Here is a 55,716-nt window from a genome sequence, read left to right on the forward strand (position 1 = left end):
GCACCAGTTTGAGCGGCACGGGTAATTCGCCTTCGGCCAGTTCTTCATGGCGGGTATACAAACGCTGGCGTAGAACTTCAGCACTTTCCCGTAGTAACGGTAGGGTTTCCTGATGCAGGTCGCACACAATCAGTGCATTGCGATTACGCGGGTGCCAGGCCAGTGGCAATACGACACCAAGGTAATTGCGTGCCGCCGAGAAGCGCCCGGATATATGCACCAGTGGCTGCAACAAACGAATCTGCTCCATCACTTTATGCTTGCTGCGCAACTGGAACAGCCAGTCATACAACTTGGGCTGTTTCTGCCGGATCAGGCGGGCCAGGGCGATGGTTGCCCGCACGTCGGAAAGCGCTTCGTGGGCATGCCCATGGTCGATGCCATTGGCCTTGCTCAGCAGCTCCAGGCGCAGGCTGGTGCGCCCGTCCTGCTGCGGCCACTCGATGCCCTCCGGGCGCAATGCATAGGCCGTGCGTACGATGTCGATCAGGTCCCAGCGGCTGTTGCCACCCTGCCACTCTCGGGCATAAGGGTCGAAAAAGTTGCGGTACAGGCTGTAGCGGGTCACTTCGTCGTCGAAGCGCAGGGTGTTGTAGCCGGCGCCACAGGTACCAGGGTGCGCCAGCTGCGCATGCACCCGGGTCATGAACTCGGCTTCGCACAGGCCCTGCTCGGCCAGCAGTTGCGGGGTGATGCCGGTCACCAGGCAGGCGGCCGGGTGCGGCAGGATATCGTCGGAGGGCCGGCAATAAAGGCTGATCGGCTCGTCGATTTCGTTGAGGTCGAAGTCGGTGCGCACGCCGGCCACCTGCAGCGGCCGGTCGCAGCGCGGGTTGATGCCGGTGGTTTCGTAGTCGTGCCAGAAAATGCTGGAGGTCACGGGGTCGTCCTGTATCGAGGTCGACCCGATTCTAGCGCGATTCTGGCGCGACTCCAGCGAGCCTGGGCCCGAGGCTCAGGCAGAGGCGTTGGCGGGGCGGAAACTGAAATAGTCGCGCAACGAGCGGACGAATTCGTCGTACTCGCGGGGCGCCTGCAGCAGCATGAAGCCCGAATCGTAGTGCCCGGGCGTCTGGTCTTCACGGCACCACAGGCAGCTGGCGGTAAGGTTGACGAATTGATGCCCGCCACCAACCAGCGGCAGGCGTAATTGCAGATCGTAGTCGGGCCCGACCAGCACAGGTAGCTGGCTTATCAGCATCAGCCCGTCTTCGGAGGCGTTGCCCAGCTGGCCGATGGCCTGGCCGGTAATGCGGTTGAACACCTTGAGAACACAAGGCAGCTGATGGCGTTCGATATGGCGCTTGTTGAACATGATCGCAAGTGCAGTCCGTATCCGATGCCAGGAATACGTGGAACTGGCGGTTGTTGTAACAGCTGAGTTACAGATTAGCGCAGCACGCGCGGCAAATCCCGTGAAATAAATCACACCTTGGTGTTAACGCCAAGGTGCGGCGGTCACCGGGTTTGCCACAGCGGCTTCGGCGCCGCGCAAATGGCCGAGTTTCTCCAGGGTCTGCAGGCGTGCCTGGGCACGATAGGCGTATTCATTGCCCGGGTACTGCTGAATCAGGTACTGGTAGGTCTGCGCCGCATCCACGTACAAGGCCTGGCGCTCCAGGCACTGGCCGCGCAGCAGCGACACCTCGGGGTGGATGAACGGTCGCGCACGGCTGGTGCGGTCGACCTGCGACAGCTCGAGCATGACCCGTGCGCAATCACCACGGTCGTAGGCGCGGTAGGCATTGTTCAGGTGGTGGTCCATGGACCAGCGGGTGCAGCCGACGGCGCTGGCCGCCAGGGCTAAAACGATCAGGGCTCGCATGGGGGTCTCCTTTGATGCCAGTGTATCGGCCTTTGCCGGCAAATCTTCACACCCTTTTGCAAGGATACCCTGCCCGTTCAAATGCCACCCTGCCATGGTCGCAGGTAGTGCAACGGAACAATGACTACAGCGAGATTCAGGAGTAGCCTTTCGCTGCGCTTCACTATAGGAGTCTGTGCATGAGCATCCGCCGTACCAAAATCGTCGCCACCCTTGGCCCCGCCAGCAACTCGCCGGAAGTGATCGAACAGCTGATCCTCGCCGGCCTGGACGTGGCACGCCTGAACTTCTCCCACGGCACTCCGGACGAGCACAAGGCCCGCGCGCGCCTGATCCGTGACATCGCCGCCAAGAACGGCCGCCATGTTGCACTGCTGGGCGACCTGCAGGGTCCGAAGATCCGCATCGCCAAGTTCGCCAACAAGCGCATCGAATTGAAGATCGGTGACAAGTTCACCTTCTCCACCGCCCACCCGCTGACCGAAGGCAACCAGGACATCGTCGGTATCGACTACCCCGACCTGGTCAAGGACTGCGGCGTTGGTGACGAGTTGCTGCTCGACGATGGCCGCGTGGTGATGCGCGTCGAGACCGCCACCGCAGATGCCCTGCACTGCGTGGTGATCATCGGTGGCCCGCTGTCGGACCACAAAGGCATCAACCGTAAAGGTGGCGGCCTGACCGCACCTGCCCTGACCGAGAAAGACAAGGCCGACATCAAGCTGGCCGCGGAAATGGACCTGGACTACCTGGCCGTGTCCTTCCCGCGTGACGCCAGCGACATGGAATACGCACGCAAGCTGCGTGACGAAGCTGGCGGCAGCGCCTGGCTGGTGGCCAAGATCGAACGCGCCGAAGCGGTGGCCGACGACGAAACCCTCGACAAGCTGATCCTCGCCTCCGACGCCGTTATGGTCGCCCGTGGCGACCTGGGCGTGGAAATCGGCGACGCCGAGCTGATCGCCATCCAGAAGAAGATCATCCAACACGCCCGCCGCAACAACAAGGCGGTGATCGTGGCGACCCAGATGATGGAGTCGATGATCCAGAACCCGATGCCGACCCGTGCCGAAGTGTCCGACGTGGCCAACGCCGTGCTGGACAACACCGACGCGGTGATGCTGTCGGCCGAGAGTGCCGCCGGTGCCTACCCGATCGAAGCCGTCCAGGCCATGGCCCGCATCTGCCTGGGTGCCGAAAAGCACCCGACCAGCCAGAAGTCCAGCCACCGCCTGCACACCACCTTCGAGCGCTGCGACGAGAGCATCGCCCTGGCGGCCATGTACACCGCCAACCACTTCCCGGGCGTGAAGGCGATCATCGCCCTGACCGAGAGTGGCTACACCCCGCTGATCATGTCGCGCCTGCGTTCGCACGTGCCGATCTTCGCCCTGTCGCCGCACCGCGCTACCCAGGCCCGTGCCAACATGTTCCGCGGCGTGTACCCGATCGCCTTCGACCCGGCCTCGCTGCCGGCCGACAAGGTGAGCCAGGCAGCGGTCGACGAACTGCTCAAGCGTGGCCTGGTGGAGCAAGGTGACTGGGTAATCCTGACCAAGGGTGACAGCTACCACACCATCGGTGGCACCAATGGCATGAAGATCCTGCATGTCGGTGATCCGCTGGTCGGTTGATCCTGCTTGAAAGGGGGCCGCTTTGCGGCCCTTCGCGACACAAGGCCGCTCCTACAAGGGATACGCATTCCCCTGTAGGAGCGGCCTTGTGTCGCGAAAGGAGGGCAAAGCCCTCCCCTGCTCACTCAGGCATGCTCGACAAACACATCGGCAAACACCTGCCCCCGCGGCACCCCGGCAATGAACAGCCGCCGGGCAAACCGCTCGACACTCCCCGGCGCTCCGCACACCAGCGCCACCGTCTGCCGCGATGACGGCCGCAACCCGGCCAACGCTTCATCCAGCTGCTCTGCCAGTACCAGCTCGACATTCACATCCGCCATCTCCCGCAACGGCTCGGCCAGATAATGCCCAACGCCCTCGCGCGCCACATGCATGACCATGATTTCCCCTTGGTGCCCCTGCCGCAGAGCCTCGCGCAAGATGCCCCACAACGGCGCCAGCCCGGTCCCCGCCGCCAGCAACCACAGCGGCCGCTGCTGCCAGTCCGGGTCGTAATGCAAGGCCCCACCCCTTAGCTCGCCCAGGCGCAGCTCATCACCCAGCTGCAAGCCACGGGCCTTGTCACAAAAGGCGCCGGGGTGCTGGCAGTCGATATGAAACTCGAGGAAATCATCTTCGCCCGGCAGGCTGGCCAAGGAGTAAGGCCGCGCCACCGCACCATTCCACAGCACCACATGCTGCCCCGCCTGGTAACGCATTGCCCGTTCGGGCCGCAGCCGCACGCGCAGCACATCGCCGAACCAGTCCAGGGCACAGACCTGCGCCGGCACGCCATCCTGCTGCGGGTCGAACAGCGCCACGCGCAGGTCCTCGACTACCCGGCACTGGCAGGCCAGGCGCCAGCCCTGGGCATGCTTGTCCTGCGCCAGGGCCTCAGGCATGGCATCCAGCGGTTGCCCGCCCAGGCAGTGCACCAGGCAGGCATGGCAACTGCCAGCGCGGCAACTGTAGGGCACATTCAGCCCGGCCTCGTTCAAGGCATCGAGCAGGTTGCTGCCGGTCGGCACCGCCCAGCGGCGCTCGCCCACGCAAAGTTCGGGCATTTTCAGCTATCTCTTCCAGCTCTTGAGTTTCTGGGGCCGCTTTGCGGCCCTTCGCCGGCAAGCCAGCTCCCACAGGTAATGTGCAGGCTTCAGGCCTGGTGCAATCCTGTGGGAGCTGGCTTGCCGGCGAAGGGGCTGCAGGGCAGCCCCCTCCAAGCATCCTATCTCTACAACAAGTCAGCAAGAACAATGCCTGCCACCTGCCGACCATGGTCCAGACCGGCCGCAGGTGTGCCCGGCACGGATGCGCGCTATACTGCCGCGCCTTTTTCCGTCGGCCTGACCTGCCGGCGCCTTGCAAGGCGCTTCGACACGCTGGTCGGCACCGTCGAGCGCCGTAATGAATGTTCCCGTCTTTAAGAGGAGCGCGCTGCATGACCGTGATCAAGCAAGACGACCTGATTCAGAGCGTCGCCGACGCCCTGCAATTCATCTCGTACTACCACCCCGTCGATTTCATCCAGGCCATGCACGAGGCCTATCTGCGTGAAGAGTCGCCTGCTGCGCGCGATTCCATCGCCCAGATCCTGATCAACTCGCGCATGTGCGCCACCGGCCACCGCCCGATCTGCCAGGACACCGGTATCGTCACCGTGTTCGTGCGCGTGGGCATGGACGTGCGCTGGGACGGCGCCACCCTGAGCGTCGACGACATGATCAACGAAGGTGTGCGTCGCGCCTACAACCTGCCTGAAAACGTCCTGCGCGCTTCGATCCTGGCCGACCCGGCCGGTGCCCGCAAGAACACCAAGGACAACACCCCGGCAGTGATCCACTACTCCATCGTCCCCGGCGACAAGGTCGAGGTCGATGTCGCAGCCAAGGGCGGCGGCTCGGAGAACAAGTCGAAGATGGCCATGCTCAACCCGTCCGACTCGATCGTCGACTGGGTACTGAAGACCGTCCCGACCATGGGCGCTGGCTGGTGCCCGCCTGGCATGCTCGGCATCGGCATCGGCGGTACCGCCGAGAAGGCCGCCGTGATGGCCAAGGAAGTGTTGATGGAGTCCATCGACATCCACGAACTGAAAGCCCGTGGCCCGCAGAACCGCCTGGAAGAAATCCGCCTGGAGCTGTTCGAGAAGGTCAACCAGCTGGGCATTGGCGCCCAGGGCCTGGGTGGCCTGACCACCGTGCTCGACGTCAAGATCATGGACTACCCGACTCACGCCGCTTCGCTGCCGGTGTGTATGATCCCCAACTGCGCCGCCACCCGCCACGCCCACTTCGTGCTCGATGGCTCCGGCCCGGCCGAGCTGGAAGCGCCGTCGCTGGACGCCTACCCGGAAATCGTCTGGGAAGCCGGCCCGAGCGCCCGTCGCGTCAACCTCGACGCCATCACCCCGGAAGAGGTCGCCAGCTGGAAGCCGGGCGAAACCATCCTGCTCAACGGCAAGATGCTGACCGGCCGCGATGCCGCGCACAAGCGCATGGTCGAAATGCTCAACCGTGGCGAAGAGCTGCCGGTGGACCTGAAAGGCCGCTTCATCTACTACGTTGGCCCGGTCGACCCGGTCGGTGACGAAGTGGTAGGCCCAGCCGGCCCGACCACCGCCACCCGCATGGACAAGTTCACCCGCCAGATCCTCGAGCAGACCGGTCTGCTGGGCATGATCGGCAAGTCCGAGCGCGGCCCTGCGGCCATCGAAGCGATCAAGGACAACAAGGCCGTGTACCTGATGGCCGTCGGCGGCGCTGCCTACCTGGTGGCCCAGGCCATCCGCAAGTCGAAGGTCCTGGCCTTCGCCGAGCTGGGCATGGAAGCGATCTACGAGTTCGAGGTCAAGGACATGCCGGTGACCGTTGCCGTGGACAGCAACGGTGAGTCGGTACACATCACTGGCCCTGCCCTGTGGCAGAGCAAGATTGCCCAGAGCCTGGCAGTCGAAGTGAAGTAAATCTGCTGCAAAAGCGTCACGGCCCTGCTCCTTGTAGGAGCAGCCTTGTGCTGCGAAGAGGCCTTGTGTCACCCACAGATATTTGGGTGAGCACAGGCCCATTCGCAGCACAAGGCTGCTCCTACAGGGGGCAGATCCGGTCAAACTGCTCCGGCCAATCCCTGCGGGTAAACACCTGCCCTTCCCGCCTCACCCGCCGTACTTCCTCAAGGTCCACCTCACAGACCAGCCACTGACTGGTTGCAGGGCTCGATTCTTCACTCAAGGCCACCACCCCATCCCCCGGCATCCCATGATCCGGAGGCACGAACAGCCCTGCCCGGCCGATATTCTCGTCCAGCGCCGGCGACCAGGGCGCCAGCCCGACCGTAGGGCTCTGCAACACCGCAATCTGGTTCTCCAGCGCCCGCGCCTGGGCACCGATACGCACCCGGTGGTAACCCGCCTCGGTGTCGGTACAGCTCGGGGCGAGGATCAGGTCGGCACCACCCTCGGCCAGGCGCCGCGCCAGCATCGGGAATTCGTTGTCGTAGCAGATCAGGATGCCGAGGCGCCCCAGTTCGGTGTCGAACACCTGCAGCCCTTGGCCCGCCGCGATGTCCCATTGCTCACGTTCGAAACGGGTCATCATCAGCTTGTCCTGGTAACCCAGTACACCCTTGGGGCCGAACAGCCAGGCACGGTTGCGGTAGCGCCCATCGCTGTCCAGCACCGGCATACTGCCCGGTTGCAGGTAGATACCCCAACGCCTGGCAATGCCTTCGCACAGCGCCTTCCAGGGCTCGATCAGCGGCTGGATGCCGGCGATGGAGGCCTTCAGGTCACCCCGCTGCTCGGCACTCAGCTGCCCGCTGAGCACCAGCCCGGCGTACTCCGGCAAAAGCAGCAGGTGGGCCCCCGCCTCCACCGCTTCGGCACACAGGCCTTGCAGGTGGTCGGCGTAGGCCTCCCAGGTTTCATGCAGCTCGATGGCGTACTGGCAGGCCGCCAGGCGGATCATATCGGCAGTTCCTTGAGCCAGAACGACATCAGCTTGTCGGAGCTTTCCTGCTCGTCCAGGTCGCGCCAGGCGTAGCTGGTGCGCAGCGACGGGTCGTGCAGGAAGCCGCGGTTACGCCAGAAGCCATGCAATGGCTTGTAGTCCGCTGGCCGCCGTGGATGCACGCCTGGCCGCTCGACCGCACAGAACGCGCAGTAGTCGAACTCGGCCAGCTTGTGGGCGTAGGACTCGCGCTCGATGAAAAAGCGCACCCCCAGGCCCTGGCCACGGTACTCGGGCAGTACCACCGATTCACCGAAGTAATACACGCTGGCCGGGTCGCGCCCCTGGGCCAGGAACGGCTGCTGAAACTCGGGGGCGACATCCACCAGCGGCAGGCCGGTGGAGGCACCAACGACCTTGCCGTCGTCCAGTGCCAGCACCACCAGGCTGCGCCCGGAGCGGGCATAGGTGGCCAGGTAGTCGGCCTCGTACTCCGGGGTGCCGTCGTAAAGGTAGGGAAACTCGCGGAACACGGTAAGGCGCAGGCGAGCGAGGTCATCGATGTAAGGCGCGATAGCGGCGCCGTGCAACAGGCGTATTTCCATGCTTGGCGGTCGTTTTGTCGATGTGGATGACGCGCTCGGCTAAGCCGGGCTTGAGGGGAAACCCTATCATCCGGAGCAACGACCCGCCTTTTCCCTCCACGACAGGTATTGTTCCATGACCGCTACCGAACTGGTAAATGCTTACTACGCCGCCTTCAACGCTGGCGACATGCCGGCCTTTCTCGCCCTGCTCAGCGAGGATGTGATCCACGACATCAACCAGGGCGAGCGGCAGATGGGCAAGGCCCGGTTTGCAGCGTTCATGGACAAGATGAACCGCTGCTACCGCGAGCGCCTGGCCGATATCGTGGTGATGCAGAACGCCGACGGCAGCCGTGCGGCGGCGGAGTTCACCGTGCATGGGGAATATCTGGCCGATGACGAAGGGTTGCCGGCGGCCAACGGGCAGACCTATGTACTGCCGGCGGGGGCGTTCTTCTATATCCATTGCGGGAAGATTGCCCGGGTGACCAACTACTACAACCTCAATGACTGGGTTGAGCAGGTGGCCTGATTAGAGTGTATTGCCTGTACTGGCCTCTTCGCGGGCATGCCCGCTCCCACAGGGATCCCACACGACTTGAGAGCAGTGAGGTACATGTGGGAGCGGGCATGCCCGCGAAGAGGCCCTGTCAGGCAATACGGGTACCAAGCACCTTGAGGAATGCCGCCAACCACGCCGGATGTGCAGGCCATGCCGGTGCCGTCACCAGGTTGCCGTCCACATGCGCCTGGTCCACCGCGATATCGATGAATGTCCCGCCCGCCAAGCGCACTTCCGGGGCGCACGCCGGGTACGCACTGCATTCGCGCCCTTCCAGCACGCCGGCCGCCGCCAGCAACTGGGCACCATGGCATACCGCCGCGATCGGCTTGCCGGCCTGGTTGAATGCGCGCACCAGCTCTAGGACCTTTTCATCCAGGCGCAGGTACTCCGGTGCACGTCCACCCGGGATCAGCAACGCGTCGTAACCCTCGGCACGCACCCGCACGAAATCGTAGTTCAGGGCAAAGTTGTGCCCCGGCTTTTCGCTGTAGGTCTGTTCGCCCTCGAAATCATGAATCGCGGTACGCACGGTCTGCCCCGCGACCTTTTCCGGGCATACCGCATGCACCGTGTGCCCGACCATGCTCAGCGCCTGGAACGGCACCATGACTTCGTAATCTTCGACGTAGTCGCCGACCAGCATGAGAATTTTCTTCGCCGTCATCGCACCCACTCCTTCGATTGCCTTGAGACAGTCACTGCACGATAGCCGGTCTCAGTCGCGACGGTCGAGCAAGTTGACCACCAACCGGTCCAGCCACCCCCACAACCGCTGCTTCACCCGGCGCCACAGCGGCCGGGCATTCCAGTGGCCCAGGTCGACCACCTCGCTCAAGGCGAAATCACGCTCGAAACTGGCCTGCACGGCAGCCGTCAGCGGCGGGTCGAGTGCCTCGATATTGGCCTCGAGATTGAAGCGCAGGTTCCAGTGATCGAAGTTGCATGAGCCGATACTGACCCAGTCGTCGATCAGCACCATCTTCAGGTGCAGGAAACACGGCTGGTACTCATAGATGCGCACCCCGGCGCGCAGCAGACGCGGGTAATAGCGGTGCCCGGCGTAACGTACCGAGGGGTGATCGGTGCGCGGCCCGGTCAGCAGCAGCCGCACATCGACCCCCTTGCCGGCAGCCCGGCGCAGCGACCGGCGCACGCTCCAGGTCGGCAGGAAGTAAGGCGTGGCCAGCCAAACTCGCTGCTTGCCGCTGTTGATCGCCCGCACCAGCGAATGCAGGATGTCCTGGTGCTGGCGGGCGTCGGCATAGGCCACCCGGCCCATGCCCTGCCCCTGCGCAGGCACCTTGGGCAGGCGCGGCAGGCCAAAGCCCTCGGCGGGGCGCCAGGCAGTGCGACGGTTGTTGGCGTGCCACTGGCGGTCGAACAGCAACTGCCAGTCGCTTACCACCGGCCCCTGCATCTGCACCATCACCTCGTGCCATTCACTGGTCGCCTCGCCCGGTGTCCAGAACTCGTCGGTGACGCCCGTGCCGCCCACCACTGCCCAGCGCTCGTCCACCAGCAGCAACTTGCGGTGATCGCGGTACAGGTTGCGCAGGCCACGCTTCCAGCGCAGGCGGTTGTACCAACGCAGGTACACACCTGCGTCCAGCAGGCGCTGACGCAACTGGCTGTTGAAAGCCAGCGAGCCATAGTCGTCGAACAGGCAGCGCACCCGCACGCCACGTCGGGCAGCCTGCTCCAGCGCTTCGACCACCGCATCCGCGCAGTCACCGGCCTCGACCAGGTACAGCTCCAGGTCGACCTGGAACTCGGCGCGCATGATCGCCAGGAGCATGCGCGGAAAAAACTCGGGGCCGTCGATCAGCAGCTCGAACTGGTTGCCATCCCGCCAGGGAAAGACCGGCCCCGGCATGTCAGCGGGCGGTGAAGATCAGCACCGCGCTAACCGGCACCGACGGGTTGATGGACTTGAGCCCGGCGAGCTTGCGCAGGCGTTGCAGCCCCGGCAGCAGGCCGAAATCCTCGGCGCGCAGCACCAGGGGCTCAAGGGTCACCACCTGGAAGCGTCGCTCGTCCAGGCGGGTGGCCAGCAGCAGGGCGTTGTAGCTGTGCGACTGGCCATGCAGGGTCACGGTCAGTGGCAGGCGCAGTTCGATCTGGGCACCGTTGGCCAGGTCGTTGATCGGCCGCAGGTCCAGTTGCGCCTGCACCTTGGCTTCGGCAAAGCGCTCGACCTCGAACAGGTCCTCGCGCATGCGTTCGTCACGCAGCGGAATGCCGCTGCTCACCGAGTCCATCTCGATGCTCAACCCGGCCACACCCTTGCGGTCGACCGTGCCATGCAGCACCAGGAAGCGGTGCACTTCGGCGGTGTTACCGTTCTTGCCGGTAATGAACGAAAGGCGCGAAGACTCGCCATCGAGGTGCCAGTTGGCATGGGCGGGCAGGCAAAAAGCCAGCAACAAGGCGGGCAGCAGGCGGGGCAGCTTGAACATGACAGATCTCGTGAAACCAGGCCGCCAACCTTACCCGCCCGCCTTCACGGCAGCAAGCGGCAGCCCTCGCGCGGGCCTTGCCAGGCGGCCTGATTGCGACGGCCCAGGCCTTCAGCGGTGACCTGCCGCTGTTGGCTGTCTTCCTCCAGCAGGCTCAGCGGCAGCCATTGCTTCACGTAGCCTTGGCAATACGCCGGCTCGAACCCCATGACGAAGCGGCACGAGCAATATTCCTTGGCCGAGTAGGCCGAAAGGATACCGGGGAAGTCCGCCAAGGCCTGGCGCTCGTGCCAGGCCCAGTACACCAGCCCCAGCAACACCACCAGCAGCACCCGCTTCATGCCCCCTCCCCGGCCAGCGCCGCGAGTATCCGCTTGAGCAGTTCGTCGTGCTGGTAGCTGCCGTCGCGATCATCGGCGTAACGCACGATCACCAGCTTTTGCGCGGGCAGCACGTACAGCGCCTGGCCCCAGTGGCCAAGGGCTGCGTAGGTGTCCGCGGGTGCACTCGGCCAAGGCCGTGCAGCGCCGGCCAGCGGCTGGTTGAGCCACCAGTGGCCACCGGGGTTGGCCTCGCCGGGCAGCGCTTCGGCCTCGGCAAACGGCGTGCGGTTGAAAGCCACCCAGGGCTTGGGCAGCAATTGCCGATCCTGCCAGCGCCCGTCGCGCTGCATCAGCAGGCCGATGCGCGCCAGGTCGCGAGCGCTGAGGTACAGGTAGGACGAACCCACATAGGTACCCGCGCGGTCCCGCTCCCATACCGCGCTGTCGATCCCCAACGGGGTGAACAGCGCATGCCAGGGGTAGTCGGGGTACTGACCGGCATCGAGCATGCCGCGCAACGCGGCGGCCAGCAGGTTGCTGTCGCCACTGGAATAGAGAAACCGCTGGCCCGGGCTGGCCGCCGCTTCCCGCGCCGCCGTATAGGCCGCCATGTCCTCGCGGCCACGGGTATACAGCATGGCCACCACCGAGGACTTGAGCGGGGCGTACTCGTAGTCTTCCTGCCAGTCCAGGCCGCTGGCCCAATGCAGCAGATCGGCCATGCGCACGCCGGGATGGGCGTGCATGGCCGGGTAGAAGCGGGTGACCGGGTCCTGCAGCTGGAAGCGGCCTTCGCCCTGGGCTACGCCCAATAGCGTGGCGAGTACGCTCTTGCTGATCGACCAGGTCAGGTGGGCGGTGGCGGCGGTATTGGGGGCGGCGTAGCGTTCGTGGAGGATGCGACCGTCGCGGATGATCAGCAGGGCGTCGGTGCGGATGCCGCTGCGTTCGGGGGTGGCGTGTGCGGGGAAGGCGTAGGCGTCGACGGCTTGCCAGTCGAGGGGGGTGTTGTCGATTGGCCAGTCGGGTTCGGGCCAGTCTTCGGCCCGGGCACAACCCGCAACCATTATCAGGATGATCAACAGTACCTTCATCGTGATCGCCGTTATTGGGGCCGCTGCGCAGCCCTATCGCGACACAAGGCCGCTCCTACAGAGGAACGCGTCAAGTTCAGGCTGACGCTGTACCTGTAGGAGCGGCCTTGTGTCGCGAAAGGGCCGCAAAGCGGCCCCAGGATTCATCGGATCACACAAACCTATCAGGCATTCATGACAATCCCGCAGCAGCCCAAGCCTTGTTCAGCCGCTTCTCCCGCGCCGCCGCCGCCAGCGCCATCACCCCCTGGTCACGCTGCCAGATCTGCGCCCACTGCGCCGGCCCCGCCGCCAACGCAGCATCGATCTCCCCTCGCAGCGCCTGGAACTGTGCAAACAATCCCCCTAGCAACAAATGGCAACCAACGCTATCGGCGCACTGCCGGCTACCTTCGGCACACCCGGCCAGCAGCCCAAGCAACTGCAGGCGCAGGGCCTGCGGCCAGGCGCACTCCTGCCCCACGCCATATAGCCAGGCCGTCAACGCCGTAAGCACATACAAGTCCTCCAGCGAACGGAACGGCTTCACATAGGCATCCCAACCATCACCGGCCAGCAACTCGCACGCCGCCTGCTCCAGCACCAGTCGCCCATGGCCCACCTCCGGCATCAGCGGCAGGGTCGGCAGCGCTTCCAGCGTCACACCAGGCTCCCCGGGGTAGACCACCGCCAGGTTCAACTGCGGCGCCGCGCCCGTCGCCTCGCAGCGCGCCGCCACCAGCAGCCATTCCGCCTCCAGGCCGGCAGTGACGAAGTCCTTGCTGCCGGTCAGCCGCAAGCCGTCCAGGCGCGTGCGCATGTCCGCCGGCCGCACGCTGCGCCGCTCGGTGGCGCACAGGGCACCGAGGCTGGGTGGAGCACTGGGCCACAGCACGCGCAAGGCGGCCTGGTAGCCGACCAGGAAGGCCAGGCCCGGGGTGGCCATCGCGCGCCCGCCGAGCACCGCCAGTTCGAACGGGGCAACCGGGCCAAGGCGCTCGAGCAGCGCGGCATAGGTTTCGCCCAGGGTGCCCGCCAGCGCTTGGCGAAGCGGGTCGTTGAGTCGTTGCAACCAGGCCATCGGTCGGCTCCTTGCTGAGGGGCTTTCAGTTGAGGCTCAGGGGGTGTCACGCAAGCATCACCAAAGATTCACAGGGGTGACACCCCATCTACCTAGGCTGACTTTGCACAACAAAGCCGACCGGCCGCAACCCTTCATGGCTGGCTTATGGAGACTCGTAATGACTCGGATCGCTCACGCTGGCGACAACAGCACCGAACGCCGTCTGCAAGCCGAACGCCTGGTTGGCGCTGCGGCCCTGCAGGAAGCCCAGGCCCTGCGCTACAAAGTGTTCAGCGCCGAATTCAAGGCCAAGCTCAAAGGAGCCGAGCAAGGCCTGGACATGGACGACTACGACGTGCACTGCCGCCACATTGGCGTACGCGACCTGAGCACTGGCGAGCTGGTTGCCACCACCCGCCTGCTCGACCATCAGGCCGCCAGCAGCCTGGGCCGCTTCTATAGCGAAGAGGAATTCAGCCTGCACGGCCTGTTGCAGCTGCAGGGCCCGATCCTGGAGCTGGGCCGCACCTGCGTAGCCCCCGATTACCGCAACGGCGGCACCATCGCCGTGCTCTGGGGCGAACTGGCCGAAGTGCTCAACGAAGGCCGCTACAGCTACCTGATGGGCTGCGCCAGCATCCCCATGCAGGATGGCGGGGTGCAGGCCCACGCGGTGATGCAGCGCCTGCGTGACCGCTACCTGTGCACCGAGCACCTGCGCGCCGAGCCGAAGAACCCGTTGCCCAACCTGGCCCTGCCGAACAACGTCATTGCCGAAATGCCACCGCTGCTCAAGGCGTACATGCGCCTGGGCGCGAAGATCTGCGGCGAGCCGTGCTGGGACGAAGACTTCCAGGTGGCCGACGTGTTCATCCTGCTCAAGCGCGACGAACTGTGCCCACGCTACGCCCGCCACTTCAAGGCAGCGGTCTGATGCCGAAGCTGCGGGTAATGGCCCGCCTGACTCGACTGCTGCTGGTACTGCTGCTGGGCATGCTGATGGCCAGCGTGATCGCCCTGGGCGAACGCCTGGGGTTCAAGGCGCCGATCGAGCGCCGCCAGCGCTGGACCTGCCTGTTCATGAAGCGCCTGGTCGCGGCCCTGCCCTTCGATGTGCGGGTGGTCGGCGAGCTGCCGCAGCGGCCGATGCTGTGGGTCAGCAACCACGTGTCCTGGACCGATATCCCGCTGCTCGGCATGCTGCTGCCGCTGTCGTTCCTGTCCAAGGCCGAAGTGCGCCACTGGCCGGTGGCCGGCTGGCTGGCGGAAAAGGCCGGCACCCTGTTCATCCGCCGTGGCGGGGGCGACAGCCAGCGCCTGCGTGAACAGATCGCCGGGCAGCTGGGCCTTGCCCGGCCGCTGCTGATCTTCCCGGAAGGCACCACCACCAGCGGCCGTACCCTGCGCACCTTCCATGGTCGCCTGCTGGCAGGCGCCATCGACCGTGGCGTGGCGGTGCAGCCGGTCGCTATCCAGTACCTGCGCGATGGCCAGATCGACCCGATTGCACCGTTCATTGGTGACGATGACCTGGTGTCGCACCTGATGCGCCTGTTTGCCCTGCCGCGGGGCGAGGTATGCATTCACCTGCTGCAGCCGATCGGCAGCGTGGGCAAGGAGCGAGCGGTGCTGGCGCTGCAGGCGCAGCAGGCGATTCACCTGGCGTTGTTCGGGGTTGAAGAAGTTGAGCTGGCGCCACGGCGGCAGGCGCGGGCTGCCTGAATTCTTGCACTGCCAGTACCGGCCTCTTCGCGGGCTTGCCCGCTCCCACAGGGCCCGCGCATATCTTGAGAACTGCGCCAACCTGTGGGAGCGGGCAAGCCCGCGAAGAAGCCAGCGCAGGACTAACTGCCAGACAACCGGCCAGCCGCTGCAAACGCCTGCAACTGTGGATAAAACTCCCTGAAGTCCGCCAGCAATGGCTCATACAGCCGCTCCAGCTCCCCCATCACCCCAGCCATCCCCTCCGGCCGCGACAAGCGCCGGGCAATGCCGTTGAACACCTGCTCCAGCGTGGCAAAGTCGCCATACGCCCCCAGCCAGTCATCCGCCGCCATGAACGGCGCAATCCGCGCAAGCCGCCCCGGCAACTCGGGCTCCGCCAGCAGCACCCGATAAAAGTCCCCGGTGAACTGCGCCAGCGGCTGCTCGGCATAATCCCGCCAATGCCGGGCCAGGCAATGGTCGAAAAACACATCCAGAACAATGCCGGCAAAGCGCCGCCGCTCCCGCGGAAAGCGCGCCAGTGCCGCCAGCACCAACGGATGCTGGTCGGTATAGCTGTCGATATGCCGGTGCAGCCGGATGGCCGCCTCCAGCGCAGGCGGGAAGCGCCCTTCCAGCGAGCCTTTGACGAAGTCGCCATACAGGCTGCCAAGCAGTTGTTGCGGCGCCGGGCCGCCAAGGTGCAGGTGTGCGAGGTAGTTCATGAGCGCAGTCTAGCACCGCCGCCCCCTATATCGTTATAACGCGATATAGCGATTCGTGCTCAGCTCAGAACCTCTTCATATTTGTATATCGGGAATCCACGATTTACATTTCGCCCTATCGCGATATACCGCTACAACGAGCCTCAACCCATGCCTCTCGATCTCGACGAAATCATAAAAGCGCTGGCCCACCCGGTCAGGCGAGAAATCCTCAGCTGGCTGAAGGACCCGGCAACGCAATTCCCCGACCAGTACCACAGCACCGAGAACGGTGTGTGTGCCGGGCAGATCGACCAACGCTGCGGCCTGTCGCAGTCGACCGTCTCCGCCCACCTGGCCACGCTGCAGCGCGCCGGGCTGATCAGCAGCCAGAAGATCGGCCAATGGCACTTCTTCAAACGCAACGAAGCCACTATCCAGGCGTTTCTCGAACAACTGCGCCAAGCACTCTGAACAGGCAGGTAACCGTCATGACCACGCTTTTCGATCCGATCACCCTGGGCGACCTGCAACTGCCCAACCGCATCATCATGGCCCCGCTCACCCGCTGCCGGGCCGACGAAGGCCGCGTGCCCAATGCGCTGATGGCCGAGTACTACGTGCAGCGCGCCAGCGCCGGGCTGATCCTCAGCGAGGCGACCTCGGTCAGCGCCATGGGCGTCGGCTACCCGGATACCCCTGGTATCTGGAACGACGAGCAAGTGCGTGGCTGGAACAATGTGACCAAGGCCGTGCATGCCGCTGGCGGGCGCATCTTCCTGCAGCTGTGGCACGTTGGCCGCATCTCCCACCCCAGCTACCTGAACGGCGAGCTGCCGGTGGCCCCCAGCGCGATCCAGCCCAAGGGCCATGTAAGCCTGGTGCGCCCGCTCAGCGACTACCCCACCCCACGCGCGCTGGAAACCGAAGAAATCATCGACATCGTCGAGGCCTACCGCAGCGGTGCCGAGAATGCCAAGGCTGCCGGTTTCGATGGCGTGGAGATCCACGGTGCCAACGGCTACCTGCTCGACCAGTTCCTGCAGAGCAGCACCAACCAGCGCACCGACCGCTACGGCGGCTCGCTGGAAAACCGTGCGCGGCTGCTGCTGGAAGTGACCGATGCGGCCATCGAGGTGTGGGGCGCAAACCGCGTGGGCGTGCACCTGGCGCCGCGTGCCGATGCCCATGACATGGGCGATGCCGACCGTGCCGAAACCTTTACCTACGTGGCCCGTGAGCTGGGCAAGCGGGGTATTGCCTTCATCTGCTCGCGGGAAAAGGAAGCCGATGACAGTATCGGCCCGCTGATCAAAGAGGCGTTCGGTGGCCCGTACATCGTCAATGAGCGGTTTGACAAGGCCAGTGCCAATGCAGCCCTGGCCAATGGCAAGGCCGACGCCGTGGCGTTTGGCGTGCCGTTCATTGCCAACCCTGACCTGCCGGCGCGGCTGGCGGCGGATGCGCCGTTGAACGAGGCGCGGCCGGAGACTTTCTATGGCAAGGGGCCGGTGGGGTACATCGATTATCCGCGGTTGTAACTGAAATCGCCGGGGCCGCTTTGCGGCCCTTTCGCGACACAAGGCCGCTCCTACAGAGGAACGCGATTTCCTGTAGGAGCGGCCTTGTGTCGCGATAGGAGGGCAAAGCCCTCCCCTGCAATGTCACGGCCGGGCATTGATCTGCTGCTGCAGGTTCTGGATCTGGCTCTGCAAGGTATTCAGGTTGCGGGTCGTCTGCGCCCGGAAGGCGTCGAATTCCTGCACCGAAGCACCACTGGACGCCGCCGCGGCCGGGCGGTTGTCGATCTGGCTCTTGAGCACCAGGATGTCCTGCTCCAGGTCCTGGATGGCCGCGCTCGGGTTACCCTGCTTCTTCAGCGCTGCCACCTCGTTGCCCAGGCTCTTGAGCTGCCCGTCCAGCTTGGCGCCATCAGCCTGCGCGGCCTTCAGCGCAGCAACCTGTTCGTTCAGGCCCTTGAACTGGGTATCCAGCTTGCCACCATCGACCTGGCCCGAGCGCAACGCGGCCAGCTCGCCATTCACCGCCTTCAGTTGCGCCTGCAACTGGCTCTGCAGCTCGGTCACGGCCTTCTGCTGTTCACGGGTATCGGCCAGCACCTGCTCCAGGCGCTTGCCCAGGTCGCCGGTCTGCCCGGCCACACCCTTCTGCAACTGGCGCAGCTGCAGCTTCAACGCCTCGCTGTTGGTAGTGGCGCCGGATTCGCTGGCCGCCACCTTGCCGCTGATCGCCTGCAGGCGCCCGGCCGCCTCTTCACTGATGCGGGCAAAGCTTTCCTGGGTCGCCACCAGTTGCTGCTCCATCAGCGAGATCTGCTGGAAGCTCCACCAGCCAAGGCCCGCCAAGGCGATGAACGAGGCCCCGAGCAATGCCCATAGCGGCGCCGTGCTGGCACCGCGAGCGGCTTTCTGGCGGCTGCGCACCACGTGCGCCGGCATCAGTTCGTCATCGTCATGGGTGCCGGCCCGCAGGGTAGGCACGTCATCGTAGTCATCGTGAGCATGGTTACGCATGGATACATTCAACCGCGGTAGTCGCAAAGAGGCACGAGTATAAACCGCCAGCGCGGCGCGTTGATGACCATTGTCAGCCGAGCGGCTTCACTGCCCCGGCGGCTGGTGCTTCCACCAGGCACAGAATTCATCCAGCGCCGTCCACAGGCTGACCTTGGGCTGGTAGTCCAGGTACTGCCGGGCGCGGCTGATATCCAGGGTGAAATCGCGGCTCATCACCTGCATCCCCAGGCGCGACAGGGTCGGTTGCGGGCGCCCCGGCCACAACATGCAGGCCGCCTCGTTCAGCGCGGCCAGGCTGTAGGCCAGGCCGTAGGAGCGGTACCGGGTAACCTGCGGCAACTGCATCTGGCGCATCACGTAGTTGACCACGTCCCACAGCGGCAGTGGCTGGCCGTTGCTGATGTTGTAGGCCTGGCCCAGCGCCCGGTCGTCAGCGAACAGGGCACTGAGCAGCGCTTCGTTGAGGTTGTGCACGCTGGTGAAATCGACTTTGTTCAGGCCGTTGCCGATGATCGCCACACGCCCCTTGCGCTGCATCTGCATCAGCCGCGGGAAGATACTGGCATCGCCGGCGCCGGTGACGAAGCGCGGGCGCAGCGCCAGCACCTCGAGGCCGAACTCCTGGGCACCGAACACTTTCTGCTCGGCCATGTGCTTGGTCTGCCCGTAGTGGTCATTGAAGCGGCGCGGCACCTGGTCTTCCCGGATGTCCAGGCGCGAGCGGCCATTGAAGTAGATCGACGGCGACGACAGGTGTACCAGCCGCCGTACGTGCTCCTTCAAGCAGCCCTCGACCACGTTTTCGGTGACCACCACATTGCCTTGATAGAAGTCCTGGTAGCGCCCCCAGTTGCCCACTGCGCCGGCGCAGTGCACCACCGCCTCGACGCCCTGGCACAGGCGGCGTGCCAGCTCGGCATCACCCAGGTCGCCGGGGATGAACTGGGCGCCGCGCTTGACCAGGTGCTCGACCCCTTCGGCTCGACGGCCGCTGACCCGCACGTCCAGGCCCTGCTCCAGGGCAAAGCGCGCAAAGCGCCCGCCAATGAAGCCACTCGCGCCGGTGACCAGAATTCGCATGTAAGACTCCGTCTTGCCAGATTTCAGATGCAACTGACGCCAGCCGTGGCTACAAGGGCACCAGCCATTGCCGTGCGGTGTGCCGCAGGTGGTCGGTCAGTTGCGCGAGCAGTTGCCCGCCATTGCGCCAATGATGCCAGTACAGCGGCACATCGATGGGGGTATCGCTGCAGATTTCCACCAACTGGCCGCTGACCAGTTGCTCGCGAGCCTGCAGTTCCGGCACCAGGCCCCAGCCCAGGCCGGCTTCGGTCATGCGCAGGAAGCCTTCGGACGACGGGCACAAGTGGTGCAGGAAGCCATCCTCGATGCCCAGCGATGCCAGGTAGCGGTGTTGCAGGAAGTCGTCCGGGCCGTACACGATCGCCGGGGTACGGGCCAGGCGGCTGGCAGCGAAGCCCTGCGGAAAATGCCGCGCCATGAACCCGGGGCTGGCCAGCGCCCGGTAGCGCATGGCGCCCAGCGGCAGGCTGCGAGCGCCGGCCACCGGCCGCTCGCTGCCACACAGGCAGGCCGCCACTTCGCCCGCACGCATGCGTTTCAGGCCCACTTCCTGGTCTTCTACCACCAGGTCGGTCAGCACGTTCTGCTGTGCGCAGAAGTTGCCCACTGCGCCGGCCCACCAGGTAGCCAGGCTGTCGGCGTTGAGGGCGATGCGCAGGCGCTCCGGCATGCCCTCCTCGTCCAGCGCCGGCACCTGGCGCTGCAGGTCGCGTTCGAGCAGGCGCACCTGCTGCACATGGTTGAGCAACTGGCGGCCGACTTCGGTCGGGCTTGGCGGTGTGGCACGCACCAGCACCGGCTGGCCGACCCGCGCCTCGAGCAGCTTGATGCGCTGGGAGATGGCCGACTGCGACAAGCCCAGCACCTGCGCCGCGCGTTCGAAACCGCCCTGCTCGATCACCGCGGCAAGGGCGGCCAGCAGCTTGTAGTCGAACATCGATTTTCCTAATGACGGATCAGCTCTATTTGTTTTTCTTATACAGCGTGGTTTATCACAATGACCAGCATCTTTTGGACTCTTTGGAGAGCACGCCATGTGGCAAAGCTATCTCAACGGCATGCTCGTGGCCTTCGGCCTGATCATGGCCATCGGTGCACAGAACGCCTTCGTCCTCGCCCAGAGCTTGCGCCGCGAGCATCATTTGCCGGTGGCGGCACTGTGTATCGTCTGTGACGCCATCCTGGTGGCGGCCGGAGTGTTCGGCCTGGCCACCGTGCTGGCGCACAACCCGACGTTGCTGGCGATCGCCCGCTGGGGCGGTGCGGTGTTCCTGATCTGGTACGGCGCCAAGGCTTTGCGCAGCGCCTGCTCCAGGCAGAGCCTGCAGCACCAGCAAGGCCAGGGTGCGCGCTCACGCCGCGCGGTACTGCTCAGCGCCCTGGCGGTGACCCTGCTGAACCCGCACGTGTACCTCGACACGGTGCTGCTGATCGGCTCGCTGGGCGCCCAGCAGGCTGCGCCTGGCGCCTACGTGGCCGGCGCTGCCAGCGCCTCGCTGCTGTGGTTCTCGACCCTGGCGATCGGTGCCGCCTGGCTGGCACCGTGGCTGGCCAGGCCGGCGACCTGGCGCATGCTCGACCTGATGGTGGCGGTGATGATGTTCGCGGTGGCGGCGCAGTTGATCTTCAACTGAGCTGGGCTTGTCACAACATCTTTATCGCCTGTGAGACCGAGCGCCGCCCGCGCGGCGCTCGATCTGCCAGGCGCCACAAGGGATAAGCCGAACACCACCGGTCGGCACGCCCCGACCGCTCTGGAACCTCTATTCCCTATCTTTGTTGCGTGGTTATGCGCCGGGCCCGGTGCTATGATCCAGCCCTTGCGTCGCAAAGAGTACAAACTCGCCGACGCTCATCGGGCCGCCCGTGATCGGCCTTGCGCAAACCGCAAACAGACCTGAATCAGGAGATCCACCATGGCTTTTGAATTGCCGCCGCTGCCGTACGCCCACGATGCCCTGCAGCCGCACATCTCCAAGGAAACCCTGGAGTATCACCACGACAAGCACCACAACACCTATGTCGTGAACCTGAACAACCTGGTCCCAGGCACCGAATTCGAAGGCAAGACCCTGGAAGAGATAGTCAAGAGCTCTTCGGGCGGCATCTTCAACAACGCCGCTCAAGTCTGGAACCATACCTTCTACTGGAACTGCCTGGCACCAAACGCCGGTGGCCAGCCGACCGGTGCCCTGGCTGACGCCATCAACGCCGCTTTCGGTTCCTTCGACAAGTTCAAGGAAGAGTTCACCAAGACTTCGGTTGGCACCTTCGGTTCCGGCTGGGGCTGGCTGGTGAAGAAGGCTGACGGTTCCCTGGCCCTGGCCAGCACCATCGGCGCCGGCTGCCCGCTGACCAGCGGCGACACCCCGCTGCTGACCTGCGACGTCTGGGAACACGCCTACTACATCGACTACCGCAACCTGCGTCCGAAGTACGTCGAGGCGTTCTGGAACCTGGTCAACTGGGCCTTCGTTGCCGAACAGTTCGAAGGCAAGACCTTCAAGGCCTGAGTCATTCAGCCCTGAACGAAAAACCCGGCCCGGTGCCGGGTTTTTTTATGCCTGTACCGGCCTCTTCGCGGGTGAACCCGCTCCCACAGGTACGGCGCAGCTTGTGGACTTGATGCTATCCCTGTGGGAGCGGGTTTACCCGCGAAAAAGCCAGCACGGTTTTGCTTGCTCAGCCCGCATAGCACGCTAACATCAAACCTCTGGAAGATTGTTACAGCGCATTCAAGTTGCGGGGTCAGGCAACCGATACACTATTGATGGTCGGCCGATAGTGTATCGTCATCGTTGATGGCAAAATGATGCCATGCGCATGGATTAAGGAAACCCCATTGAAGCTGGAATTGCGGAACAGCTTGTCGGTCAAGTTGCTCAGGGTCGTGCTGCTGTCGGCGCTAGCGGTCGGTGTCGTGCTCAGCTGTGCGCAAATCGTCTACGACACCTACAAGACCCGCCAGGCCGTGAACAACGATGCCCAGCGCATTCTCGACATGTTCCGCGACCCCTCGACCCAGGCGGTATACAGCCTCGACCGCGAAATGGGCATGCAGGTGATGGAAGGCCTGTTCCAGGACGAATCGGTACGCATGGCCTCCATCGGCCACCCCAACGAAACCATGCTGGCGGAAAAGTCCCGCCCGCTGCAGGACATGTCCATGCGCTGGCTGACCGACCTGATCCTCGGTCAGGAACGTACCTACACCACGCAACTGGTCGGCCGCGGCCCCTACAGCGAATACTACGGCGACCTGAGCATCACCCTGGACACCTCGTCCTACGGCGAAGACTTCCTGATCAACGCCGTGATCATCTTCATCTCCGGTGTGCTACGGGCCCTGGCCATGGGCCTGGTGCTGTACCTGGTCTACCACTGGCTGCTGACCAAACCGCTGTCGAAGATCATCGAGCACCTCACCCAGATCAACCCCGACCGCCCAAGCCAGCACCAGCTGCCGCTGCTCAAGGGCCACGAGAAGAACGAGCTGGGCCTGTGGGTAAATACCGCCAACCAGCTGCTGGCCTCGATCGAGCGCAACACCCATCTGCGCCACGAGGCGGAAAACAGCCTGCAACGCATGGCCCAGTACGACTTCCTCACCGGCCTGCCCAACCGCCAGCAGTTGCAGCAGCAACTGGACAAGATCCTCGTCGACGGCGGCCGCCTGCAACACCGCGTGGCGGTACTGTGCGTAGGCCTGGACGACTTCAAGGGCATCAACGAGCAGTTCAGCTACCAGGTCGGCGACCAGCTGCTGCTGGCCCTGGCCGACCGCCTGCGCGCCCACAGTGGCCGCCTGGGCGCCCTGGCACGCCTGGGTGGTGACCAGTTCGCCCTGGTGCAGGCCAATATCGAGCAGCCCTACGAGGCGGCCGAACTGGCGCAGAGTATCCTCGACGACCTGGAAGTGCCGTTCGACCTCGACCACCACCAGCAGATCCGCCTGCGCGCCACCATCGGCATCACCCTGTTCCCGGAAGACGGCGACAGCACCGAGAAGCTGCTGCAGAAAGCCGAACAGACCATGACCCTGGCCAAGGCCCGTTCGCGCAACCGCTACCAGTTCTACATCGCCAGCGTCGACAGCGAGATGCGCCGCCGTCGCGAGCTGGAAAAGGACCTGCGCGAAGCCCTGCCGCGCAACCAGCTGTACCTGGTTTACCAGCCACAGATCAGCTACCGCGACCACCGCGTGGTCGGTGTCGAGGCATTGCTGCGCTGGCAGCACCCGGAGCTGGGCATGGTGCCGCCAGACCAGTTCATCCCCCTGGCCGAACAGAACGGCAGCATCATCAGCATCGGCGAATGGGTGCTCGACCAGGCCTGCCGGCAATTGCGCGAATGGCACGACATGGGCTTCAGCGAGCTGCGCATGGCGGTCAACCTGTCCACCGTGCAGCTGCACCACAGCGAACTGCCGCGGGTGGTCAACAACCTGCTGCAAGCCTATCGCCTGCCGCCGCGCAGCCTGGAACTGGAAGTCACCGAGACCGGCCTGATGGAAGACATCAGCACCGCCGCCCAGCACCTGCTGAGCCTGCGCCGCTCCGGAGCATTGATTGCCATCGACGACTTCGGCACCGGCTACTCGTCGCTCAGCTACCTGAAATCGCTGCCGCTGGACAAGATCAAGATCGACAAGAGCTTCGTCCAGGACCTGCTGGACGACGATGATGACGCCACCATCGTTCGCGCCATCATCCAGCTGGGCAAGAGCCTGGGGATGCAGGTGATCGCCGAAGGCGTGGAAACCGCCGAACAGGAAACCTACATCGTCGCCCAGGGCTGCCACGAGGGCCAGGGCTACCACTACAGCAAGCCGCTGTCGGCCCGTGAGCTGACCAACTTCCTCAAGCAGGCACAGCGAAACCAGGTTTCGATGCTCTGAGCCGCCTGCCCGGTTACAGGCCGTGACCGGCATTTACACGAATTGCATGCCCGCCCCCTTTACAGCAAATGCAAATCTTTCGCATGATGTTGCGGTTTCGCGTGCCACGGCGCACGGTCCACCCCTTGGTCCAACCACACGACGCAGGAAAACCAATAATGATTCGAATGCCTCTGGCCTCCGCCAGTCTGCTGGCCATTGCCATCGCTCTCGCCGGTTGCGGTGAAGGCAAGGACGACAAGGCCGCCGCGCCGCAAGCCCAGGCACCTGCTGCCGCCAGCACCACCGCTGCGGCGCCCGGGGCTGTCGACGAAGCCGCCGGCAAAGCCGTGGTCAAACATTACGCCGAGCTGGTCTACGCCGTGTACAGCGATTCGCTGAGCACCGCCAAGACCCTGCAGACCGCAGTCGACGCGTTCCTGGCCAAGCCCAACGACGAAACCCTGAAGGCAGCCAAAGAAGCCTGGGTCGCCTCGCGCGTACCGTACCTGCAGAGCGAAGCCTTCCGCTTCGGCAACACCATCATCGACGACTGGGAAGGCCAGGTGAACGCCTGGCCGCTGGACGAAGGCCTGATCGACTACGTCGACAAGAGCTATGAGCACGCCCTGGGCAACCCGGCGGCCAACGCCAACATCATCGCCAACACCGAGATTCAGGTGGGCGAAGAGAAGATCGACGTCAAGGACATCACCCCCGAGAAGCTGGCCAGCCTGAACGAGCTGGGCGGCTCCGAGGCCAACGTCGCCACCGGCTACCACGCCATCGAGTTCCTGCTCTGGGGCCAGGACCTGAACGGCACCGGCCCGGGCGCGGGCAACCGTCCGGCGTCGGACTACCTGGAAGGCAAGGGCGCCACCGGCGGCCACAACGACCGCCGCCGTGCCTACCTGAAAGCGGTCACCGACCTGCTGGTCAAGGACCTCGAAGAGATGGTCGGCAACTGGGCACCGAACGTCGCCGACAACTACCGCGCCAAGCTGGAAGCCGAGTCGGTCAACGACGGCCTGCGCAAGATGCTGTTCGGCATGGGCAGCCTGTCGCTGGGTGAACTGGCTGGCGAACGCATGAAGGTTTCGCTGGAAGCCAACTCGCCGGAAGACGAGCACGACTGTTTCAGCGACAACACCCACTACTCGCACTTCTACGACGCCAAGGGCATCCGCAATGTCTACCTGGGCGAGTACACCCGCCCGGACGGCAGCAAGGTGACCGGCCCGAGCCTGTCGTCGCTGGTGGCCAAGGTAGACCCGGCCGCCGACGCCACCCTCAAGGCCGACCTGGAAGCCACCGAAGCCAAGATCCAGGTGATCGTCGACCACGCCCTCAAGGGCGAGCACTACGACCAGCTGATCGCTGCCGACAACGCAGCCGGCAACCAGATCGTGCGTGACGCCATCGCCTCCCTGGTCAAGCAGACCGGTGCGATCGAGCAGGCCGCGGGCAAGCTGGGCATTGCCAACCTGAACCCGGATACCGCGGATCACGAGTTCTAATCCTGCTGTAGCGGTTCTGAAAGAGGCGGCCTTCGGGTCGCCTTTTTCTTTGCAAGCTGCACGGCCCCCTGTAGGAGCGGCCTTGTGTCGCGAAGGGCTGCAAAGCAGCCCCAGCTATCTCGACCTTGACGCGATGGTCCTGGGGCCGCTTTGCGGCCCTTCGCGACACAAGGCCGCTCCTACAAGAGCCCGCACCAATGCTGCCGACATGGCCAACTGACACCGATTTCATCCAGCAATTGCAAATTGCTCTTATTCAAACTCCCTCACCCTGCTAAGCTTGCACGCCGGTTTTTCGCTCACGCCCAGGATTCTCGATGTCCTTGTCGCTGTCCCGACTCTCCCCCCTGCTGCTGGCCTTTGCCCTCGCCGCCTGTGACGACGCCCCGCGTTTCACCCAGGCCGAGCCCGGCGAAGCGTTGTCGGGCGGCAAAGCCACCGTGCAGCGCACTGACCGCAATGCCTATTCCCTACCCTCGGCCAACCTCTCGCCCGAGCGGCGCCTGGACTTCGCCGTAGGCAACAGCTTCTTCCGCAACCCCTGGGTGATCGCCCCGTCCACCACCACCGCCCGTGACGGCCTGGGCCCGCTGTTCAATACCAATGCCTGCCAGAACTGCCACGTGCGCGACGGCCGCGGCCACCCGCCAGAGCCGGGCGACAGCAACGCCGTATCGATGCTGGTACGCCTGTCGATCCCCGACCAGCCCTACCTGGCCAAGGTGGTCGAACGCCTCGGCGTGGTGCCGGAGCCGGTCTATGGCACCCAGCTGCAGGACATGGCCATCCCTGGCGTGACGCCGGAAGGCAAGGTGCGGGTGAGCTACACCAGCGAAACGGTGTCGTTCGAGGACGGCCACCAGGTCGAGCTGCGCAAGCCGGCCCTGCAAATCACCCAGCTCGGCTATGGCGTGATGCACCCCGACACGCGCTTTTCGGCGCGGGTGGCGCCGCCGATGATCGGCCTGGGCCTGCTCGAAGCCATCCCCGAAGCCGACCTGCTGGCCAACGAAGACCCGGATGACCGCAACCGCGACGGCATCCGCGGCCGGGCCAACCGGGTGTGGGACGACGCCCAAGGCAAGACCGTGGTCGGCCGCTTCGGCTGGAAGGCCGGGCAGCCCAACGTCAACCAGCAGAACGTGCACGCCTTTGCCGGCGACATGGGCCTGACCACCACCCTGCAGCCCAACGACGACTGTACCCCGGCGCAGGCCGACTGCCTGGCCGCGCCCAACGGCGACGGTGCCAATGGCGAGAAGGAAGTCAGCGACAACATCCTGCGCTTGGTCACCTTCTACACCCGCAACCTGGCCGTGCCGGCCCGCCGCGACGTGGGCTCGCCGCAGGTGCTGGCGGGCAAGAACCTGTTCTACCAGGCCGGCTGCCAGGGCTGCCATACACCGCAGTTCACCACCGCCGCCAATGCCGCCGAGCCGGAGCTGGCCAACCAGCTGATCCGTCCCTACAGCGACCTGCTGTTGCATGACATGGGCCCGGGCCTGGCCGACGAGCGCACCGAATTTGCCGCCAACGGCCAGGACTGGCGCACCCCGCCACTGTGGGGCATCGGCCTGAGCGAAACGGTCAGTGGCCACAGCCAGTTCCTGCACGACGGCCGCGCCCGCAACCTGCTCGAAGCCGTGCTCTGGCACGGTGGCGAGGCCGAGGCGGCACGCAATTTCGTACTCACTTTCAATGCCGAGCAGCGTGCCGCGTTGCTGGCTTTCCTGAACTCACTTTAAAAAGCGCAAAGGAGCCGGGCATGTTCCGACCCAAACTGTTGTTCACCAGCCTCGCCGCACTCGCCCTCGGCGCCTGCTCGCCGCAGGACCCGCAAGCCGTGACCTCCGCTGCCATCGCCAAGCAGGTGATCCTGCCCACCTACAGCCGCTGGGTCGAAGCCGACCGCACGCTGGCCGCCAGCGCCCTGGCCTACTGCGAAGGCAAGGAAACCCTGGACAAGGCCCGTGCCGACTTCCTCAACGCGCAAAAGGCCTGGGCCGAACTGCAACCGCTGCTGGTCGGCCCGCTGGCCGAAGGCAACCGCGCCTGGCAGGTACAGTTCTGGCCCGACAAGAAGAACCTGGTCGGCCGCCAGGTCGAGCAGCTGGTCAACGCCGACCAGCCGGTCGATGCCGCGGCCCTGGGCAAGGCCAGCGTGGTGGTACGTGGCCTGTCGGCCTACGAGTACATCCTGTTCGACAGCAAGCCGGACATCGCCACAGCCGAGCAGAAAGCCCGCTACTGCCCGTTGCTGGTCGCCATTGGTGAACACCAGAAGGCCCTGGCCGAAGAGATCCTCAAGGGCTGGAACAGCACCGACGGCATGCTCTCGCAGATGACCAAGTTCCCCAACCAGCGCTACGCCGACTCCCACGAGGCCATCGCCGACCTGCTGCGCGCCCAGGTCACCGCCCTGGACAGCCTGAAGAAAAAGCTCGGTGCGCCGATGGGCCGCCAGAGCAAGGGTATCCCGCAGCCACTGCAGGCCGAAGCCTGGCGCAGCCACAGCTCGCTCAAGAGCCTGGAGGCCAGCCTCAAGGCCGCCGAAGCGGTCTGGGTCGGGGTCGACAACCAAGGCCTGCGCGGCTTGCTGTCCAGCGATCAGAAAGCCTTGGCGGACAAGATCGATGCCGCCTACGCTGCCTCGCTCAAACTGCTGGCCGCCAACCAGAAGACCCTGGGCGAGCTGCTGGCCGACGACGCCGGCCAGCAAACCCTGAACCAGATCTACGACAGCCTCAACGCCGTCCACCGCCTGCACGAAGGCGAGCTGGCCAAGGCGTTGAACATCCAGCTGGGCTTCAATGCCAACGACGGTGACTGATCATGCTGCGACGCCAGGCCCTCAAACTCGGTAGCGTATTGCTCAGCGCCCTCACCCTGGGCGGCTGGAGCCTGTTTCGCAACAAAGGCAGCGAGCCCCTGCTGCTGTCGGCGCGTGACGACGGCGACGGCAAGCACTATGCGGTCGGGTTCCGCCTGGACGGCACCCAGGTGTTCAGCACCCAGGTCGCCCAACGTTGCCATGCCATCATCCATCACCCGGACCTGCCGATCGCCCTGTTCGTCGCCCGCCGTCCCGGCACCGAAAGCTACCTGGTCGACCTGCGCGACGGGCGCCTGCTGCAGACCGTCACCTCGCAACCGAACCGGCACTTCTACGGCCACGCGGTCATCCACAAAGGTGGCGAATGGCTGTATGCCACCGAGAACGACACCACCGACCCGGGGCGTGGCGTACTCGGTGTGTACCGCTTCGAAGGCGAGCGCCTGGTGCACAGCGGGGAGATTCCGACCCACGGTATCGGCCCGCACGAAGTGGCCTGGCTGCCGGACGGCGAAACGCTGATCGTGGCCAACGGCGGTATCCGCACCGAAGCCGAAAGCCGGGTGGAGATGAACCTCGACGCCATGGAACCGAGCCTAGTACTGATGCAGCGCGACGGTACCCTGCTGAGCAAGGAAACCCTGGCCCAGCAGATGAACAGCGTGCGACACCTGGCGGTAGGCAGCGATGGCACCATCGCCGCCTGCCAACAGTTCATGGGCGATGCCGATGAAACCGCAGAGCTGCTGGCGATCAAGCGCCCGGGCGAGCCGTTCAAGGCCTTCCCGGTGCCGGAGCGGCAGTTGCAGGCCATGGCCCAGTACACCGCCAGCGTGGCTATCCACAGCGAGCTGCGGCTGGTCGCGCTGACCGCGCCACGGGCCAACCGCCTGTTCGTCTGGGACCTGGACAGCGGCGCGGTGCGGCTGGATGCGCCAATGCCCGATTGCGCGGGGGTGGGCGCGGTACAGGACGGCTTTGTCGTCACCTCCGGGCAGGGCCGTTGCCGGTTCTATGATTGCCGCAAGGCCGAGCTGGTCGGGCAACCGATGAACCTGCCGTCCGGTTTCTGGGACAACCACCTGCATCTGGTCTGATTTTTCTGCTGCATTTACCGGCCTATTCGCGGGCACGCCCGCTCCCACAGGGAACGCGCAACCCACTGACTGCGCGGTTCCTGTGGGAGCGGGCGTGCCCGTGAAGAAGCCGGCCCAGGCATTCCACTCCCCTTCCCCCAAAAAACAGTCAATACTTCCCCCATCCACACGTGGGCAGGATCGCCCGTTGTCGTGTCTAAGCGAATAACAACCGCATCCAAGGAACCGGACCTATGCTGCGCCGCCGCATGCTCATCATGTTGGCCGTGGTTCTGCTGATCGTGCTGGCCCTGGGGGGCTACAAAGCCTTTTCGATCTACCAGCAGATCCAGATGTTCACTGCCCCCAAGCCGCCCATCACCGTGGCGGCCGCCTTGGCCGAACAGCGCCCGTGGCAAGAGCGCCTGCCCGCCGTCGGCAGCCTCAAGGCGCTACAGGGCGTGGAGCTGAGCCTGGAGGTGGAAGGCATCGTCAAGGCCCTGCATTTCGACTCGGGCCAGCAGGTCAAGGCCGGGCAACTGTTGCTGCAACTCAACGACGACCAGGAAACCGCCCTGCTCGGCACCGCCCAGGCTGACTTGGGCCTGGCCAAGGTAGATTTCGGCCGCGGCAGCCAGCTGGTCGGCGACTCGGCCATCTCCCGCGGCGAGTTCGACCGCCTCACCGCCCAGTACCGGCGCAACCAGGCGGTGGTCGACCAGCTCAAGGCATCGAAGACCAAGAAGAGCATCAGCGCCCCGTTCAGCGGCACCATCGGCATTCGCCAGGTGGACGTCGGCGACTACCTGGCCGCCGGCACGGTGATCGCCACCCTGCAGGACACATCCAGCCTCTACGTCGACTTCAACGTACCGGAACAGGCCCTGCCGCACCTCAGCCTGGGCCAGCAGGTGCTGGTGCAGGTGGCCGCCTACCAGGGCCAGACCTTCCCCGCCAGCCTCAGCGCCATCAACCCCAAGGTCGAGGAAACCACGCGCAACCTGCTGGTGCGCGCGACCATGGCCAACCCGGACGGCAAGCTGCTGCCGGGCATGTTCGCCAGCCTGCTGATCCTGCTACCCAACCCGCAGCCACAAGTGGTAGTGCCGGAAAGCGCCATCACCTACACCCTGTATGGCAACTCGGTGTACGTCGCCACGCCGAAAAAGGACAAGGACGGCAAGCCGGAAAACGACGACAAGGGCCAGCCGCAGCTCACCGCCGAGCAGCGCACGGTGCAGACCGGCGAGCGCCGTGACGGCGTGGTGGTGGTCAGCAAGGGCCTGCAGGCCGGGGAACAGGTGGTCACCGCCGGCCAGCTGAAGCTCACCCCCGGCGCCGCGATCCGCATCGGCCAGGACAAAGCCCTCAAGCCCGCACAGGGCGCGCCGGGCAAGGACTGACAGGAGGCTGGCATGGCGTTCACCGACCCGTTCATCCGCCGCCCGGTGCTGGCCAGCGTGGTCAGCCTGCTGATCCTGCTGCTGGGCTTCCAGGCCTGGAACAAGCTGCAGATCCGCCAGTACCCGCAAATGGAAAACGCCCTGATCACGGTGACCACCGCCTACCCCGGCGCCAACGCCGAGACCATCCAGGGCTATATCACCCAACCGCTGCAGCAAAGCCTGGCCAGCGCCGAAGGCATCGACTACATGACCTCGGTGAGCCGACAGAACTTCTCGATCATTTCCATCTACGCCCGCATCGGCGCCGACAGTGACCGGTTGTTCACCGAACTGCTGGCCAAGGCCAACGAAGTGCGCAACAAGCTGCCCCAGGACTCGGAAGACCCGGTACTGAGCAAGGAAGCCGCCGATGCCTCGGCGCTGATGTACATCAGTTTCTACAGCAAGGAGATGAGCAACCCGCAAATCACCGACTATCTGTCACGGGTGATCCAGCCCAAGCTGGCGACCCTGCCGGGCATGGCCGAAGCGGAAATCCTCGGCAACCAGGTGTTCGCCATGCGCATCTGGATCGACCCGGTGAAACTGGCAGGCTATGGCCTGTCGGCCACCGATGTGACCAATGCCGTGCGCCGCTACAACTTCCTTTCCGCGGCCGGCGAGGTGAAGGGCGAATACGTGGTCACCAGCATCAACGCCAGCACCGAGCTGAAGTCGGCCGAGGCGTTCGCCGCCCTGCCGGTCAAGACCAGTGGCGACAGCCGCGTGCTGCTGGGCGATGTGGCACGGGTCGAGATGGGGGCGGAAAACTACGACACGGTCAGCTCGTTCGACGGCACCCCATCGGTGTACATCGGCATCAAGGCCACACCGGCCGCCAACCCGCTGGACGTCATCAAGGAAGTGCGGCGCATCATGCCCGAGCTGGAAAGCCAGCTGCCCTCGGCACTGAAGGTATCGATCGCCTACGACGCCACGCTGTTCATCCAGGCCTCCATCGACGAAGTGATCAAGACCCTCGGCGAAGCGGTACTGATCGTCATCGTGGTGGTGTTCCTGTTCCTTGGTGCCCTGCGTTCGGTGCTGATCCCGGTGGTGACCATCCCGCTGTCGATGATCGGCGTGCTGTTCTTCATGCAGATGATGGGCTACTCGCTCAACCTGCTGACCCTACTGGCCATGGTGCTGGCCATCGGCCTGGTGGTGGACGATGCAATTGTCGTGGTGGAGAACATCCACCGGCACATGGAAGAAGGCAAGTCGCCGTTCGACGCCGCCCTCGAGGGCGCCCGCGAAATCGCCATGCCGGTGGTGTCGATGACCATCACCCTGGCGGCGGTGTATGCACCGATCGGCTTCCTTACCGGGCTCACCGGCGCGCTGTTCAAGGAGTTTGCCCTGACCCTGGCCGGTGCGGTGATCATCTCCGGCATCGTTGCCCTCACCCTGTCACCGATGATGTGCGCCCTGCTGCTGCGCCAGGAACAGAACCCCAGCGGCCTGGCCCACCGCCTGGACGTGCTGTTCGAACGCCTGAAGGTGCGCTACCAGCGCCTGCTGCACACCACCCTCGACAGCCGGCCCGTCGTGCTGGTATTTGCCGTGATCATCCTGTGCCTGATTCCGGTACTGCTGAAGTTCACCCAGAACGAACTGGCGCCGAACGAGGACCAGGGGGTGATCTTCATGATGAGCAGTTCGCCGCAGCCGGCCAACCTTGATTACCTCAACGCCTATACCGACGAATTCACCCCGCTGTTCAAGGCTTTCCCCGAGTATTACTCGTCGTTCCAGATCAACGGTTTCAATGGCGTGCAGACCGGCATCGGCGGCTTCCTGCTCAAGCCCTGGAACGAGCGCGAGCGCACACAGATGGAGCTGCTGCCGCTGGTGCAGAGCAAGCTCGAGGAAATAAGTGGCCTGCAGATCTTCGGCTTCAACCTGCCGTCGCTGCCCGGCACCGGCGAGGGCCTGCCATTCCAGTTCGTGATCAACAGCGCTGGCGACTACCCGGCACTGCTGGATGTGGCCCAGCGCATCAAGGCTCGCGCCCAGGAATCCGGCAAGTTCGCCTTCCTCGACATCGACCTGGCCTTCGACAAGCCCGAGGTGGTGGTGGATATCGACCGGGCCAAGGCGGCGCAGATGGGGGTGTCGATGGACACCTTGGGCAGCACCCTTGCGACCTTGCTGGGCGAGGCGGAAATCAACCGCTTCACCCTCGAAGGCCGCAGCTACAAGGTAATTGCCCAGGTCGAGCGGCCGTACCGCGACAACCCCGGCTGGCTGAACAACTACTACGTGAAGAACGACCAGGGCCAGCTGCTGCCACTATCCACCCTGATCACCCTCACCGACCGCGCCCGCCCGCGCCAGCTCAACCAGTTCCAACAGCTGAACTCGGCGATCATCCAGGGCGTGCCCATGGTCAGCCTGGGCGAGGCGCTGCAGACCGTGCAGGGCATCGCCCGCGAAGAGGCTCCGGAAGGCTTCGCCTTCGACTATGCCGGCGTGGCGCGGCAGTACGTGCAGGAAGGCAGCGCGCTGTGGGTGACCTTCGGCCTGGCGTTGGCGATCATCTTCCTGGTGCTGGCGGCGCAGTTCGAAAGCTTCCGCGACCCGCTGGTGATTCTGGTGACGGTGCCGTTGTCGATCTGTGGCGCGCTGCTGCCGCTGTTCCTGGGCGTATCGAGCATGAACATCTACACCCAGGTCGGGCTGGTGACGCTGATCGGGCTGATCAGCAAGCACGGCATCCTCATTGTCGAGTTTGCCAACCAGTTGCGTGAGGAGCGCGGCCTGAGCGTGCGCGAGGCGATCGAGGAAGCCGCGGCGATTCGCCTGCGGCCGGTGCTGATGACCACGGCGGCGATGGTGTTCGGCATGGTGCCGCTGATCCTGGCGACCGGGGCGGGGGCGGTCAGCCGCTTCGACATCGGTACGGTGATTGCCACCGGGATGTCGATCGGCACGCTGTTTACCCTGTTCGTGTTGCCTTGTATCTACACCCTGCTGGCGCACAAAGAGGTGGCCAGAGCGACATCGGTTGCCTGAACCGGCCTCTTCGCGGGTAAACCCGCTCCCACAGGTGCGGCACCGGATCCGGAATGGGTGCAGTACCTGTGGGAGCGGGTTCACCCGCGAAGAGGCCGGCAAGGCAGATGCAAAAATGCCAGAGGCCCCGCAATCGCGAGGCCTCTGGCATTTCCATCTACACCGGGTTCAACCGAACGGCCGCAACCCCTGGCGCATGCCGAACAGGAACAGCAACAGGTCCTGATCCGGCGCGGCCTCGGCCTGTTGCTGCGGTTTCACATCCCGCGGCAACGCGCACTGGTCGGCCAGTTCGGCCTTGCTGAACACTGTCGGCCTCGGCTCTTCCCACGCAGCCACCGCCACGGTGGTCACCGCCAGGCCAGCTACCAGGAACAAAGCTCGAGCTATTTCTAGTTTCATTGCCCTAACCCTTTGACAGCGCTGCCAAACGCCATCTGGTAAAAGTAGAGCAGTGTTTGCCATTCCGCGTCATTGATCGACGAATGGCGGCGCAGCTGGCGCAGGTCATTGCCCGCCGCGCGCTGGCAGCTGATGCGCCGCCGGCATTTTTCCAGGTCCAGCAGGGCGACTTCGACCCTGGCCTGCTCGCCCTCGCCAATCACCTTGATGAACACGTGCTTGCCATACAGGCAACCGTGCTGCCAGTGCCCCAGGTGCATGCGCGCCAGGTTGTCCGCCAGGTCCTTGAGCATGCGTTCATGCACCACCTGCGGGTAACGCTCGCGGGCACCTTCGGCATGCCAGGTGTCGAGTTCGACGAAGCCGTCGAGTGCTTCGCTCACCAGCAGCGCACGCCACTGCTGGTCGGCACCACGCTCGGCGCCACAGAAGACGATGCGCGGTACACGCACGCCCAGTTGCTCGAAGCTGTTCAACGCATCGAGTTCACGCAATACGGTCGGCCGGCCGAAAGGGTGCAGCAGGCTACGGTAGATATGCCCGACCTGGCGCTTGGCATACAGCAACTTGCCATTGCCATCGTCGAGGCGTTGCACACCACTCTCGCCACCACGGCGCTGGTTAGGCTCCTCGACCCACTCGCCCTGCTGGCGCCAGTAAAAATCGAACCGCGACTCCCCTCTCTGGGCTACAGCCATCAAACACTACCCCTTACGCAATACATATACCCGCCACATGGCATAGAACGGCAGGAAGTCGAGGCGTTCCTGGATTCTGAAGCCGGCGGCTCGGAATTCTTCTTCGACCGTGTCGGCCGGTAACACAAAACGGTTCTGGTAATTGTCCTGGTCGCCCTTCCTGGCGCTGCGACGCTGTTCCAGTTTTTTCCGGCGCCAGGCCTTGAAGTTGCCATCTACCCACAAGGACAGGATCACACTATCACGGCTAACCCGTTGAAATTCCGAAAGAATGGTCTTTCTGTGCGCCGCTTCGCCAATGTGGTGGAACAAGCGCATGCAGAAAATGCTGTCCACCGAGTTGTCCGGCAAGTCGATGGCAAATGCCGAAGTCTGCAAAGGCCGTACCCGTGCCACCACCTCTGGCGCTTGCGCGGTACAGGCTGTCTCGATCATCGCTTCGGAGTTGTCGGCGCCGATGATCACCCGGTTGGGCTTTTCTGCCAGCAATGGCCAGAAGCGGCCGGCACCGCATGGCAGGTCGAGGACTAGCCCAGGCTCACCAGCCAATGCCAAGGCGCGACGCGCCAGCTGCTCATCACGCTTGTGGGAAAGGCGTCGCGCCAGGCCATCCTGGTGCTTGAGAAAGTACTCGCGCGCATGTTCTTTGTCGTACTTCTCGGAAAATTCAAGCTTGATGGGGCTACGCATTGGGCATCTCCTGACTCCATTCCGCCCACATTAGGTAAGCAAGCGTAGGAATCAGGTCATGCTGATGTGAAAAATATGTTGAGCGCCGAATGACCTGTTACAACAGATTACTCGACCAAAGCCTCTGGGTCGCCCTTGGCCGCGGTATTGCTCAGGTCCACCATGAAACGGCAGCCGTGCGGCAAGGTCGAGGTCAGGGTGACATGCCAGCCCTGGTCGTCGCAGATCCGCTGTACCAACGACAGGCCCAGGCCCAGGCCCTCGCCGCGCCGCTCGTCGCCGCGCACGAACGGCCGGAACATCGCCTCGCGCTGCTCCTCCGGGATACCTACGCCGCTGTCCTCCACGCTGAAGCCGTTGGCTTCCAGGCTCAGGCGGATATAGCCGCTATCGGTGTAGTGCGCGGCATTGCGCAGCAGGTTGCCCATCACCGACTGCAGGAAGGTGGCGTTGTACAGCACCGGGCTGGCACTGACGCGACCATCGAAATACAGGGCCAGGCCCTTTTGCTCGATGGTGTCGCGCCAAACCCCGACCAGTTCGTCCGCCACTTCCCGCAGGGTGGCCCGCGAAGCCACGGCGCCCTCGTCGCGCTGTGCCCGGGCCAGCATCAGGAAGGTCTTGACCAGTTCGCGCATTTCTTCCGTGGCCCGCGCCACGCGCTCCACCTGGCTGCGCGAGCGGGCGTCCAGCGTCGGGTTTTCCATCAGCAGTTCGCACGAGGTGGCCAGCACCATCAAGGGCGTGCGCAGTTCATGGCTGACGTCGCTGGTGAACAACCGTTCGCGGGTCAGCGCATCGCGCAGGCGGCCCAGGGTATCGTCGAAGGCTACCGCCAGCTGGCCGACTTCGTCCGCGGCATAGTCCGGCGCCAGCGGCGGGGCCAGGCCCAGCAACTGGTCACGGTGGCGTACCTGGCGCGCCAGGCGGATCACCGGCGCCATCACTCGGCGCGCCACCAGCCAGCCGAGGATGACCGCCAGCACCAGGCTGAGCAGGAAGCCCACCACCACCACCGCAAACAGCACGCGCTCGCGTTCCTCGAAGTCGCTCTGGTCCTGCAGCAGCACATAGCGGCGGCCATCGACGATCTCGACCATGGCGTGGTACGACAGCTGATCGCGGAATACCTCGTGGAAGCCGCGGTCGAGGTGGCGCAGGTCCTTGGGCAGCTCGAAGTCGTCACGCCCGCCGCTGAAGTAGAACAACTGGTCGGGGCGTGGCCGGTGGCTCCAGTCGCTGACGCTGTCCATGCGCAGCAGGCGTTGCAGGTCACCGCCCAGCACCGAGGAAATCAGCCGCTCTTCGACCAGGTGCACGGTGCCGACGATGCCGAAGGCGAAGGCCCCGGCCACCAGCGCGCTCATCAGGGCAAAGGCGATGATGATGCGCTGGGCAAGGCTTTGCTTAAACTCCATCACGGCCCTCGGCGAGGCGATAGCCGACGCCATGGACGGTATGCAGCAGCGGTTTTTCAAACGGCTTGTCGATCACCTGGCGCAGCTGGTGCACGTGGCTGCGCAGGCTGTCGCTGTCAGGGCAGTCATCGCCCCACAGGGCTTCTTCCAGCACTTCGCGACGCAATACGTGCGGGCTCTTCTGCATCAGCACCGCCAGCAGCTTGAGGCCGACCGGGTTGAGCTTGAGCAAGCGGCCCTGGCGGGTGACTTCGAGGGTGTCGAGGTCATAGCTGAGGTCGGCCACCTGCAAGGTGCGGCGCCCGCCACCCTGGGCCCGGCGCAGCACCGCCTCTATGCGAGCGGCCAGCTCCGACAGGGCGAAGGGCTTGAGCAGGTAATCGTCGGCACCGGAGCGGAAGCCTTGCAGGCGATCGTCCAGTTGGTCGCGGGCGGTGAGCATGATCACCGGCGTATCGCGGCGGGCGTCTTCGCGCAGGCGCTTGCACAGGGTGTAGCCGTCGATGCCCGGCAACATGATGTCGAGCACGATCAGGTCGTAGTGCTCGGTGGCTGCCAGGTGCAGGCCGGACAGGCCATCCTGGGCGCAGTCGACGGTGTAGCCCTTCATGCCCAGGTAATCGGCCAGGTTGGCCAGGATATCGCGGTTGTCTTCAACCAAAAGAATGCGCATCGGTTTCTCCTGTGCGGCGCTTCTCGCTGTGGTGCGCGGCAGGCGCAGCTTAAGGCCTATGCCTGCAGGGTGCCAGCCCCAGGGAAAATTCAGCGCACTTGACGGTTTTTTCACTGATCCTTCACGGACACAGGATAGCGGGCGGCCGACAATGCCCGATCTTTTTCGCGCCCTGGAGCCGTCATGCAGCAACCAACCCGCCCTCGCCCGATCAATTTCTGGCTGTACCTTGGGCTACCCCTGGCGACCGCGCTTGGCCTGATCCTGCTGGAACTGACCTCGGTCGACATGGACATTGCCAACCTGTTCTTCGACCCTGCTGCCGGGCAATTCATCGGCCGCCACAGCTATTTGCTGGAGAACATCCTGCATGACCGGGTCAAGCAGGGGGTGATCCTGCTGGGCGTGATGTCGCTGGTGACCTTTGCTGCCAGCTTCTTCTGGAAGCGCCTGTTCGGCTGGCGCCGTGAGCTGGGCTGCCTGGTGCTGGCACTGGGCCTGTCCACGGCGTTTGTCACACCGCTGAAGAAAGTGACCCAGGTGCAATGCCCGTGGAGCCTGACCCAGTTTGGCGGGAAGGAAACCTACAGCAAGCTGCTGGAACCGCGGCCGGCGACCGACAAGCCCGGGCTGTGCTGGCCGGGCGGGCATGCCGCCACCGGGTTCTGCCTGTTCGGGCTGTTCTTCATGCTGCGTGATCGCAAGCCGAGGCTGGCGCGGGTGGCGTTGACGGTGGCCTTCGTCGCCGGGTCGGTGCTGTCGCTGGGGCGGATGATGCAAGGGGCGCACTTCCTTTCGCACAACGTGTGGACGGCGGTGTTCTGCTGGTTGATCGGCTTGGGGTCGTATTACCTGGTTCTGTATCGTCGGGGAATGGCTGAGGTGCCTGCTGCCGAGCGTAGCGTCGCCTGACCCAGGGGCCGCTTTGCGGCCCTTTCGCAGCACAAGGCTGCTCCTACAAGAGTACGAGATCGTCTGTAGGAGCAGCCTTGTGCTGCGAAAGGGCCCTCACAAGGAAAACAAAAAAGCCCCGGTTCTCGCGAACCGGGGCTTTTCATGTTGCAGGGGGTAAGGCTGGCTTACATCATGCCGCCCATGCCACCCATGCCGCCCATGTCAGGCATGCCAGCAGCTGGCTTGTCTTCCGGCAGGTCGGCAACCATGGCTTCGGTGGTGATCATCAGACCGCCGATCGAAGCAGCAGCTTGCAGCGCCGAGCGGGTGACCTTGGCTGGGTCCAGGATGCCCATCTCGATCATGTCGCCGTATTCGCCGGTAGCAGCGTTGTAACCGAAGTTACCCGAACCTTGCTTGACCTTGTCAGCGACAACGCTTGGCTCGTCGCCGGCGTTGGCAGTGATCTGGCGCAGCGGCGCTTCAACGGCGCGACGCAGCAGGGCGATACCGACGTTCTGGTCTTCGTTGTCGCCTTTGAGGTCGGCAATGGCAGCCAGGGAGCGAACCAGGGCCACACCACCGCCAGGCACCACGCCTTCTTCAACGGCTGCACGGGTAGCGTGCAGGGCGTCTTCAACGCGGGCTTTCTTCTCTTTCATTTCAACTTCGGTGCCGGCACCGACCTTGATCACGGCAACACCGCCAGCCAGCTTGGCCAGACGCTCTTGCAGCTTCTCACGGTCGTAGTCCGAGGAAGTTTCTTCGATCTGGGCACGGATCTGCTTGACGCGTGCTTCGATCTCGCCGTCGGCGCCAGCGCCGTCGATGATGGTGGTGTTTTCCTTGGACAGGATGACGCGCTTGGCGTTACCCAGGTGCTCCAGGGTAGCGGTTTCCAGGGACAGGCCGATTTCTTCGGAGATGACCTGGCCGCCAGTCAGGACGGCGATGTCCTGCAGCATGGCCTTGCGACGGTCGCCGAAGCCCGGAGCCTTGACCGCAGCAACCTTGACGATGCCGCGCATGTTGTTGACTACCAGGGTAGCCAGGGCTTCGCCTTCAACGTCTTCAGCAACGATCAGCAGTGGGCGGCCGGCCTTGGCAACGGCTTCCAGAACTGGCAGCAGCTCACGGATGTTGGAGATTTTCTTGTCGACCAGCAGCAGCAGCGGGCCTTCCAGCTCGGCAACCATGGTGTCCGGCTTGTTGACGAAGTACGGCGACAGGTAGCCACGGTCGAACTGCATGCCTTCCACGACCGACAGTTCGTTTTCCAGGCCCGAGCCTTCTTCAACGGTGATCACGCCTTCTTTACCGACTTTTTCCATGGCTTCGGCGATGATTTCACCGATGGAGTTGTCGGAGTTGGCGGAGATGGTACCTACCTGGGCGATGGCCTTGGAGTCGGCGCATGGCTTGGACAGGTTCTTCAGCTCGGCGACGACGGCAGCGGTGGCCTTGTCGATGCCGCGCTTCAGGTCCATCGGGTTCATGCCGGCAGCGACGGCTTTCAGGCCTTCGTTGACGATGGCCTGAGCCAGAACGGTAGCGGTGGTGGTGCCGTCACCGGCAGCGTCGTTGGCCTTGGAAGCAACTTCCTTGACCAGTTGGGCGCCCATGTTTTCGAAAGCGTCTTTCAGCTCGATTTCTTTGGCGACGGAAACGCCGTCCTTGGTGATGGTCGGCGCGCCGAAGCTCTTGGCCAGTACCACGTTGCGGCCTTTCGGGCCCAGGGTAGCTTTTACTGCGTCAGCCAGAACGTTGACACCAACCAGCATTTTCTTACGAGCGGAATCGCCGAATTTTACGTCTTTAGCAGCCATGATCGTTTAATCCTTGGAATTCTTTGGAGTAACGGGAAGTCGGGGAAATCAGCCTTCGATAACGGCGAGGATTTCGTTCTCGGCCATGACCAGCAGGTCTTCGCCATCGACTTTCACGGTGTTGCTGCCCGAGTAAGGGCCGAAAACCACTTTGTCACCCACTTTCACGGCCAGCGCGCGAACTTCGCCGTTGTCCAGGATGCGACCGGTGCCGACGGCGACAACTTCGCCGCGGTTTGGTTTTTCAGCGGCCGAACCCGGCAGGACGATACCGCCAGCGGTTTTCGATTCTTCTTCGCTGCGACGGATAACGACGCGGTCATGCAGAGGACGAAGCTTCATTGTCGATCTCTCCCAAATAGTGGTTTTCATCGGCCGGTGTCGACACCGGCGGTTTGATGCAGTCCGGCGTTGCCGGGGGTGATCCGCAATGGGCGAAGCACCTGTGTAATGTCTGGTGTCGCCACCAGAAACCTTGCGGTGACCACATACATGAGGCCGCCATATTCAATTACAAGGCTTGTTTCAGAAAATTTTTCATTAGCCTGAAAAGCTTGGGGCCGCTTCGCAGCCCTATCGCGACACAAGGCCGCTCCTACAGGGGTTCGCATACTCTGTAGGAGCGGCCTTGTGTCGCGATAGGGGCGCGAAGCGGCCCCCGGCTATTACTTGTCGCGGCGCTCGTACTCGCCTTCGATCACATTCGGCCGATGCCCGCCATCCTGCGGCCGGGCCTGGAACGGGTCGTCCTGAAAGGCGCGCTGGCGCATGGCCTGGGCCTCGGCACGCTCGCGCATCTTGCGCGCGGCCAGGTGACGGGTGAATGGCAGCAGGCACAGCAGGCCCAGCACGTCGCTGATGAAACCTGGCAGCAACAGCAGGCCACCACCAACGGCCAGCATCATGCCCTGGAACATGTCCTCGGCGGGCAGTTCGCCACGCTGCAGGCTTTCACGGGCGCGCAGTGCGGTGGCCAGCCCGGCCACGCGCATCACCAGCACACCCAGGGCGGAGCCGGCGATGATCAGCAGCAGCGCCGGGAAGAAACCGATGGCGGCACTGACCTTCACGAAGACGAACAGCTCCAGCACGGGAAACAGTAGAAACAACAGTAGAAAAGCACGCATCAAAGCATTCCTCGTCGGAAGAGACCCTTCCTGTAAGACCAACAAATGGATGCGGGCGCTCGGCTTTTCAACCCTCGACTTCCGTCGCAACCGGCCACTGGTCGGCGCGTGCCAGCAAAACCAGGGCTTCGCGGACTTGTGTCGGCGTGTTGCAAGTACTTGGGAAAGGCAACCAGTGCACCGCCTGGCCGATACGCAGGTGCATGCCTTCGCTGTCTACCCCGACCATCTGCGCTGGCGCATGGCTTGGCAGCTCGGTCAGTTGCACATAGTGGGCGATGGCGTTGGCGTGGTCGTTGTTCATGTGCTCGACCATGCTCGCCTCGGCTTTACCGGCGAACGGGTTGGCCAGGGTTACCTGGTCAAGCCAGTGGATCGCGCCGAAGCCGCCGATGTAGCGGTGGCGCACCGGCTGCAGCACCCAGAAGTCGAAGTCGTGGGCCTTGTGGTAGTTGGCCGCGTCCGGGAAATAGCGGTAGTAGCGCTCGGCGGCGGCCTCGATGGCGGCCTCCTCCACCAGCTTGTGCGCCTCGGCCATCACCGTCAGGCGCCCCACGGCCTGCACGTCCTCGGCTTCGCGTTCGCCCACCAGCAGCGAGCACTTGGGGTCTTTCTGCAGGTTGTGGGTGTGCTGGGCGATGCGGCTGATGAGGATCAGCGGGTTGCCCTGGGCGTCCAGGCAGTACGGCACGACCGAGCCGAACGGGTAGCCGGGCATCGACTTGGAATGGGTCGAGAGCACGCCGCGGTATTCCTTGAGCAGCAGCTCCCGGGCGGGGCGGATGGCATTGGTACTCACTTGGGGGCGGCTCCTGATATCGGGCTGGATGGGACAAGATAAGCATTATCAGATCCAGTGCCAATGGGGCTGCTTTGCAGCCCATCGCGACACAAGGCCGCTCCTACAAGAGATCGCGTACATCCTGTGTCGCGATAGGCCGCAAAGATTTACCAGGTAACGCCGAAGCCTGCGGTATAGCGGGTCTTGTCCAGGTCACTGTCACGCGTACCGGTGATGACGTCCTTCTCCGCCTTGAGGTTGAGCGAGGCCCACTCGGTGACCTTGTAGCGCAGGCCAATCTCGGCATCCAGCGCGTAGTCGGCCACGCCACCCAGCGGCTTGGCGAACTCGCCGTTGGTGAACAGCTGCACGTTCTTGCCAATCAGGTAGCGGGTGTAGTCCCACTTCACCGCCGCGGAATAGAAGTTGTCCTTGGCGCCATCCTGGTATTCGAAGTCGGTACGGTTGATCAGCGAACCCAGCGAGAATGCGCCCAGTTCGTCGTCCCAGAACTGGTAACCCGGGCCGGTACCCACGGTGCGCTGGCGGGCGAGGTCTTCGATGCGGTCGCGCTTGTACTCCACGCGCCCCTGCCAGAACCACTTCTCGGTGAGGAAGCGGTCCAGGGCGTACTCGGCACTCCAGTTGTCGGTGGTGGTGACGTCGTCCTTGGTCTCGCGGTTGTATTCGCCTTCGGCGTTGTGCCGCCAGCGGCCATGGCGGGCGCTGGTCTTGAAGCCGACGTCGTAGTCGTCGGTGTCGTTCTCGGCGCGCTTGTAGTCCAGCGCCACGTCGACGTTGCCCTTCCACACGAAGTCTTCGACCAGTGGCTTGGGCTTCATGATCTGCTCGATGCTGGCCAGTTCCACGGTCTTTGGCGCCTCGCCATTGGCCAAGGTCACCTTGCCGGGCTCGGCGGCCTTCAGCGACTTGGCGCGCTCACCGCTGTAGGCGTCCTGCTTGACCAGCATCTCCTGGTCGCTCTCCAGGGTCTGGACTTCTTTCCAGTCCAGGGCGATGGAACCGCCATAGGGGGTTTCCAGCAGCAGCTTGCCGCCGTCGAAGACTTTGATCTTGCCGCTGAGCCGGTCGCCGTTGTTCATCCACACGGTGTCGGCGAACACCGGGGAGGCGCACAGGGAAACAGCAAGCAGGCACAACAAGGATCTAGAATTCATAAGCGGGCTATGATTTGCGGACTACGGGTTCGATTTGGCGAAAAAAGCCGGGCATTATCCAGATAACCACGACCAGAGCAAGGAAAGACCGGGAGCATGCCGTTGAGTTCAACTCTCATTTGCCAGACCGCCGGTCCGGTTTCATCTGCAGCCCAGTGGGGGCCTGATGTCTGACGGATATGAGCATGCCCTGGACTCCGCCGAGGGCCGACGAATGGCGCTGTATTCGGTACTCGGCCAAGTGCCGGCCGGCAAGGTGGTCAGCTATGGCCAGTTGGCCGAGCTGGCGGGGCTTGGGCGGGCGGCACGCTGGGTCGGGCGTACCCTCGGGCAACTGCCCGCGGACACTCGCCTGCCCTGGCACCGGGTGCTTGGCGCAGGTGGCCGGCTGAGCCTGGCACTGGGTACCCCGTCTGGGGATGAACAACGGGCGCGACTGCGTGCGGAGGGTGTGAATGTAACCAACAATCGTGTGGATATGACGCGCCATGGCTGGCGCCCGATGGAGCACAGCGGTTAGAGTGCGCGCTTTGTTTTCGCAAACTTGAGGCAGATGTTGGCCCATGCCCCGTAAAACCTGGCGCGCTGCGCTTGCTGCCTATGCCAGCCCGTCAACCTTGGTACTTTTGCTGCTCGGCTTCGCTGCCGGTCTGCCTTACATGCTGGTGTTCTCCACCCTTTCGGTGTGGTTGCGCGAAGCCGGCGTGGCCCGCGAGACCATTGGTTACGCCAGCCTGATCGGCCTGGCCTACGCCTTCAAGTGGGTGTGGTCGCCGCTGCTCGACCAATGGCGCCTGCCGCTGCTCGGCAGCCTGGGGCGTCGGCGTTCGTGGCTGCTGCTGTCGCAGGCGCTGGTGGTGGTCGGGCTGGTCGGCATGAGCCTGTGCGACCCGCAGCAGCACCTGTCATGGCTGATCGCCCTGGCGGTGCTGGTGGCCTTCGCCTCCGCTACTCAGGACATCGCCGTCGATGCCTACCGCCTGGAAATCGCCGACGACCAGCGCCAGGCTGCGCTCGCTGCCAGCTACATGGCCGGCTACCGCGTGGCGGCCCTGCTGGCCACGGCGGGTGCACTGTTCTTCGCCGAGTGGTTCGGCTCCACCGGCTTCAGCTACCTGCACAAGGCCTGGGCCGGCACCTACGTCATGTTCGCAGTAATGATGCTGCCCGCCGTGTTCACCACCCTGATCATGCGCGAACCGCCCGTACCCATGCGTACCCAGCTGTCGGCAGCGCGCTATGGGCTGGTGCACCAGCTGGCCTCGGTGTTCGTACTGATCATCCTGCTGGTTTCGGTACCGGCCAGCTTCACCCAGATGTTCAATACCGGCTGGTCCAGCGTCATCTCCGGTGATGCCACGCCACTGGACCTGCTGCTGGAAGACCGCGCCTTCCTGCGCCTGATCCTCTACGTGCTGCTGACCTGGGCGTGCCTGTCGAGCCTGGGTCGTCGCGGCCTGGCCCCGGTGCTGACCCCGGTCAACGACTTCATCGCCCGCTACCGCTGGCAGGCCCTGCTGCTGCTCGGCCTGATCGCCACCTATCGCATGTCGGACACGGTGATGGGCGTGATGGCCAACGTGTTCTACATCGACATGGGCTTCACCAAGGACCAGATCGCCAGCGTCAGCAAGATCTTCGGCCTGATCATGACCCTGGTCGGCGCCGGGGTTGGTGGCCTGCTGATCGTGCGCTTCGGCATCATGCCGATCCTGTTCATCGGCGGTGTGGCCTCGGCGGGCACCAACATCCTGTTCCTGATGCTGGCCGACATGGGCCCGAACCTGCAGATGCTGGTGGTGACCATCTCGCTGGACAACTTCAGCTCCGGCATGGCCACCTCGGCCTTCGTCGCCTACCTGTCGAGCCTGACCAACCTGAAGTTCTCGGCTACCCAGTACGCGTTGCTCAGTTCGATCATGCTGCTGTTGCCAAGGCTGATCGGGGGTTATTCGGGGGTCATGGTGGAGAAGTTCGGTTACCACGACTTCTTCCTGATCACTGCCCTGCTGGGCGTGCCGACCTTGATCCTGATCGCCCTGCAGTGGCGCCAGGAGGCCGGGCCGGGCAAACCGGTGGCAGAGGAAGGTTCGGCGGCCGAGCGGCCCTGACAGATTTGTATTGCCTGTACTGGCCTCTTCGCGGGTAAACCCGCTCCCACAGGGACTGCACAGCTCTCGAGGGCAGTGCTGTACCTGTGGGAGCGGGTTTACCCGCGAAGAGGCCGGTACAGGCTATAAAGTTTACTGAGCAACAGCCCCCTCACCAGGCCGCCCACCCACCACAAACCACAGCGGCCACAGCGCCAAGGCCCCCGCCACACCCGCCGCCAGGGCAAAGTGCAGCAAGCTGGCCCCGGCGCCAATCATCGCCAACACCGCCCCACCCAACCCCAGCAAGGCGATGGTGATCATCCCCAGCATGGCCGATACCAAGCCCTTGCTCTGCTCGCTGGCGAACAGCGTCATGCGATACAGCACCGCGTTGGCCACGCCCAACCCCAGTGCGTACAGCGACATGCCCGCCACCACGCTGGTCACGCTCGGCCAGTACCAGGTCGCCAGCACCATCAGGCACAGGCCGGCCAGGTATGGCCACAACGCACCCCGCACCAGCGCCGGCAGCGGATAGCGGTCGGCGATGCGGTTGATGATCAGGTTGCCCAGGATCAGCCCGCCAAACACCGGCAACTGCCACAAGGCGTACTCCATGGTGCTCAGCCCCTCGTCGTGTATCAGCAGCACCGGCGACAGGCCGATCCAGCCAATCAGCGGCAGACCGACCAGGCCCAGAGCCGCGCTACCTGCGACAAAGCGGCGGTTGGCCAGCAACTGGCCGTAACCGGCCAGCAGCGGCAGCAGGTGGATGGGCGTGAATGCCAGGCGCGAGCCATCACGGCGTTCCACGCCAAGGGTTTCCGGCATCAGCCGGTGCAGCAGCAGCCAGGCCAGAACCGCGCCGATGGCAAAGGCCACGAACAGCCAACGCCAGTCCAGCCACTGCAGCAGCAAGGTGCCCACCAGCGGCCCGAGCAGTGGCGAGAGCAAGGCGATGTTGGCCAGCAGGGCCATCATGCGCACGGCGTCCGCTTCGCTGAAGGCTTCGTTCAGGGCCGGGTAGCTGACCGTGACCACAAAGCCCAGGCCGATGCCCTGCAGCAGACGCAGCAAGTTGAACAGGCCGATGTCGTGGACCCAGAAGGTGGCCAGGCAGGCCAGGCCGAAGAACGCGCAGCCGATCAGCAGCAACGGGCGCCGGCCATAGCGGTCGGCCAGCGGGCCGATCAGCCATTGCAGCACCACGCCACCCAGCAGGTACAGGTTGAGGGCGTGGGGAATGTATTCGGGGCTGGCGTTCAGGTCGCCGACCACCACCGGCATGGCCGGCATGACGGCGTCGCTGGCCAGGTAGGTGAGCAGCTCGAACAGCGCCAGGGTCAGGCCGAACAGCAAGGCGCGCAGGGGGGTGATGTACAGCAGTGGTTTCATGATGGCGTATCGGGTGTGGCAGGTGGGGTCAGGCTATATGCCAGAAATGGCGGGGTATTGCTGTGAACAAGTGTAAAAAGCCGGGGCCGCTTCGCGCCCCATCGCGACACAAGGCCGCTCCTACAAGGGTTACGCGATTCCCTGTAGGAGCGGCCTTGTGTCGCGAAGGGGCGCGAAGCGGCCCCAACCGATGACAACGCGGTATTACTGCGCTGCAGTCTCCTGCACCACGCGAATCACCCGCTGCGGGAACGGAATGTCGATCCCTTCAGCCTTCAACCGGTCGCGCGCATGCTCGTTGAGCATGAACATCACATCCCAGTAATCGGCAGTCTTGGTCCACAAGCGCAACGACACGGTGATCGAGCTGTCGCCCAGGGTCGCGACCACCGCCTGCGGCGCCGGGTCGGGAAGTACACGCGGGTCCTGCGCCAGCTCCAGCAACACGTTGCGGGCCTTCTGCAGGTCGGCGTCGTAGTCCACGCCCACATCGAACACCACCTTGCGCGTCGGCTGGCGGTTGGTGTTGGTGATGATGCCGTTGGACAGGCTGCCGTTGGGCATGATCACAGTCTTGTTGTCACCGGTGCGCAGCACGGTGTGGAAGATCTGGATGCTGTCGACGGTGCCAGCCACGCCTTGCGCCTCGATCCAGTCACCGATGCGGAACGGGCGGAACATCAGGATCAGCACACCGCCGGCGAAGTTCGCCAGGCTGCCCTGCAAGGCCAGGCCGATGGCCAAGCCCGCGGCACCGATGGCGGCAACGAACGAGGTGGTCTCGATACCGATCATCGATGCCACGCTGACGAACAGCAGCACCTTCAGCACGATATTCGACAGGGTGCTGATGAAGCCCTGCAGCGCCAGGTCGGCGTTGCGCAGGCCAACCAGCCTGCCCAGGCGGGCGCTGACCTTGTTGATGATCCACCAGCCGACCGCCAGGGTCAGCAGCGCCAGCAGCACACGGCTGCCGTATTCCATGATCAAGGGAATCCAGGTCTGCGATTGGCGGACCAGCTGATCGACTTCAGCGTTCAAATCCATATTCATCTCCTGATGCCGAGCGGCAAGTACACGGTAGAACAGGCCGCGCGCGATTGCGCAGCCCCGGCCCCCATGGACATCATTTCGCCATCGGGGTTCCGGGTGGTGCCCACATCAGTCGCGGAAGTTGTTGAACTGCAACGGCATGTCGAATTCCTTGGTACGCAGCAGGGCAATGGCTTCCTGCAGGTCGTCACGCTTTTTACCGGTAACGCGTACCTGTTCGCCCTGGATGGCGGCCTGCACTTTCAGCTTGCCATCCTTGATGGTGGCGACGATCTTCTTCGCCAGGTCCTTGTCGATGCCTTCGCGGAACTTGGCTTCCTGTTTCTTTTCCTTGCCCGAGGCGTACGGGTCCTTGGTTTCCAGGCACTTCACGTCGATCTTGCGCTTGACCAGCGCCAGGCGCAGGATTTCCAGCATCGCTTCGAGCTGGAACTCTTCCTCGGCGGTGAGCATCACGGTCTGCTCTTTGTCCTTGAACTCGAAGGTACCCTTGCCCTTGAGGTCGTAGCGGCGGTCCAGGTCCTTGATGGCGTTGTCGACCGCGTTCTGCACTTCGTGCTTGTCCAGTTCCGATACCACGTCGAACGAAGGCATGGTTGTTCTCCCAAAATAAAAGCGCGCTCAGGCTGAAGATGGAGCGCGCTGGGTTTGACGGTTAAAATGCGGGCTCATTATAACGGGTTGCGAAACGCATATGAGCAGCACCTGGCATATTCTCGGCGCCGGTAGCCTGGGCAGCCTGTGGGCTTGCCGCCTGGCGCGCGCGGGCAAGGCAGTACGCCTGATCCTGCGCGACGGGCAACGGCTGCAGGCCTACCAGCAGGCCGGCGGCCTTACCCTGGTCGAACAGGACCAGCCCCGCCACTACGCCATCCCCGCCGAAACCGCGCAGGCACACGGCCCGATCCACCGTCTGCTGGTGGCCTGCAAGGCCTACGACGCTGCCCCGGCCATTGCCGGCGTGGCAGCGCGCCTGGCCGAGGGCGCCGAGGTGGTGCTGCTGCAGAACGGCCTGGGCAGCCAGGACGAAGTCGCCGACCTGGTGCCCCACGCGCGCTGCATCTTCGCCTCCAGTACCGAAGGGGCGTTCCGCGAGGGTGACTGGCAGGTACGCTTTGCCGGCCACGGCTTCAACTGGCTGGGCGACCCACGCAACCCGACGATCCCGACCTGGTTCGATGACCTGCACGAGGCCGGCATCCCCGCCGAGTGGACGGTGGATATCCTCACCCGCCTGTGGCGCAAGCTGGCGCTCAATTGCGCCATCAACCCGCTGACCGTGCTGCACGACTGCCAGAACGGCGGGCTGCTGGGGCACCTGGGCGAAGTGGACGTCCTGTGCGTCGAGCTGGCCCAGCTGCTGCGCCACTGTGGTCAGCCAGAAGCGGCAAACGGGCTGGACGAAGAAGTACAGCGGGTGATCCTCGCCACCGCAGCCAACTACTCTTCCATGTACCAGGATGTACGCGCTGGCCGGCGCACCGAGGTGCACTACCTGCTTGGCCACGCCTGCCGCGCCGCTAGCCGTCATGGCCTGCAGCTGCCACAGCTGGAACGCCTGCTGCAGCACCTGGTCGATAACCTGCGCGTGCGTGGTTTGCCCTGCGACTGACGCGGCCCTTTCAACCGGATATGGACATTGCCTAGCCCATGACCTTGCGCCAACGCCTGGAAAACCTCCCGGTCGGGCAGAAGCTGCTGGCGGCCCTGCTGGTGTTGCTGGTGACCATCCTGCTGGTGGCCAACCTCACCTTCATCAGCGCCGCCTACTGGATCACCCAGGAAAGCATGGCGCCACAGGCGCTGCACACCATCGGCCGGCTGGTGGCCAACCCGCAGCTGGCGGCCCGCGCCGGCGACAGCCCGGACACCGCCAGCGCCCTGCTCAAGGAACTGGACAGCTACACGCCGCTGCGCGCCGCCGCCATCTACGGTGGCGATGGCCGCATACTGGCGCAACTGCAGCACGGCGAGCCGCTGGCGTTGCCCAGGCGTTTTCGCGACATCGACGGCTGGCGCCTGATGGAGTTTCGCAGCACCCAGCTGATCCGCATGCCACGCGACGCCAACCCGCCCGCGCACCTGCTGCTGGTGGCCAGCAGCGAACTGCCCACGGCTTTCTACACCGGCACCCTCAGCGCCAGCCTGGGCATCCTGGTGTTCAGCATCCTGCTGTGGATCGTCATCGCCCGGCAGATCAAACGCCTGATCACCCAGCCGATCAACCAGCTCGAAGAGCTCAGCCGCCAGGTCACCCGCGAAGAAAGCTATGCCCTGCGTGCGCACCGCGGCAACGACGACGAAATCGGCAGCCTGGCCGAAGCGTTCAATACCATGCTTTCGCGCATCGAAGCCCGCGAACAGCAGCTCAAGCGCACCCGCGACGAGTTCCAGGAGGCCTATGACCAGGCCCAGGGGCTGGCCGAGGAAACCCGCCATACCAACCGCAAGCTGGAGCTGGAAGTCCAGGTGCGCAGCAAGATCGAGAAGAAACTCACCGGTTTCCAGAATTACCTCAACAGCATCATCGACTCGATGCCTTCGGCGCTGATCGCTCTCGACGAACAGCTCTACGTGACCCAGTGGAATCACGAAGCCACGGTGCTTTCCGGCACGCCACTGGACGAAGCGCTGAACCAGCCGATCTTCATCGCCTTCGAACCGCTCAAGCCGTTCCTGCCACAGCTGAAGGAAACCGTGGAAAAGCACCGGGTGGCGAAGATCGAGCGGGTCACCTGGCCCAAGGGCGACGACCTGCGCCACTACGCCCTGACCTTCTACCCGCTGACCGGTGGCGGCGGCCGTGGCGTGGTCATCCGTATCGACGACATCACCCAGCGCCTGTCCCTGGAGGAAATGATGGTGCAATCGGAGAAGATGCTTTCGGTCGGCGGCCTGGCCGCCGGCATGGCCCACGAGATCAACAACCCGCTAGGCGCGATCCTGCATAACGTGCAGAACATCCGCCGGCGCCTGTCACCCGAGCTGCCGCGCAACCAGGAGCAGGCCGAGGAACTGGGCATCGACCTGCCCACGGTCAACCGCTATCTGGAGAGCCGCGAAGTGCCGCTATTGCTCGACGGCATCCAGCAGGCCGGTGCGCGGGCGGCGAAGATCGTCACCCACATGCTCAGTTTCAGCCGCCGCAGCAACCGCCAGTTGGCGCCGTGCGACCTGCCGGCGCTGATCGATCAGGCGGTGGAGATTGCCGGCAACGACTTCGACCTGGCCATCGGCTTCGACTTCAAGGGCCAGGCCATCGTGCGCCAGTTCGACCCAGAACTGGGGCAGGTGCCGTGCACCGCCAACGAATTGGAGCAGGTGCTGCTGAACCTGCTGAAAAACGCCGCCCAGGCCATCCACCAGCGGCCGCAGCCGAGCGAGCCCGGGCGCATCACCCTGCGCACCCGCTTGAGCCCGCCATGGGCGGAAATCCAGGTCGAGGACAACGGCGTCGGCATGCCCGAGGGGGTGCGCAAACGCACCTTCGAGCCGTTCTTCACCACCAAGGAAATCGGCCAGGGCACCGGGCTGGGCCTGTCGGTCTCGTACTTCATCATCACCAACAACCACAAGGGGCAGATGGAAGTGCAATCCACGCCCGGCCAGGGTACCTGCTTCACCCTGCGCCTGCCCCTCGGCCAGCCGGCAGCGGCGGCGCCGGCCAAAACGGAGAAATGACATGGGTTACCGCCTGTCGAAGATCTACACCCGCACCGGCGACAAAGGCGAAACCGGCCTGGGCGACGGGCGTCGGGTGCCCAAGGACCACCCACGGATCGAAGCGATTGGCGAGGTGGACAGCCTGAACAGCCAACTGGGTGTGCTGCTGGCGGGGCTGGCCGAACAAGGGTTGGATGAAGTGAGCGCGGTGTTGGCGCCGTGTCAGCACCGCCTGTTTGACCTGGGCGGTGAGCTGGCGATGCCCAGTTATCAGGCGTTGAACCTGGCGGAAGTGGAACGCCTGGAAGCAGCGATCGATGTGTGGAATGAAGAGCTGGGGCCGTTGAAGAACTTCATCTTGCCCAGTGGCTCGGCGCTGGTGGCGCAGGCGCATGTGTGCCGGAGCCTGGCGCGCAGTGCGGAGCGACGGTGCCAGCAGCTGAATGCGCTGGAGCCGTTGGCGGGGGTTGGGTTGGCGTATATCAACCGGCTTTCGGATCTGCTGTTCGTGGCGGCGCGGATCATTGGGCGGCGGCAGGGGGTGGCTGAGGTTTTGTGGCAGCCTGCTGAAAAGCCGCAGGGCTGATATTTTTGGGGCTGCTGCGCAGCCCATCGCGACACAAGGCCGCTCCTACAGGGGGGTCGCGATTCATTCAGGATTACGCGATTCCTGTGTAGGAGCGGCCTTGTGTCGCGATGGGCCGCAAAGCGGCCCCAATTACAGGCGACTCAGATCTCGGGCCAGAACGCCCGGATCCCGGCCACACCCTGTGCCCCCGCTTCCCAGGCCTGCTCGCGCTCACCCGGCCCTACCCCACCCAGCAGGTAGACCGGCTTGTTGAACCCGGCAATCAACCGCTGTGCCTCGTCCCACCCCAGCGGCACCGCCTCAGGGTGTGTCAGGGTTGCCTGCACCGGCGACAAGGTGACGAAGTCCACGCCCATCTGCTCCGCAAGCGCCAGCTCTTCGGCACTGTGGCAGGACGCCGCCAGCCAGCGCTCCTTGGGGAACGGCCGGCCGTTGGCGGCATACTTGCGCAGTTGTGCAGCCGTCAGGTGCCAACCCGCGGCTGGGAAGTCACCCAGCCACTCCAGCGGCCCCTTGAGCATCAACTGCGCCTTGCCCGCGCACAGGCCGACCGCATCCACCGCCACATCGCGGTACTTGGGGTCGTACATGTCCGGGGCACGCAACTGGATCAGGCGAATGCCGCTGGCCACCGCCTTCTGGATGCCCTTGAGCATCTGCGGCACTTCCAGGCCATCGGGGGTGATCAGGTACTGGTCCGGCAGGCGCGCGGCTGCAACGATCGGTTTATTGGCCTCGGGGAATTCGTACTGGGGCAAATCACGTGGGGCAACCCATTCCAGCGGCTGGCCCTCGGCGCCATGCGGCTCGCCGGTGAACGCCTCGACCTCGCGCACGTCCAGCAGCACCTGCTTGTCCGGGTAGTCGTGGCTGACCTTGATCAGCGCACGCGAACGGCTTACCTCGATGCCCAGCTCCTCGCGCAGCTCGCGGGCCAGCGCGGCCTCGACGCCCTCACCCTCTTCCACCTTGCCGCCCGGGAATTCCCACAGGCCGCCCTGGTGCTGGGTATCGGCACGCCGTGCGATCAGAATGCGGCCGTCAGTACCACGAATGACAGCGGCTACAACATGAATCCGTTTCACCCTTCACGCTCCGCCAGGCCAGCCTGCTGCCAGGCCTGGAAGGCCGGCCAATGGTAAATGGTTTCGATATAGGCCGCCGCCTCCGCAGGCACTTCCACGCGGTAGGTGCGCAGGCGTACGGCCACCGGGGCGAAGAAGGCATCGGCCAGGCTCGGCTTGCCGAACAGGAACGGGCCGCTGTCCTTGGCCACCAAGCGGCATTCGGACCACAGTGCAACGATACGGTCGATATCGATTTGAACCTCCAGCGGCACGCTGTCCAGCGCCTGGTCGCGCGACAGGTCGAACGGCATGGCACCGCGCAGGGCGAAGAAGCCGCTGTGCATCTGCGCGCAGGCCGAACGGGCCTGGGCCCGGGCCGCCACGTCGGCAGGCCACAGCTGGGCGTCGGGGTGGCGTTCGTTGAGGTATTCGGCAATGGCCAGCGAGTCGGCGATCACACCGTGCTCGGTCTTGAGCAGCGGTACCTTGCCGGTAGCAGAGAAGGCGAGGATGCGCTGACGGGTGTCAGGCTGGTTGAGTTTGATCAGTGTTTCTTCGTAAGGCACGCCAGCCAGCTCGAGGGCCAGGGCGCCACGCAGCGACCAGGAGGAATACAGCTTGTCGCCGATGATCAGGTGATAGCTCATGGTTCGGCTCCATCGTTTGGGAATTTTGGGGCTGCTCTGCAGCCCTTTCGCGACACAAGGCCGCTCCCACATGGGGCGGTGTACGCAGGTCCTTGTGGGAGCGGCCTTGTGTCGCGATGGGCCGCAACGCGGCCCCAATTACATCAGGTACGGTACTCGGCGTTGATCTTCACGTACTCGTGGGACAGGTCGGTGGTCCAGATGGTTTCGCTGCACTGGCCACGGCCCAGCTCGATGCGGATGGTGATCTCTTCCTGGGCCATTACCTTGGCGCCCTGGTCTTCGGTGTAGCTTGGGCTGCGGCCGCCTTTGCTGGCAATGCACACGCTGTCCAGGTACACATCGATCAGGCTCACATCCAGCTCCGGTACGCCGGCACGGCCAACGGCGGCGAGGATACGGCCCCAGTTGGGGTCGGAAGCGAACAGCGCAGTCTTGATCAGCGGCGAGTGGGCCACGGCGTAGCCGACGTCCAGGCACTCCTGGTGGTTGCCACCGCCGTTGACCTGCACGGTAACGAACTTGGTGGCGCCTTCGCCGTCACGGACGATGGCCTGGGCCACTTCCATGCACACTTCGAACACCGCCTTCTTCAGCGCTTCGAACAATGCGCCGCTGGCTTCGGTGACTTCTGGCAGGTTGGCCTTGCCGGTGGCGATCAGCATGCAGCAGTCGTTGGTCGAGGTGTCGCCATCGATGGTGATGCGGTTGAACGACTTGTTGGCGCCGTCCAGCATCAGGTCCTTGAGTACCGCTGGGGCAACCTTGGCGTCGGTGGCGATGTAGCCGAGCATGGTAGCCATGTTCGGGCGAATCATGCCTGCACCTTTGCTGATGCCGGTGACGGTAACGGTCACGCCATCGTGCTGGAACTGGCGGCTGGCACCCTTGGGCAGGGTGTCGGTGGTCATGATGCCGGTGGCGGCTTCGGCCCAGTGGTTTTCCGACAGGTTGTCGAGGGCGGCCTGCAGCGCGCCTTCGATCTTCTCGACCGGCAGCGGCTCGCCGATTACGCCGGTGGAGAACGGCAGTACCGACTCGGCCGGTACGCCAGCCAGTTCGGCCAGCTTGGCGCAGGTGCGCTCGGCGGCGGCCAGGCCTGGCGCGCCGGTGCCGGCGTTGGCGTTACCGGTGTTGGTCAGCAGGTAGCGCACGGTGCCCTGCACACGCTGCTTGGACAGGATCACCGGCGCTGCGCAGAAGGCGTTGAGGGTGAACACGCCAGCCACGCTGGAGCCTTCGGCGCAGCGCATGACCACCACATCCTTGCGCCCCGGGCG

Annotated in this window: 54 protein-coding genes (2 of these 54 running past the window's edge); 22 read left to right on the forward strand and 32 right to left on the reverse strand. The window is 64.4% G+C overall.

Going from position 1 to position 55,716, the window contains the following annotated elements:
• The 3 genes from sbcB to C163_RS21200 all read right to left on the reverse strand — a co-directional run.
• Positions 1-880, reverse strand: partial view of an exodeoxyribonuclease I gene (sbcB, locus tag C163_RS21190; protein WP_025340501.1) — the 5' portion only. 554 nt of this gene lie to the left of the window's left edge; only the first 880 of its 1,434 coding nucleotides appear in the window; it begins with the start codon at positions 878-880; the stop codon falls past the left edge of the window.
• 75 nt (positions 881-955) lie between these two features.
• Positions 956-1,315 (reverse strand): PilZ domain-containing protein, encoded by a 360-nt coding sequence (locus C163_RS21195; RefSeq protein WP_025340502.1) that lies wholly within the window; start codon positions 1,313-1,315, stop codon positions 956-958.
• A 123-nt stretch (positions 1,316-1,438) separates the two neighbouring features.
• Entirely contained in the window at positions 1,439-1,825 is a 387-nt protein-coding gene (locus C163_RS21200; RefSeq protein ID WP_025340503.1) for a hypothetical protein, read from the reverse strand.
• A gap of 179 nt (positions 1,826-2,004) precedes the next feature.
• Between C163_RS21200 and pyk the strand changes: the two genes are divergently transcribed.
• The gene (gene pyk / locus C163_RS21205; RefSeq protein WP_013974057.1) at positions 2,005-3,459 is read left to right on the forward strand and encodes a pyruvate kinase; all 1,455 of its coding nucleotides are present in this window, start codon (positions 2,005-2,007) and stop codon (positions 3,457-3,459) included.
• Positions 3,460-3,584: 125 nt separating this feature from the next.
• Here the strand turns inward: pyk and C163_RS21210 are convergent, their stop codons facing one another.
• Positions 3,585-4,505, reverse strand: a complete 921-nt coding sequence (locus C163_RS21210; protein ID WP_025340504.1) for an iron-sulfur-binding ferredoxin reductase — start codon at positions 4,503-4,505, stop codon at positions 3,585-3,587.
• Between the two features lie 374 nt (positions 4,506-4,879).
• Between C163_RS21210 and C163_RS21215 the strand changes: the two genes are divergently transcribed.
• A complete protein-coding gene (locus C163_RS21215; protein ID WP_025340505.1) occupies positions 4,880-6,403 on the forward strand; it encodes a fumarate hydratase in 1,524 nt (507 codons plus the stop codon).
• Between the two features lie 121 nt (positions 6,404-6,524).
• On the opposite strand, the gene C163_RS21220 is transcribed toward C163_RS21215, so the two are convergent.
• Together C163_RS21220 and C163_RS21225 are read right to left on the reverse strand one after the other, a co-directional pair.
• Positions 6,525-7,403 carry a carbon-nitrogen hydrolase family protein gene (locus tag C163_RS21220; protein WP_025340506.1) on the reverse strand — a complete coding sequence of 293 codons (879 nt, stop codon included), beginning with the start codon at positions 7,401-7,403 and terminating at the stop codon, positions 6,525-6,527.
• The gene (locus C163_RS21225; protein ID WP_013974061.1) at positions 7,400-7,990 is read right to left on the reverse strand and encodes a GNAT family N-acetyltransferase; all 591 of its coding nucleotides are present in this window, start codon (positions 7,988-7,990) and stop codon (positions 7,400-7,402) included. Before C163_RS21225 ends, C163_RS21220 begins: the two co-directional genes overlap by 4 nt.
• Before the next feature lie 115 nt (positions 7,991-8,105).
• Here C163_RS21225 and C163_RS21230 point away from each other — a divergent pair, with 115 nt between their 5' ends.
• Positions 8,106-8,504 carry a nuclear transport factor 2 family protein gene (locus C163_RS21230; RefSeq protein WP_025340507.1) on the forward strand — a complete coding sequence of 133 codons (399 nt, stop codon included), beginning with the start codon at positions 8,106-8,108 and terminating at the stop codon, positions 8,502-8,504.
• A gap of 118 nt (positions 8,505-8,622) precedes the next feature.
• Here C163_RS21230 and C163_RS21235 read toward each other — a convergent pair whose 3' ends face one another.
• From C163_RS21235 to C163_RS21260, 6 genes are all read right to left on the reverse strand, one after another.
• The gene (locus tag C163_RS21235; protein ID WP_025340508.1) at positions 8,623-9,201 is read right to left on the reverse strand and encodes a DJ-1/PfpI family protein; all 579 of its coding nucleotides are present in this window, start codon (positions 9,199-9,201) and stop codon (positions 8,623-8,625) included.
• A gap of 51 nt (positions 9,202-9,252) precedes the next feature.
• Complete coding sequence (locus tag C163_RS21240) at positions 9,253-10,410, reverse strand: phosphatidylserine/phosphatidylglycerophosphate/cardiolipin synthase family protein (protein ID WP_025340509.1); 1,158 nt, start codon at positions 10,408-10,410, stop codon at positions 9,253-9,255.
• 1 nt (position 10,411) lies between these two features.
• Positions 10,412-10,993, reverse strand: a complete 582-nt coding sequence (locus tag C163_RS21245) for a YceI family protein (RefSeq protein WP_025340510.1) — start codon at positions 10,991-10,993, stop codon at positions 10,412-10,414.
• 44 nt (positions 10,994-11,037) lie between these two features.
• Entirely contained in the window at positions 11,038-11,334 is a 297-nt protein-coding gene (locus tag C163_RS21250; protein ID WP_025340511.1) for a hypothetical protein, read from the reverse strand.
• On the reverse strand, positions 11,331-12,410 hold the full coding sequence (locus C163_RS21255) for a serine hydrolase (protein WP_025340512.1): 1,080 nt from the start codon (positions 12,408-12,410) through the stop codon (positions 11,331-11,333). Before C163_RS21255 ends, C163_RS21250 begins: the two co-directional genes overlap by 4 nt.
• Positions 12,411-12,582: 172 nt before the next feature.
• Positions 12,583-13,470, reverse strand: coding sequence for an acyl-CoA dehydrogenase (locus C163_RS21260; protein ID WP_025340513.1), 888 nt, complete (start codon positions 13,468-13,470; stop codon positions 12,583-12,585).
• Between the two features lie 160 nt (positions 13,471-13,630).
• Between C163_RS21260 and olsB the strand changes: the two genes are divergently transcribed.
• Together olsB and C163_RS21270 are read left to right on the forward strand one after the other, a co-directional pair.
• A complete protein-coding gene (gene olsB, locus C163_RS21265; RefSeq protein WP_015271672.1) occupies positions 13,631-14,386 on the forward strand; it encodes an L-ornithine N(alpha)-acyltransferase in 756 nt (251 codons plus the stop codon).
• A complete protein-coding gene (locus C163_RS21270) occupies positions 14,386-15,174 on the forward strand; it encodes a lysophospholipid acyltransferase family protein (RefSeq protein ID WP_025340514.1) in 789 nt (262 codons plus the stop codon). The genes olsB and C163_RS21270 overlap by 1 nt, the downstream gene beginning before the upstream one ends.
• Before the next feature lie 122 nt (positions 15,175-15,296).
• On the opposite strand, the gene C163_RS21275 is transcribed toward C163_RS21270, so the two are convergent.
• Positions 15,297-15,881, reverse strand: a complete 585-nt coding sequence (locus C163_RS21275) for an ACP phosphodiesterase (RefSeq protein ID WP_025340515.1) — start codon at positions 15,879-15,881, stop codon at positions 15,297-15,299.
• A 150-nt stretch (positions 15,882-16,031) separates the two neighbouring features.
• Between C163_RS21275 and C163_RS21280 the strand changes: the two genes are divergently transcribed.
• Both C163_RS21280 and C163_RS21285 read left to right on the forward strand, forming a co-directional pair.
• Positions 16,032-16,334: a helix-turn-helix transcriptional regulator gene (locus C163_RS21280; RefSeq protein WP_003258229.1), complete on the forward strand. Its 303-nt coding sequence runs from the start codon at positions 16,032-16,034 to the stop codon at positions 16,332-16,334.
• A gap of 17 nt (positions 16,335-16,351) precedes the next feature.
• The gene (locus tag C163_RS21285) at positions 16,352-17,401 is read left to right on the forward strand and encodes an alkene reductase (protein ID WP_013974072.1); all 1,050 of its coding nucleotides are present in this window, start codon (positions 16,352-16,354) and stop codon (positions 17,399-17,401) included.
• A gap of 123 nt (positions 17,402-17,524) precedes the next feature.
• Here the strand turns inward: C163_RS21285 and C163_RS21290 are convergent, their stop codons facing one another.
• The 3 genes from C163_RS21290 to C163_RS21300 all read right to left on the reverse strand — a co-directional run bounded on the left by C163_RS21290 (position 17,525) and on the right by C163_RS21300 (position 20,417).
• Positions 17,525-18,394 carry a hypothetical protein gene (locus C163_RS21290; protein ID WP_025340516.1) on the reverse strand — a complete coding sequence of 290 codons (870 nt, stop codon included), beginning with the start codon at positions 18,392-18,394 and terminating at the stop codon, positions 17,525-17,527.
• An 87-nt stretch (positions 18,395-18,481) separates the two neighbouring features.
• Positions 18,482-19,477 carry an NAD(P)-dependent oxidoreductase gene (locus tag C163_RS21295; protein WP_025340517.1) on the reverse strand — a complete coding sequence of 332 codons (996 nt, stop codon included), beginning with the start codon at positions 19,475-19,477 and terminating at the stop codon, positions 18,482-18,484.
• 49 nt (positions 19,478-19,526) lie between these two features.
• A complete protein-coding gene (locus C163_RS21300) occupies positions 19,527-20,417 on the reverse strand; it encodes a LysR family transcriptional regulator ArgP (protein WP_025340518.1) in 891 nt (296 codons plus the stop codon).
• Positions 20,418-20,514: 97 nt separating this feature from the next.
• Here C163_RS21300 and C163_RS21305 point away from each other — a divergent pair, with 97 nt between their 5' ends.
• From C163_RS21305 to C163_RS21345, 9 genes are all read left to right on the forward strand, one after another.
• Positions 20,515-21,114 (forward strand): LysE/ArgO family amino acid transporter, encoded by a 600-nt coding sequence (locus tag C163_RS21305; protein ID WP_003258234.1) that lies wholly within the window; start codon positions 20,515-20,517, stop codon positions 21,112-21,114.
• A 282-nt stretch (positions 21,115-21,396) separates the two neighbouring features.
• Positions 21,397-21,993 carry a superoxide dismutase gene (locus tag C163_RS21310; RefSeq protein WP_013974076.1) on the forward strand — a complete coding sequence of 199 codons (597 nt, stop codon included), beginning with the start codon at positions 21,397-21,399 and terminating at the stop codon, positions 21,991-21,993.
• A 329-nt stretch (positions 21,994-22,322) separates the two neighbouring features.
• Complete coding sequence (locus C163_RS21315) at positions 22,323-24,377, forward strand: bifunctional diguanylate cyclase/phosphodiesterase (protein ID WP_025340519.1); 2,055 nt, start codon at positions 22,323-22,325, stop codon at positions 24,375-24,377.
• A gap of 158 nt (positions 24,378-24,535) precedes the next feature.
• Complete coding sequence (locus C163_RS21320) at positions 24,536-25,873, forward strand: imelysin family protein (protein ID WP_025340520.1); 1,338 nt, start codon at positions 24,536-24,538, stop codon at positions 25,871-25,873.
• 317 nt (positions 25,874-26,190) lie between these two features.
• Positions 26,191-27,618 (forward strand): di-heme oxidoredictase family protein, encoded by a 1,428-nt coding sequence (locus C163_RS21325; protein ID WP_025340521.1) that lies wholly within the window; start codon positions 26,191-26,193, stop codon positions 27,616-27,618.
• Positions 27,619-27,638: 20 nt separating this feature from the next.
• Positions 27,639-28,703 carry an imelysin family protein gene (locus C163_RS21330; RefSeq protein WP_025340522.1) on the forward strand — a complete coding sequence of 355 codons (1,065 nt, stop codon included), beginning with the start codon at positions 27,639-27,641 and terminating at the stop codon, positions 28,701-28,703.
• Positions 28,704-28,705: 2 nt separating this feature from the next.
• Positions 28,706-29,803, forward strand: a complete 1,098-nt coding sequence (locus C163_RS21335) for a DUF1513 domain-containing protein (protein WP_013974083.1) — start codon at positions 28,706-28,708, stop codon at positions 29,801-29,803.
• Positions 29,804-30,036: 233 nt separating this feature from the next.
• On the forward strand, positions 30,037-31,185 hold the full coding sequence (locus C163_RS21340) for an efflux RND transporter periplasmic adaptor subunit (protein ID WP_025340523.1): 1,149 nt from the start codon (positions 30,037-30,039) through the stop codon (positions 31,183-31,185).
• Between the two features lie 12 nt (positions 31,186-31,197).
• A complete protein-coding gene (locus tag C163_RS21345; RefSeq protein ID WP_025340524.1) occupies positions 31,198-34,242 on the forward strand; it encodes a multidrug efflux RND transporter permease subunit in 3,045 nt (1,014 codons plus the stop codon).
• 168 nt (positions 34,243-34,410) lie between these two features.
• Here C163_RS21345 and C163_RS21350 read toward each other — a convergent pair whose 3' ends face one another.
• The 5 genes from C163_RS21350 to colR form a co-directional block, all read right to left on the reverse strand.
• Positions 34,411-34,644, reverse strand: coding sequence for a hypothetical protein (locus C163_RS21350; RefSeq protein WP_025340525.1), 234 nt, complete (start codon positions 34,642-34,644; stop codon positions 34,411-34,413).
• Positions 34,641-35,342, reverse strand: a complete 702-nt coding sequence (locus C163_RS21355; protein WP_025340526.1) for a lipopolysaccharide kinase InaA family protein — start codon at positions 35,340-35,342, stop codon at positions 34,641-34,643. Before C163_RS21355 ends, C163_RS21350 begins: the two co-directional genes overlap by 4 nt.
• Before the next feature lie 6 nt (positions 35,343-35,348).
• The gene (locus tag C163_RS21360; protein ID WP_025340527.1) at positions 35,349-36,032 is read right to left on the reverse strand and encodes a class I SAM-dependent methyltransferase; all 684 of its coding nucleotides are present in this window, start codon (positions 36,030-36,032) and stop codon (positions 35,349-35,351) included.
• A gap of 107 nt (positions 36,033-36,139) precedes the next feature.
• The gene (locus C163_RS21365) at positions 36,140-37,450 is read right to left on the reverse strand and encodes a HAMP domain-containing sensor histidine kinase (protein ID WP_025340528.1); all 1,311 of its coding nucleotides are present in this window, start codon (positions 37,448-37,450) and stop codon (positions 36,140-36,142) included.
• Complete coding sequence (colR, locus tag C163_RS21370) at positions 37,440-38,123, reverse strand: two-component system response regulator ColR (protein ID WP_003255215.1); 684 nt, start codon at positions 38,121-38,123, stop codon at positions 37,440-37,442. The genes C163_RS21365 and colR overlap by 11 nt, the downstream gene beginning before the upstream one ends.
• Positions 38,124-38,306: 183 nt before the next feature.
• Between colR and C163_RS21375 the strand changes: the two genes are divergently transcribed.
• Entirely contained in the window at positions 38,307-39,035 is a 729-nt protein-coding gene (locus C163_RS21375) for a phosphatase PAP2 family protein (protein ID WP_013974090.1), read from the forward strand.
• A gap of 167 nt (positions 39,036-39,202) precedes the next feature.
• Here the strand turns inward: C163_RS21375 and groL are convergent, their stop codons facing one another.
• The 5 genes from groL to C163_RS21400 all read right to left on the reverse strand — a co-directional run bounded on the left by groL (position 39,203) and on the right by C163_RS21400 (position 43,929).
• Entirely contained in the window at positions 39,203-40,843 is a 1,641-nt protein-coding gene (gene groL, locus C163_RS21380; protein WP_025340529.1) for a chaperonin GroEL, read from the reverse strand.
• A 48-nt stretch (positions 40,844-40,891) separates the two neighbouring features.
• Complete coding sequence (locus C163_RS21385) at positions 40,892-41,185, reverse strand: co-chaperone GroES (RefSeq protein WP_003260750.1); 294 nt, start codon at positions 41,183-41,185, stop codon at positions 40,892-40,894.
• A gap of 323 nt (positions 41,186-41,508) precedes the next feature.
• Positions 41,509-41,970 carry an FxsA family protein gene (locus C163_RS21390; RefSeq protein WP_025340530.1) on the reverse strand — a complete coding sequence of 154 codons (462 nt, stop codon included), beginning with the start codon at positions 41,968-41,970 and terminating at the stop codon, positions 41,509-41,511.
• 67 nt (positions 41,971-42,037) lie between these two features.
• Positions 42,038-42,769: a HugZ family protein gene (locus C163_RS21395; protein ID WP_025340531.1), complete on the reverse strand. Its 732-nt coding sequence runs from the start codon at positions 42,767-42,769 to the stop codon at positions 42,038-42,040.
• A 149-nt stretch (positions 42,770-42,918) separates the two neighbouring features.
• On the reverse strand, positions 42,919-43,929 hold the full coding sequence (locus tag C163_RS21400; RefSeq protein WP_025340532.1) for a DUF481 domain-containing protein: 1,011 nt from the start codon (positions 43,927-43,929) through the stop codon (positions 42,919-42,921).
• A gap of 166 nt (positions 43,930-44,095) precedes the next feature.
• On the opposite strand from C163_RS21400, the gene C163_RS21405 reads away from it, so the two are divergent.
• Entirely contained in the window at positions 44,096-44,449 is a 354-nt protein-coding gene (locus C163_RS21405; protein WP_025340533.1) for an MGMT family protein, read from the forward strand.
• Positions 44,450-44,492: 43 nt separating this feature from the next.
• Positions 44,493-46,040 carry an AmpG family muropeptide MFS transporter gene (locus C163_RS21410; RefSeq protein WP_025340534.1) on the forward strand — a complete coding sequence of 516 codons (1,548 nt, stop codon included), beginning with the start codon at positions 44,493-44,495 and terminating at the stop codon, positions 46,038-46,040.
• Between the two features lie 132 nt (positions 46,041-46,172).
• Here the strand turns inward: C163_RS21410 and C163_RS21415 are convergent, their stop codons facing one another.
• From C163_RS21415 to C163_RS21425, 3 genes are all read right to left on the reverse strand, one after another.
• Complete coding sequence (locus C163_RS21415) at positions 46,173-47,417, reverse strand: MFS transporter (protein ID WP_025340535.1); 1,245 nt, start codon at positions 47,415-47,417, stop codon at positions 46,173-46,175.
• 204 nt (positions 47,418-47,621) lie between these two features.
• A complete protein-coding gene (locus C163_RS21420; RefSeq protein ID WP_025340536.1) occupies positions 47,622-48,464 on the reverse strand; it encodes a mechanosensitive ion channel family protein in 843 nt (280 codons plus the stop codon).
• 114 nt (positions 48,465-48,578) lie between these two features.
• Entirely contained in the window at positions 48,579-49,064 is a 486-nt protein-coding gene (locus C163_RS21425) for a YajQ family cyclic di-GMP-binding protein (RefSeq protein WP_016713577.1), read from the reverse strand.
• A gap of 100 nt (positions 49,065-49,164) precedes the next feature.
• On the opposite strand from C163_RS21425, the gene C163_RS21430 reads away from it, so the two are divergent.
• From C163_RS21430 to C163_RS21440, 3 genes are read left to right on the forward strand one after another with little or no spacing between them, the layout of a single operon-like run.
• Positions 49,165-50,082, forward strand: a complete 918-nt coding sequence (locus C163_RS21430) for a putative 2-dehydropantoate 2-reductase (protein WP_025340537.1) — start codon at positions 49,165-49,167, stop codon at positions 50,080-50,082.
• 38 nt (positions 50,083-50,120) lie between these two features.
• Positions 50,121-52,151, forward strand: coding sequence for an ATP-binding protein (locus C163_RS21435; RefSeq protein ID WP_025340538.1), 2,031 nt, complete (start codon positions 50,121-50,123; stop codon positions 52,149-52,151).
• 1 nt (position 52,152) lies between these two features.
• Positions 52,153-52,719, forward strand: a complete 567-nt coding sequence (locus tag C163_RS21440; protein ID WP_025340539.1) for a cob(I)yrinic acid a,c-diamide adenosyltransferase — start codon at positions 52,153-52,155, stop codon at positions 52,717-52,719.
• A 143-nt stretch (positions 52,720-52,862) separates the two neighbouring features.
• On the opposite strand, the gene C163_RS21445 is transcribed toward C163_RS21440, so the two are convergent.
• From C163_RS21445 to argJ, 3 genes are all read right to left on the reverse strand, one after another.
• Positions 52,863-53,807, reverse strand: coding sequence for a Nudix family hydrolase (locus C163_RS21445; RefSeq protein ID WP_025340540.1), 945 nt, complete (start codon positions 53,805-53,807; stop codon positions 52,863-52,865).
• Complete coding sequence (locus C163_RS21450; RefSeq protein ID WP_025340541.1) at positions 53,804-54,436, reverse strand: glutathione S-transferase family protein; 633 nt, start codon at positions 54,434-54,436, stop codon at positions 53,804-53,806. The genes C163_RS21445 and C163_RS21450 overlap by 4 nt, the downstream gene beginning before the upstream one ends.
• A 143-nt stretch (positions 54,437-54,579) precedes the next feature.
• Positions 54,580-55,716 carry the 3' portion of a bifunctional glutamate N-acetyltransferase/amino-acid acetyltransferase ArgJ gene (gene argJ, locus C163_RS21455; RefSeq protein ID WP_023662147.1) on the reverse strand. It continues 81 nt past the right edge of the window, so 1,137 of the gene's 1,218 nt are visible here — the last part of the coding sequence; its start codon lies beyond the right edge, outside the window; its stop codon occupies positions 54,580-54,582.

The sequence above is a fragment of the Pseudomonas sp. FGI182 genome, assembly GCF_000511325.1.
GTDB classification, from domain to species: domain Bacteria; phylum Pseudomonadota; class Gammaproteobacteria; order Pseudomonadales; family Pseudomonadaceae; genus Aquipseudomonas; species Aquipseudomonas putida_Z.

Excerpts from the sequence above, each read along its gene's own strand:
- C163_RS21235 (WP_025340508.1), bottom strand. The coding sequence starts at position 9,201 with ATGACGGCGAAGAAAATTCTCATGCTGGTCGGCGACTACGTCGAAGAT.
- C163_RS21285 (WP_013974072.1), top strand. The coding sequence starts at position 16,352 with ATGACCACGCTTTTCGATCCGATCACCCTGGGCGACCTGCAACTGCCC.
- C163_RS21430 (WP_025340537.1), top strand. The coding sequence starts at position 49,165 with ATGAGCAGCACCTGGCATATTCTCGGCGCCGGTAGCCTGGGCAGCCTG.
- C163_RS21310 (WP_013974076.1), top strand. The coding sequence starts at position 21,397 with ATGGCTTTTGAATTGCCGCCGCTGCCGTACGCCCACGATGCCCTGCAG.
- C163_RS21255 (WP_025340512.1), bottom strand. The coding sequence starts at position 12,410 with ATGAAGGTACTGTTGATCATCCTGATAATGGTTGCGGGTTGTGCCCGG.
- C163_RS21200 (WP_025340503.1), bottom strand. The coding sequence starts at position 1,825 with ATGCGAGCCCTGATCGTTTTAGCCCTGGCGGCCAGCGCCGTCGGCTGC.
- C163_RS21230 (WP_025340507.1), top strand. The coding sequence starts at position 8,106 with ATGACCGCTACCGAACTGGTAAATGCTTACTACGCCGCCTTCAACGCT.
- C163_RS21300 (WP_025340518.1), bottom strand. The coding sequence starts at position 20,417 with ATGTTCGACTACAAGCTGCTGGCCGCCCTTGCCGCGGTGATCGAGCAG.
- C163_RS21365 (WP_025340528.1), bottom strand. The coding sequence starts at position 37,450 with ATGGAGTTTAAGCAAAGCCTTGCCCAGCGCATCATCATCGCCTTTGCC.
- C163_RS21275 (WP_025340515.1), bottom strand. The coding sequence starts at position 15,881 with ATGAACTACCTCGCACACCTGCACCTTGGCGGCCCGGCGCCGCAACAA.
- C163_RS21410 (WP_025340534.1), top strand. The coding sequence starts at position 44,493 with ATGCCCCGTAAAACCTGGCGCGCTGCGCTTGCTGCCTATGCCAGCCCG.
- C163_RS21450 (WP_025340541.1), bottom strand. The coding sequence starts at position 54,436 with ATGAGCTATCACCTGATCATCGGCGACAAGCTGTATTCCTCCTGGTCG.
- C163_RS21415 (WP_025340535.1), bottom strand. The coding sequence starts at position 47,417 with ATGAAACCACTGCTGTACATCACCCCCCTGCGCGCCTTGCTGTTCGGC.
- C163_RS21400 (WP_025340532.1), bottom strand. The coding sequence starts at position 43,929 with ATGAATTCTAGATCCTTGTTGTGCCTGCTTGCTGTTTCCCTGTGCGCC.
- C163_RS21225 (WP_013974061.1), bottom strand. The coding sequence starts at position 7,990 with ATGGAAATACGCCTGTTGCACGGCGCCGCTATCGCGCCTTACATCGAT.
- C163_RS21435 (WP_025340538.1), top strand. The coding sequence starts at position 50,121 with ATGACCTTGCGCCAACGCCTGGAAAACCTCCCGGTCGGGCAGAAGCTG.
- C163_RS21320 (WP_025340520.1), top strand. The coding sequence starts at position 24,536 with ATGATTCGAATGCCTCTGGCCTCCGCCAGTCTGCTGGCCATTGCCATC.
- C163_RS21345 (WP_025340524.1), top strand. The coding sequence starts at position 31,198 with ATGGCGTTCACCGACCCGTTCATCCGCCGCCCGGTGCTGGCCAGCGTG.
- pyk (WP_013974057.1), top strand. The coding sequence starts at position 2,005 with ATGAGCATCCGCCGTACCAAAATCGTCGCCACCCTTGGCCCCGCCAGC.
- C163_RS21305 (WP_003258234.1), top strand. The coding sequence starts at position 20,515 with ATGTGGCAAAGCTATCTCAACGGCATGCTCGTGGCCTTCGGCCTGATC.
- C163_RS21240 (WP_025340509.1), bottom strand. The coding sequence starts at position 10,410 with ATGCCGGGGCCGGTCTTTCCCTGGCGGGATGGCAACCAGTTCGAGCTG.
- C163_RS21195 (WP_025340502.1), bottom strand. The coding sequence starts at position 1,315 with ATGTTCAACAAGCGCCATATCGAACGCCATCAGCTGCCTTGTGTTCTC.
- C163_RS21360 (WP_025340527.1), bottom strand. The coding sequence starts at position 36,032 with ATGCGTAGCCCCATCAAGCTTGAATTTTCCGAGAAGTACGACAAAGAA.
- C163_RS21420 (WP_025340536.1), bottom strand. The coding sequence starts at position 48,464 with ATGGATTTGAACGCTGAAGTCGATCAGCTGGTCCGCCAATCGCAGACC.
- C163_RS21260 (WP_025340513.1), bottom strand. The coding sequence starts at position 13,470 with ATGGCCTGGTTGCAACGACTCAACGACCCGCTTCGCCAAGCGCTGGCG.
- C163_RS21215 (WP_025340505.1), top strand. The coding sequence starts at position 4,880 with ATGACCGTGATCAAGCAAGACGACCTGATTCAGAGCGTCGCCGACGCC.
- C163_RS21335 (WP_013974083.1), top strand. The coding sequence starts at position 28,706 with ATGCTGCGACGCCAGGCCCTCAAACTCGGTAGCGTATTGCTCAGCGCC.
- C163_RS21390 (WP_025340530.1), bottom strand. The coding sequence starts at position 41,970 with ATGCGTGCTTTTCTACTGTTGTTTCTACTGTTTCCCGTGCTGGAGCTG.
- C163_RS21325 (WP_025340521.1), top strand. The coding sequence starts at position 26,191 with ATGTCCTTGTCGCTGTCCCGACTCTCCCCCCTGCTGCTGGCCTTTGCC.
- C163_RS21440 (WP_025340539.1), top strand. The coding sequence starts at position 52,153 with ATGGGTTACCGCCTGTCGAAGATCTACACCCGCACCGGCGACAAAGGC.
- C163_RS21245 (WP_025340510.1), bottom strand. The coding sequence starts at position 10,993 with ATGTTCAAGCTGCCCCGCCTGCTGCCCGCCTTGTTGCTGGCTTTTTGC.
- C163_RS21295 (WP_025340517.1), bottom strand. The coding sequence starts at position 19,477 with ATGCGAATTCTGGTCACCGGCGCGAGTGGCTTCATTGGCGGGCGCTTT.
- C163_RS21210 (WP_025340504.1), bottom strand. The coding sequence starts at position 4,505 with ATGCCCGAACTTTGCGTGGGCGAGCGCCGCTGGGCGGTGCCGACCGGC.
- olsB (WP_015271672.1), top strand. The coding sequence starts at position 13,631 with ATGACTCGGATCGCTCACGCTGGCGACAACAGCACCGAACGCCGTCTG.
- C163_RS21385 (WP_003260750.1), bottom strand. The coding sequence starts at position 41,185 with ATGAAGCTTCGTCCTCTGCATGACCGCGTCGTTATCCGTCGCAGCGAA.
- C163_RS21280 (WP_003258229.1), top strand. The coding sequence starts at position 16,032 with ATGCCTCTCGATCTCGACGAAATCATAAAAGCGCTGGCCCACCCGGTC.
- C163_RS21375 (WP_013974090.1), top strand. The coding sequence starts at position 38,307 with ATGCAGCAACCAACCCGCCCTCGCCCGATCAATTTCTGGCTGTACCTT.
- C163_RS21330 (WP_025340522.1), top strand. The coding sequence starts at position 27,639 with ATGTTCCGACCCAAACTGTTGTTCACCAGCCTCGCCGCACTCGCCCTC.
- groL (WP_025340529.1), bottom strand. The coding sequence starts at position 40,843 with ATGGCTGCTAAAGACGTAAAATTCGGCGATTCCGCTCGTAAGAAAATG.
- C163_RS21340 (WP_025340523.1), top strand. The coding sequence starts at position 30,037 with ATGCTGCGCCGCCGCATGCTCATCATGTTGGCCGTGGTTCTGCTGATC.
- C163_RS21250 (WP_025340511.1), bottom strand. The coding sequence starts at position 11,334 with ATGAAGCGGGTGCTGCTGGTGGTGTTGCTGGGGCTGGTGTACTGGGCC.
- C163_RS21290 (WP_025340516.1), bottom strand. The coding sequence starts at position 18,394 with ATGCGTAACCATGCTCACGATGACTACGATGACGTGCCTACCCTGCGG.
- C163_RS21355 (WP_025340526.1), bottom strand. The coding sequence starts at position 35,342 with ATGGCTGTAGCCCAGAGAGGGGAGTCGCGGTTCGATTTTTACTGGCGC.
- C163_RS21425 (WP_016713577.1), bottom strand. The coding sequence starts at position 49,064 with ATGCCTTCGTTCGACGTGGTATCGGAACTGGACAAGCACGAAGTGCAG.
- colR (WP_003255215.1), bottom strand. The coding sequence starts at position 38,123 with ATGCGCATTCTTTTGGTTGAAGACAACCGCGATATCCTGGCCAACCTG.
- C163_RS21220 (WP_025340506.1), bottom strand. The coding sequence starts at position 7,403 with ATGATCCGCCTGGCGGCCTGCCAGTACGCCATCGAGCTGCATGAAACC.
- C163_RS21350 (WP_025340525.1), bottom strand. The coding sequence starts at position 34,644 with ATGAAACTAGAAATAGCTCGAGCTTTGTTCCTGGTAGCTGGCCTGGCG.
- C163_RS21405 (WP_025340533.1), top strand. The coding sequence starts at position 44,096 with ATGTCTGACGGATATGAGCATGCCCTGGACTCCGCCGAGGGCCGACGA.
- C163_RS21270 (WP_025340514.1), top strand. The coding sequence starts at position 14,386 with ATGCCGAAGCTGCGGGTAATGGCCCGCCTGACTCGACTGCTGCTGGTA.